Source organism: Streptomyces sp. NPDC001714, from assembly GCF_042892755.1.
Lineage (GTDB): Bacteria > Actinomycetota > Actinomycetes > Streptomycetales > Streptomycetaceae > Streptomyces.
Window position 1 is genome coordinate 166,459 of the sequence record NZ_JBIAUL010000001.1, and the last position, 57,138, is coordinate 223,596.

The 57,138-nt window shown below is 70.5% G+C and carries 51 protein-coding genes and 1 riboswitch (2 of these 52 cut by a window edge); of the genes, 34 read left to right on the top strand and 17 right to left on the bottom strand.

Annotated elements, in window-relative coordinates:
- From ACFY0P_RS00840 to ACFY0P_RS00855, 4 genes are all read left to right on the top strand, one after another.
- Positions 1-2,309, top strand: partial view of a BTAD domain-containing putative transcriptional regulator gene (locus tag ACFY0P_RS00840; RefSeq protein WP_388905827.1) — the 3' portion only. The gene continues 655 nt to the left of window position 1, outside the view; 2,309 of the gene's 2,964 nt are visible here — the last part of the coding sequence; its start codon lies beyond the left edge, outside the window; it ends in the stop codon at positions 2,307-2,309.
- On the top strand, positions 2,306-3,349 hold the full coding sequence (locus ACFY0P_RS00845; RefSeq protein ID WP_388905829.1) for a prepilin peptidase: 1,044 nt from the start codon (positions 2,306-2,308) through the stop codon (positions 3,347-3,349). The genes ACFY0P_RS00840 and ACFY0P_RS00845 overlap by 4 nt, the downstream gene beginning before the upstream one ends.
- Positions 3,350-3,433: 84 nt before the next feature.
- Positions 3,434-4,633: a cyclic dehypoxanthinyl futalosine synthase gene (gene mqnC, locus ACFY0P_RS00850; RefSeq protein WP_388905830.1), complete on the top strand. Its 1,200-nt coding sequence runs from the start codon at positions 3,434-3,436 to the stop codon at positions 4,631-4,633.
- A gap of 7 nt (positions 4,634-4,640) precedes the next feature.
- Positions 4,641-5,090: a hypothetical protein gene (locus ACFY0P_RS00855; RefSeq protein ID WP_388905832.1), complete on the top strand. Its 450-nt coding sequence runs from the start codon at positions 4,641-4,643 to the stop codon at positions 5,088-5,090.
- 108 nt (positions 5,091-5,198) lie between these two features.
- Here the strand turns inward: ACFY0P_RS00855 and ACFY0P_RS00860 are convergent, their stop codons facing one another.
- Positions 5,199-6,266 carry a chitinase gene (locus ACFY0P_RS00860; RefSeq protein ID WP_388905834.1) on the bottom strand — a complete coding sequence of 356 codons (1,068 nt, stop codon included), beginning with the start codon at positions 6,264-6,266 and terminating at the stop codon, positions 5,199-5,201.
- A gap of 305 nt (positions 6,267-6,571) precedes the next feature.
- Between ACFY0P_RS00860 and ACFY0P_RS00865 the strand changes: the two genes are divergently transcribed.
- Genes ACFY0P_RS00865 through ACFY0P_RS00880 form a run of 4 tightly spaced genes read left to right on the top strand, consistent with a single transcriptional unit; the run spans position 6,572 to position 11,521 of the window.
- Positions 6,572-6,937 (top strand): hypothetical protein, encoded by a 366-nt coding sequence (locus tag ACFY0P_RS00865; RefSeq protein WP_388905836.1) that lies wholly within the window; start codon positions 6,572-6,574, stop codon positions 6,935-6,937.
- Between the two features lie 22 nt (positions 6,938-6,959).
- Positions 6,960-9,404, top strand: coding sequence for a bifunctional polysaccharide deacetylase/glycosyltransferase family 2 protein (locus ACFY0P_RS00870; protein ID WP_388905838.1), 2,445 nt, complete (start codon positions 6,960-6,962; stop codon positions 9,402-9,404).
- A complete protein-coding gene (locus ACFY0P_RS00875; RefSeq protein ID WP_388905840.1) occupies positions 9,404-10,801 on the top strand; it encodes an acyltransferase in 1,398 nt (465 codons plus the stop codon). The genes ACFY0P_RS00870 and ACFY0P_RS00875 overlap by 1 nt, the downstream gene beginning before the upstream one ends.
- 24 nt (positions 10,802-10,825) lie before the next feature.
- Positions 10,826-11,521: a demethylmenaquinone methyltransferase gene (locus ACFY0P_RS00880; RefSeq protein WP_388905843.1), complete on the top strand. Its 696-nt coding sequence runs from the start codon at positions 10,826-10,828 to the stop codon at positions 11,519-11,521.
- A gap of 15 nt (positions 11,522-11,536) precedes the next feature.
- Here the strand turns inward: ACFY0P_RS00880 and ACFY0P_RS00885 are convergent, their stop codons facing one another.
- Complete coding sequence (locus ACFY0P_RS00885) at positions 11,537-11,848, bottom strand: PASTA domain-containing protein (RefSeq protein ID WP_388905846.1); 312 nt, start codon at positions 11,846-11,848, stop codon at positions 11,537-11,539.
- 110 nt (positions 11,849-11,958) lie between these two features.
- On the bottom strand, positions 11,959-12,495 hold the full coding sequence (locus tag ACFY0P_RS00890) for a GNAT family N-acetyltransferase (RefSeq protein WP_388905848.1): 537 nt from the start codon (positions 12,493-12,495) through the stop codon (positions 11,959-11,961).
- A gap of 48 nt (positions 12,496-12,543) precedes the next feature.
- Between ACFY0P_RS00890 and ACFY0P_RS00895 the strand changes: the two genes are divergently transcribed.
- A complete protein-coding gene (locus ACFY0P_RS00895) occupies positions 12,544-13,878 on the top strand; it encodes a geranylgeranyl reductase family protein (protein ID WP_388905851.1) in 1,335 nt (444 codons plus the stop codon).
- 6 nt (positions 13,879-13,884) lie between these two features.
- Here ACFY0P_RS00895 and def read toward each other — a convergent pair whose 3' ends face one another.
- Positions 13,885-14,511: a peptide deformylase gene (def, locus tag ACFY0P_RS00900; RefSeq protein ID WP_388905853.1), complete on the bottom strand. Its 627-nt coding sequence runs from the start codon at positions 14,509-14,511 to the stop codon at positions 13,885-13,887.
- A gap of 231 nt (positions 14,512-14,742) precedes the next feature.
- Positions 14,743-15,549 (bottom strand): C40 family peptidase, encoded by an 807-nt coding sequence (locus ACFY0P_RS00905; RefSeq protein ID WP_351487532.1) that lies wholly within the window; start codon positions 15,547-15,549, stop codon positions 14,743-14,745.
- 792 nt (positions 15,550-16,341) lie between these two features.
- Between ACFY0P_RS00905 and ACFY0P_RS00910 the strand changes: the two genes are divergently transcribed.
- Genes ACFY0P_RS00910 through nuoN form a run of 14 tightly spaced genes read left to right on the top strand, consistent with a single transcriptional unit; the run spans position 16,342 to position 32,268 of the window.
- A complete protein-coding gene (locus tag ACFY0P_RS00910) occupies positions 16,342-16,701 on the top strand; it encodes an NADH-quinone oxidoreductase subunit A (protein WP_007383963.1) in 360 nt (119 codons plus the stop codon).
- 13 nt (positions 16,702-16,714) lie between these two features.
- Complete coding sequence (locus tag ACFY0P_RS00915; RefSeq protein ID WP_003998928.1) at positions 16,715-17,269, top strand: NADH-quinone oxidoreductase subunit B family protein; 555 nt, start codon at positions 16,715-16,717, stop codon at positions 17,267-17,269.
- Positions 17,266-18,009 (top strand): NADH-quinone oxidoreductase subunit C, encoded by a 744-nt coding sequence (locus ACFY0P_RS00920; protein WP_388905856.1) that lies wholly within the window; start codon positions 17,266-17,268, stop codon positions 18,007-18,009. Before ACFY0P_RS00915 ends, ACFY0P_RS00920 begins: the two co-directional genes overlap by 4 nt.
- Positions 18,006-19,328, top strand: a complete 1,323-nt coding sequence (locus ACFY0P_RS00925; RefSeq protein WP_388905858.1) for an NADH-quinone oxidoreductase subunit D — start codon at positions 18,006-18,008, stop codon at positions 19,326-19,328. The genes ACFY0P_RS00920 and ACFY0P_RS00925 overlap by 4 nt, the downstream gene beginning before the upstream one ends.
- Positions 19,325-20,191 carry an NADH-quinone oxidoreductase subunit NuoE gene (gene nuoE / locus ACFY0P_RS00930; RefSeq protein WP_388905861.1) on the top strand — a complete coding sequence of 289 codons (867 nt, stop codon included), beginning with the start codon at positions 19,325-19,327 and terminating at the stop codon, positions 20,189-20,191. The genes ACFY0P_RS00925 and nuoE overlap by 4 nt, the downstream gene beginning before the upstream one ends.
- Positions 20,191-21,537, top strand: coding sequence for an NADH-quinone oxidoreductase subunit NuoF (nuoF, locus tag ACFY0P_RS00935; protein WP_132890275.1), 1,347 nt, complete (start codon positions 20,191-20,193; stop codon positions 21,535-21,537). The genes nuoE and nuoF overlap by 1 nt, the downstream gene beginning before the upstream one ends.
- The gene (locus tag ACFY0P_RS00940) at positions 21,534-24,038 is read left to right on the top strand and encodes an NADH-quinone oxidoreductase subunit G (RefSeq protein ID WP_388905864.1); all 2,505 of its coding nucleotides are present in this window, start codon (positions 21,534-21,536) and stop codon (positions 24,036-24,038) included. Before nuoF ends, ACFY0P_RS00940 begins: the two co-directional genes overlap by 4 nt.
- Complete coding sequence (gene nuoH / locus ACFY0P_RS00945; protein WP_388905867.1) at positions 24,035-25,399, top strand: NADH-quinone oxidoreductase subunit NuoH; 1,365 nt, start codon at positions 24,035-24,037, stop codon at positions 25,397-25,399. The genes ACFY0P_RS00940 and nuoH overlap by 4 nt, the downstream gene beginning before the upstream one ends.
- Positions 25,392-26,000, top strand: a complete 609-nt coding sequence (gene nuoI / locus ACFY0P_RS00950) for an NADH-quinone oxidoreductase subunit NuoI (RefSeq protein ID WP_388905869.1) — start codon at positions 25,392-25,394, stop codon at positions 25,998-26,000. Before nuoH ends, nuoI begins: the two co-directional genes overlap by 8 nt.
- Complete coding sequence (locus tag ACFY0P_RS00955; RefSeq protein ID WP_388905871.1) at positions 25,997-26,839, top strand: NADH-quinone oxidoreductase subunit J; 843 nt, start codon at positions 25,997-25,999, stop codon at positions 26,837-26,839. The genes nuoI and ACFY0P_RS00955 overlap by 4 nt, the downstream gene beginning before the upstream one ends.
- Positions 26,836-27,135 carry an NADH-quinone oxidoreductase subunit NuoK gene (gene nuoK / locus ACFY0P_RS00960; RefSeq protein ID WP_046726439.1) on the top strand — a complete coding sequence of 100 codons (300 nt, stop codon included), beginning with the start codon at positions 26,836-26,838 and terminating at the stop codon, positions 27,133-27,135. The genes ACFY0P_RS00955 and nuoK overlap by 4 nt, the downstream gene beginning before the upstream one ends.
- A 14-nt stretch (positions 27,136-27,149) precedes the next feature.
- On the top strand, positions 27,150-29,045 hold the full coding sequence (nuoL, locus tag ACFY0P_RS00965; protein ID WP_388905873.1) for an NADH-quinone oxidoreductase subunit L: 1,896 nt from the start codon (positions 27,150-27,152) through the stop codon (positions 29,043-29,045).
- Positions 29,046-29,050: 5 nt separating this feature from the next.
- Entirely contained in the window at positions 29,051-30,622 is a 1,572-nt protein-coding gene (locus ACFY0P_RS00970) for an NADH-quinone oxidoreductase subunit M (RefSeq protein ID WP_388905875.1), read from the top strand.
- Positions 30,619-32,268: an NADH-quinone oxidoreductase subunit NuoN gene (gene nuoN / locus ACFY0P_RS00975; protein ID WP_388905877.1), complete on the top strand. Its 1,650-nt coding sequence runs from the start codon at positions 30,619-30,621 to the stop codon at positions 32,266-32,268. Before ACFY0P_RS00970 ends, nuoN begins: the two co-directional genes overlap by 4 nt.
- Before the next feature lie 86 nt (positions 32,269-32,354).
- On the opposite strand, the gene ACFY0P_RS00980 is transcribed toward nuoN, so the two are convergent.
- The gene (locus ACFY0P_RS00980; protein WP_388905880.1) at positions 32,355-32,870 is read right to left on the bottom strand and encodes a hypothetical protein; all 516 of its coding nucleotides are present in this window, start codon (positions 32,868-32,870) and stop codon (positions 32,355-32,357) included.
- A 265-nt stretch (positions 32,871-33,135) separates the two neighbouring features.
- Here ACFY0P_RS00980 and recQ point away from each other — a divergent pair, with 265 nt between their 5' ends.
- Positions 33,136-35,160, top strand: a complete 2,025-nt coding sequence (gene recQ / locus ACFY0P_RS00985; protein WP_388907254.1) for a DNA helicase RecQ — start codon at positions 33,136-33,138, stop codon at positions 35,158-35,160.
- Between the two features lie 25 nt (positions 35,161-35,185).
- Here the strand turns inward: recQ and ACFY0P_RS00990 are convergent, their stop codons facing one another.
- The 5 genes from ACFY0P_RS00990 to fahA form a co-directional block, all read right to left on the bottom strand.
- Entirely contained in the window at positions 35,186-35,473 is a 288-nt protein-coding gene (locus tag ACFY0P_RS00990; protein WP_388905882.1) for a HEAT repeat domain-containing protein, read from the bottom strand.
- Complete coding sequence (locus tag ACFY0P_RS00995; protein WP_388905884.1) at positions 35,367-35,771, bottom strand: HEAT repeat domain-containing protein; 405 nt, start codon at positions 35,769-35,771, stop codon at positions 35,367-35,369. The genes ACFY0P_RS00990 and ACFY0P_RS00995 overlap by 107 nt, the downstream gene beginning before the upstream one ends.
- A 79-nt stretch (positions 35,772-35,850) precedes the next feature.
- Positions 35,851-36,498 carry a tetratricopeptide repeat protein gene (locus tag ACFY0P_RS01000; protein ID WP_388905886.1) on the bottom strand — a complete coding sequence of 216 codons (648 nt, stop codon included), beginning with the start codon at positions 36,496-36,498 and terminating at the stop codon, positions 35,851-35,853.
- Between the two features lie 130 nt (positions 36,499-36,628).
- Positions 36,629-37,567 (bottom strand): M56 family metallopeptidase, encoded by a 939-nt coding sequence (locus ACFY0P_RS01005; RefSeq protein ID WP_388905888.1) that lies wholly within the window; start codon positions 37,565-37,567, stop codon positions 36,629-36,631.
- 358 nt (positions 37,568-37,925) lie between these two features.
- Positions 37,926-39,137: a fumarylacetoacetase gene (fahA, locus tag ACFY0P_RS01010; protein WP_388907257.1), complete on the bottom strand. Its 1,212-nt coding sequence runs from the start codon at positions 39,135-39,137 to the stop codon at positions 37,926-37,928.
- Positions 39,138-39,413: 276 nt separating this feature from the next.
- Here fahA and ACFY0P_RS01015 point away from each other — a divergent pair, with 276 nt between their 5' ends.
- The 3 genes from ACFY0P_RS01015 (at position 39,414) to ACFY0P_RS01025 (ending at position 43,148) form a co-directional block, all read left to right on the top strand.
- Positions 39,414-40,658: an ATP-grasp domain-containing protein gene (locus tag ACFY0P_RS01015; RefSeq protein WP_388907259.1), complete on the top strand. Its 1,245-nt coding sequence runs from the start codon at positions 39,414-39,416 to the stop codon at positions 40,656-40,658.
- A gap of 24 nt (positions 40,659-40,682) precedes the next feature.
- The gene (locus ACFY0P_RS01020; protein WP_388905890.1) at positions 40,683-41,933 is read left to right on the top strand and encodes an FAD-dependent oxidoreductase; all 1,251 of its coding nucleotides are present in this window, start codon (positions 40,683-40,685) and stop codon (positions 41,931-41,933) included.
- A gap of 408 nt (positions 41,934-42,341) precedes the next feature.
- Positions 42,342-43,148, top strand: coding sequence for an HAD family hydrolase (locus ACFY0P_RS01025; protein ID WP_388905893.1), 807 nt, complete (start codon positions 42,342-42,344; stop codon positions 43,146-43,148).
- Between the two features lie 13 nt (positions 43,149-43,161).
- On the opposite strand, the gene ACFY0P_RS01030 is transcribed toward ACFY0P_RS01025, so the two are convergent.
- A complete protein-coding gene (locus ACFY0P_RS01030; RefSeq protein ID WP_388905896.1) occupies positions 43,162-43,653 on the bottom strand; it encodes a transglycosylase SLT domain-containing protein in 492 nt (163 codons plus the stop codon).
- 3 nt (positions 43,654-43,656) lie between these two features.
- Positions 43,657-43,855: riboswitch (cyclic di-AMP (ydaO/yuaA leader) on the bottom strand.
- Between the two features lie 1,324 nt (positions 43,856-45,179).
- On the opposite strand from ACFY0P_RS01030, the gene ACFY0P_RS01035 reads away from it, so the two are divergent.
- The 6 genes from ACFY0P_RS01035 to ACFY0P_RS01060 all read left to right on the top strand — a co-directional run bounded on the left by ACFY0P_RS01035 (position 45,180) and on the right by ACFY0P_RS01060 (position 52,109).
- Complete coding sequence (locus tag ACFY0P_RS01035) at positions 45,180-46,190, top strand: polyprenyl synthetase family protein (protein WP_388905898.1); 1,011 nt, start codon at positions 45,180-45,182, stop codon at positions 46,188-46,190.
- A 159-nt stretch (positions 46,191-46,349) separates the two neighbouring features.
- Positions 46,350-47,294, top strand: a complete 945-nt coding sequence (locus ACFY0P_RS01040; protein WP_388905900.1) for a CHRD domain-containing protein — start codon at positions 46,350-46,352, stop codon at positions 47,292-47,294.
- 293 nt (positions 47,295-47,587) lie between these two features.
- Positions 47,588-48,841, top strand: coding sequence for an outer membrane lipoprotein carrier protein LolA (locus ACFY0P_RS01045; protein WP_388905902.1), 1,254 nt, complete (start codon positions 47,588-47,590; stop codon positions 48,839-48,841).
- A 58-nt stretch (positions 48,842-48,899) separates the two neighbouring features.
- A complete protein-coding gene (locus ACFY0P_RS01050) occupies positions 48,900-49,910 on the top strand; it encodes an ATP-binding cassette domain-containing protein (RefSeq protein WP_388905904.1) in 1,011 nt (336 codons plus the stop codon).
- Positions 49,897-50,787 carry an ABC transporter permease gene (locus ACFY0P_RS01055; RefSeq protein ID WP_388905906.1) on the top strand — a complete coding sequence of 297 codons (891 nt, stop codon included), beginning with the start codon at positions 49,897-49,899 and terminating at the stop codon, positions 50,785-50,787. Before ACFY0P_RS01050 ends, ACFY0P_RS01055 begins: the two co-directional genes overlap by 14 nt.
- A gap of 173 nt (positions 50,788-50,960) precedes the next feature.
- A complete protein-coding gene (locus tag ACFY0P_RS01060; RefSeq protein WP_388905908.1) occupies positions 50,961-52,109 on the top strand; it encodes a tetratricopeptide repeat protein in 1,149 nt (382 codons plus the stop codon).
- A gap of 15 nt (positions 52,110-52,124) precedes the next feature.
- Here ACFY0P_RS01060 and ACFY0P_RS01065 read toward each other — a convergent pair whose 3' ends face one another.
- The 3 genes from ACFY0P_RS01065 to ACFY0P_RS01075 all read right to left on the bottom strand — a co-directional run bounded on the left by ACFY0P_RS01065 (position 52,125) and on the right by ACFY0P_RS01075 (position 54,559).
- Entirely contained in the window at positions 52,125-52,589 is a 465-nt protein-coding gene (locus ACFY0P_RS01065) for a VOC family protein (protein WP_388905910.1), read from the bottom strand.
- A 31-nt stretch (positions 52,590-52,620) separates the two neighbouring features.
- A complete protein-coding gene (rarD, locus tag ACFY0P_RS01070; protein ID WP_388905913.1) occupies positions 52,621-53,586 on the bottom strand; it encodes an EamA family transporter RarD in 966 nt (321 codons plus the stop codon).
- 121 nt (positions 53,587-53,707) lie between these two features.
- Entirely contained in the window at positions 53,708-54,559 is an 852-nt protein-coding gene (locus ACFY0P_RS01075) for an SDR family oxidoreductase (protein ID WP_388905915.1), read from the bottom strand.
- A gap of 176 nt (positions 54,560-54,735) precedes the next feature.
- Here ACFY0P_RS01075 and ACFY0P_RS01080 point away from each other — a divergent pair, with 176 nt between their 5' ends.
- Positions 54,736-55,074: a winged helix-turn-helix transcriptional regulator gene (locus ACFY0P_RS01080; RefSeq protein WP_388907261.1), complete on the top strand. Its 339-nt coding sequence runs from the start codon at positions 54,736-54,738 to the stop codon at positions 55,072-55,074.
- A gap of 85 nt (positions 55,075-55,159) precedes the next feature.
- Here the strand turns inward: ACFY0P_RS01080 and ACFY0P_RS01085 are convergent, their stop codons facing one another.
- On the bottom strand, positions 55,160-56,221 hold the full coding sequence (locus ACFY0P_RS01085; RefSeq protein ID WP_388907264.1) for a 2-oxoacid:ferredoxin oxidoreductase subunit beta: 1,062 nt from the start codon (positions 56,219-56,221) through the stop codon (positions 55,160-55,162).
- A 4-nt stretch (positions 56,222-56,225) separates the two neighbouring features.
- A protein-coding gene (locus ACFY0P_RS01090; RefSeq protein WP_388905917.1) for a 2-oxoacid:acceptor oxidoreductase subunit alpha crosses the window boundary here: on the bottom strand, positions 56,226-57,138 show its end. The gene runs 1,016 nt beyond the window's last position; 913 of the gene's 1,929 nt are visible here — the last part of the coding sequence; its start codon lies off the right edge, out of view — the gene reads right to left on this strand; its stop codon occupies positions 56,226-56,228.

The window sequence follows — 57,138 nt, forward strand, 5'->3', positions numbered from 1 at the left end:
ACCGGATCCAGCCGCCCGAGGGCCGCCACCACGACTCCCTGTGGGAGATAGCGCAGCGCCACCTCGGCGACGGCCGCCGGTACAAGGAGATCTACGAGCTCAACAAGGACCGCGTCCAGCCCGACGGCTCCCGGCTCTCCGAGGCCAGCCTCATCCGACCCGGCTGGATCATGGAGATGCCCGGCGACGCGCACGGCGGCGAACTGGTCGCGAACCCCGACGCGCACGTCTCCCCGGAGGTCCGGCAGCAGATCGGCGACTACGCGCAGACCGGCGACCACGCCCAGCACCAGGAGCAGGGTGGCGGGCAGCACGCGGGCGAGGACGGGGCCACCGCCCGGATCGCCGTGCCCGCCCAGCGCCAGGCCGGCGACACCGCAACGCCCGCCGCACAGGAGTCCGGCAGCCACTCGTCCGGCCACTCCTTCGGTCTGCCCGAAGCCCTCCTCGGCTCCCCCCTCCTCGCCGCCGGCCTGCTCGCCGCCCTCGGCCGCCGGCGCCGGCAGGCCCTGTGGCAGTCGGCTTTCGGTGCCGTCGGCGGCCGCCGCGGCATGGAGCCGCCGATCCCGACCGGCGACGCCCAGGACGTGCAGGACGCGCTGCTGGTCGGCGCCGACCCGGACGGCGTACGACTGCTCGACCGGTCGCTCCGCGCACTCGCCGCCGCCCTCACCGCCGAGTCCCGCTCCCTCCCCGTCGTCTACGCGGCCTGGCTCAGCCACGGCGACCTGCACCTGCAACTCGCCCAGCCGGCCGGCAAACCCCCGGCGCCCTGGCAGCTCGGCCAGGACCAGACGTTCTGGACGCTGTCCCGCGCGGACGCCGAGCGCTACGAGGACACCGACGCCGCGGCCCCCTACCCCGGTCTGGTCAGCCTCGGCACCATGGACGACTCGCGGCTGCTGCTCAACCTGGAGGCCGTGCCCGGCATCGTCTCGCTGAGCGGCCGCGAGGCCGACCGGGCCGCCGTGTTCGCCTCCGTCGCCGCCGAACTCGCCACCAACGGCTGGTCGGACCGGATGACCATCACCCTCGTCGGCTTCGGCGCGGACCTCACCCCGCTCGCCCCCAACCGGCTGCGCCATCTCGACGACGTGGAGGCGCTGTTCGAGACGATGGAGGCGGAGACCCGGCAGCGGCGGGGCGCGCTCGGCGCCGCCGACCACCACTCGGTCCTCACCGGCCGGACCGGGCCCGCCCAGCACACCCGGTGGGCGCCGAACCTCGTACTGCTGGCCACCCAGCCGTCCGCCGAGGACGCCGTGCGCCTCGCCGAACTCGCCGCCGACGCCGCCCGGCTCGGCATCGGCTACCTGGTCGGCAGCGAGAGCGACGACCTGCCGGGCGCCGCCTGGGCGATGGAGATCACCCCGGACGGCAGGCTCCTCGCCCCGCTGCTCGGCCTCGAACTCCAGGCCCAGCTGCTGCCCGCCGTCCAGCAGCGCGCGGTCGTCGAACTCTTCGTGGAGGCCGACCCCGAGCGCGACCCGGACGGGCCCACCACCACCCCGCCGTTCCTCGTCGACATCAGCGAACAGGGCCGCCCCGCGGTGTACGCGCGCCTCGTCGGGCCGTACGAGATCATCGGCCTGGACACCCCCGACGGCGAGCGCAGCCCCCTCCTCCACGAGGCCCTCGCCCTGCTCCTCCTGCACCGCGAGGGCGTGCACCCGCGCGTGCTGTCGTCCGCGCTGTGGCCGCGGGGCGTGACGGAGGACGTCCGCGACGCCCTCCTGGAGCGGCTGCGCGGCTGGCTCGGCACCGACCCCGACGGCAGCGCCCGGCTGCGCGCCGACTCGGCCGGCCGCCTCACGCTCGCCAAGTCGGTCGTCTCCGACCTGGACGTACTGCGCTCCCTCTACTACGAGGCCACCCAGGGCAAGGGCGTCGACAGCCGCGCGGTCCGCGGCCGGCTGCTCACCGACGCGCTCGTCCTGGTGCGTGGCCCGCTGCTCGCCGACCGCGCGGAGGGCCGCTACCGCTGGCTCACCCACGAGATCATCGACGCCCAGCTCCCGCTCCTCGTCGCCGACATCGGCCTCGCGCTGTCCGCGTTCCACCTGGAGAAGGACCGCGCGGAGAAGGCGATCGAGGCGCTCGGCGCGGCCCTGCGGACCGCCCCGGCGGACGAGCGCCTCTGGAACGAGCTGCTGCGCGCCACGCACGCCACCGGCGACCCGGACCGGCTGCGCGCCCTCGCCGCCGATCTGGTCACCCGCAGCGGCGTGCGCGGCCTGCCCCCGCGCACCGAGGCCCTCCTCGACGAACTCCTCCCGACCTGGCGCGACGGCGCCGCCGCGACGGGATGACGACCGCCCTGGACCTCGCCCTCCCGGCCGCCGCCGCCCTCTGGGGCGCGACGGCCGGGTCCCTGCTGCCCCGCGCCGCGTACCGCTTCTCCGCCCCGGCGGGGGAGGAGTGGCGGACGACGTGCCCTGCGGGCCACCCCATCAGAGGCTGGCTGGGCCGCGCCCCCTGCCGCGACTGCACAACCGACTCCCCAGCCCCGGCACCCGCTCCGGTACCCGCCCCGACGGAGGTCTCCGTACCCACCCCCGCCGCCGGCCCCACGCCTGACGACGCACCCGCGCCCGGCGACGGCCTCACCCCTGACGACGGATCCGCCCCCGGCGACGGCCTCACCCCTGACGACGCACCCACCCCCGGCGACGCACCCGCGGCCGCCGACGGCGAGGACGTCCCGCCGGGGCCACCCGCACTCGACGACGAAAGTCGCACGGGTGGTGCGGGTGGGAACACCAAAACCGCAACCACCCACGGACCCGCACCCGCCCCCCGCACCCCCCGCACCCTCCGCACCACCCCCCTCGCCCTCGCCACCGCCCTCGTCTGCACAGCCCTCGCCCTCGCCACCGGCACCCGCCCCGAACTCGCCGTCTGGCTGCTCCTGGCCCCCGTCGGCGTACTGCTCGCGGCCGTCGACTTCCGGGTGCAGCGGCTCCCCGACCCCCTCACGCTCCCCTTCGCGGCCGCCGCCCTCGCCCTCCTCGGGGTGGCCGCGCTGCTCCCCGAGCACGCCGGCGACTGGCTCACCTCCCTCTACGCGGCCCTCGCCCTCGGCACCGCCTACTTCGTCCTCTTCCTCGTCAACCCGGGCGGCATGGGCTTCGGCGACGTGAAGCTGGCCCTCGGCACGGGCGCCGTCCTCGGCTGGTACGGCTGGCCGACCGTGCTGCTCGGCACCTTCGCCGGGTTCCTGTTCGGCGCCCTGTACGGCGGCGCTCTCGTCGTCGTACGGCGCGCCGGGCGCAAGACGGCGATCGCGTTCGGGCCGTTCCTGATCGCGGGGGCCTTCGCGGGACTGCTGGTGGGGGCGTACACGGCCTGAGGCCGGGCCGTTCGAAGGGCGGCCGCGGGGCTGGCGTAGGCTGGTTCGGTCCGTCCACAAGCCTTTACGAAAGGGACGCGCCCGGTGACCGAGAAGGCCGACCTTCAGTCCGTCCTCGACCGTGCCGCTGCCGGTGGGCGGATCACCCCGGAAGAGGCGCTCGACCTGTACCGCGACGCCCCGCTGCACGCGCTGGGCGCCGCCGCCGACGCCGTGCGCCGCCGCCGGTACGCCGGCACCGAGCACATCGCGACGTACATCATCGAGCGGAACATCAACTACACGAACGTGTGCGTCACGGCGTGCAAGTTCTGCGCCTTCTACGCGGCCCCCAAGGACACCGCCAAGGGCTGGACCCGCGACCTCGACGACATCCTGCGCCGCTGCGCGGAGACGGTCGAACTCGGCGGCACCCAGATCATGTTCCAGGGCGGCCACCACCCGGACTACGGCGTCGAGTACTACGAGAAGCACTTCAAGGCGATCAAGGACGCGTTCCCGCAGCTGGTGATCCACTCCCTGGGCGCCTCCGAGGTCGAGCACATGGCCCGGATCTCGGGTGTCTCCGTCGAGGAGGCCATCACCCGCATCCACGAGGCCGGCCTGGACTCCTTCGCGGGCGCCGGCGCGGAGCTCCTGCCCGCGCGCCCCCGCAAGGCCATCGCGCCCCTCAAGGAGAGCGGCGAGCGCTGGCTGGAGATCATGGAGACGGCCCACAAGCTGGGCGTCGAGTCCACCTCGACCATGCTCATGGGCACCGGCGAGACCAACGCGGAGCGCATCGAGCACCTGCGCATGATCCGGGACGTCCAGGACCGCACGGGCGGCTTCCGCGCCTTCATCCCGTACACCTACCAGCCCGAGAACAACCACCTGAAGGGCCGCACGCAAGCCACGCTCTTCGAGTACCTGCGGATGATCGCCATCGCCCGCCTCTTCATGGACAACGTCGCCCACATCCAGGGCTCCTGGCTGACCACCGGCAAGGAGGTCGGCCAGCTCTCGCTCCACTACGGCGCGGACGACCTCGGCTCGATCATGCTGGAGGAGAACGTCGTCTCCTCCGCCGGCGCCAAGCACCGCTCCAACCGCCTGGAGATCATCGACCTGATCCGCAAGGCGGGCCGCGTCCCGGCGCAGCGCGCCACGACGTACGAGCACCTGATCGTCCACGACGACCCGGCGAACGACCCGGTCGACGAGCGGGTGATGTCCCACATCTCCTCGACGGCGATCGAGGGCGGCACCGCGCACCCCGAGCTGAAGCTCCTCGCCTCCAACTGACGCACGGGTGGAGACGATTCACACGGCGGACCGGGTCCTCGTCACCTGGGACGCCGAGCCGGTCGAGAACGGCGCGGTGGTGGTCGTGACCGACCGGATCGCCGCGGTCGGGGCGTACGACGACCTGCGCGCCCGCTTCCCGCGGGCACGGCTCCGCACCTGGCCGGGCGCGCTGGGCCCCGCCCGCGTCCACGACGGGCCCCTCCCGGCCGCCCCGAGCCCACGGGAGCGCGTGCACGCCGTACTGAAGCGGGGCGCGACCGCGGTCCTGGACCGGTACGTCGACTCACCCGAACTCAGGGCGGCGGCGGAGCGCAACGACGTCATGATCGTGCCGAGTCCGTGGCGGCTGCCGACGATCGTCGAAACCGGCCGGGCGGACTTGGCGGTCTTCGACGCGGCGGGGGCGTGTATCGCGACGGTGTGCGCGGGCCGACTGGTGCACAGACGAAGGTGACTTCTCAACGCCCCTCAGGACAGCGCCCCGTCAGGGGCGCGGGGCTGTATTCGATATGCGGCTCCGCCGCGTGGGCGCGACCAGCCCCCACCGACCCGCAGACGACACTCAACCCGCAAACGCTTCTCCGAACGCCCCCGAACTCTGAGTCACCCCACTGCAGTCGGTCGCCGCGTCGTTCTGCGACGCAGTCCCGCTCTCACACTGCACATCCCGGAACGTCGACCACATCGACACCCACGCGATCCCCTCCTCCTCCGCGAACGCCCGCACATCCTTCGCGTCGGACAGCGAGAACGTCTCCCCGTCCACGTCGTTGACCCCGATCATCGACGTCAGCGCCATCCCGCCCCACGCCCCCGCGTCCGACAGCCCGAACACCTTCTTCAGCTGCGTGTGCGCGGCCTTCGCCGAGGTGAGCGCGTAGTCGCCCATGTCCCCGTCGTACGACTCGCCGTAGTTCATGGTCATGATGTTGACCGTCGAGACCTGCACGTCGTACCTGTTCGCGGACTCCAGCAGCGCGAGGCTGCCGGAGTCGAGCCCCGACGGCATCACGGGCAGCGTGAAGGAGACCTCCAGGTCCGGCCGTTCCTTCTGGAGCAGCGCGATCGCCTCCGACCGGAGGGCGACCGAGTCGGAGTCGGTCAGCGTGTCGCCCTCGATGTCGAAGTCGGCCTGCGTGGAACCCGCGGCGTCCAGCGCGGCGCCGTACGCGGCGGCGAGTTTCGACGCACCGGAGCACGTCGTCGCCAGCTCCTTCCCGGAGGCTCCGCCGAAGGACACCCGGACCGTCGCACCGTCCTCCTTCAGCTTGGAGATCCGCGACTTCACGGTCGAACTGCCGACGGCGTCCGTCCCGTTCCACGCCGGCGTGCAGCTGCTGCCGTCGGCGATCACGAAGGCCAGGTTGTACGTCGAGGGCGACCCCGCGTCGTCCGTGTCGGCGGCCTCCGTCGCGCTGACGTAGGGCGCGTACGCCGTACTCGATCCGTCCGATCCGTCCGACCCGTCCGACCCGTCGGCCCCGCTCGCGGATGCCGACGCGGACGCCGACGCCTTCTTCGACGGTGCGGGCGCCGCGTCCGACGTGCCGTCGGAGCCCGAGGAGCACCCCGTGACTGCCATGGCAAACAGGCAGGCAAGCCCAGCAGCCGGCCTGAGGAAACTCCGCATTAAGATGCACCCGCTCTCGTGATTTGTGTCTCAGGCTCGAAACAAAGCCTGATTCCAAAGGAAAACGTCTCACACGGTCATGGTGTTCAACGGTTCGGCCGATGCATAGAAACCTCATGGAATGAAGGGCGTGAAGGGAGCGAAAGGGGCGCCGCAAAAGGGGTGTTCATGCTGTTTCCCCTCCACGGCGCCTACCGCAGGTGTTCACAGAATCTCTCAGCGAAAAGACAGGAAAAGACGTTTCTCATGGGCGCCTCACAAGAACTCCGAAGACGGTCACATAAAGCCTCCCTAATATCTTGGGAATGCAATCCGAGCCTGCCATCGAAAGCCGCGCCGCCGGGCGCGGTCGCCGCCGCAAACGAGGCAACGGGTCTGCCGAGGGGCCCGTTTTCGTCGACTCCTCCGGACGCCGGTCCAAGGTGCTGCGGCGCGTCGGCCTCCTCCTCGGCGTCGTCTGCCTCGCCTACACGGGAGTGCTCGGCGCCGCCTTCATGGGCTGGGGAACCTCGCTCACCCCGGACTCGCTGATCCCCGACTTCGCACGTGCCGGCAACGCCCCGGGCGGCGAGCGCCCGCAGGGCGGCATCGGCCGTCAGGCCGGCGTGCCCAGCGACCGTCCGTCGTCGCCGCCCTCGGCCACCACCACCCCGTCCGCCACCGCCGACTGACCGGGAACGCAGGCCTCTCCCCATGACTACTCCGACCTCCGCACGCGGCCGCAGGCGCGCCCCCACCCGCATCGAGCGGGCGGCGGGCAGGGCCGCGGCGCTGCAGAAACCACGTGTCATCCTCGCCCTGCTGCTCCTGCTGGCGCTGACCTGCGTGATGCTGCTCGACGGCTATCTGCGCGCAGAGGTCGGCGGCGACCAGCGGGTGCGCACCGGCGCCAGCTCCGGCAAGGTGCCGGACAAGATCCTCGACGGCGGCCCGATCCTCACCTTCCGGGGTGGCCGGGCGACCACCGTCTCGGTCCCCTCCAGGACCATCGCCCTGACCTTCGACGACGGCCCGAACCCGACGTACACCCCGCAGGTCCTCAAGATCCTGAAGCAGTACGACGTGCCCGCCACGTTCTTCCTGGTCGGCTCGATGGTGTCGCGCTACCCGAGCATCGTGAAGACGATGGTCCAGCAGGGCAACGAGGTCGGCATCCACACGTTCACGCACGTCGACCTGTCGTACCAGAGCGACGCCCGGATCAACCGCGAGATGCAGCAGACGCAGCTCGCGCTGGCGGGCGCGGCCGGCATCACCACGACCCTCTTCCGCGCGCCGTACTCCTCCGAGACGGACGCCATCGACAACTACAGCTGGCCGGTCTACAAGAAGCTCGGCAACGAGGGCTACACCAGCGTCTTCGTCGACACCGACAGCGACGACTGGAAGAAGCCGGGCGTCTCGAAGATCGTCAAGTGGGCCACGCCGAGCGGCACCAAGGGCGCGGCGGTCCTCTTCCACGACGCCGGCGGTGAGCGCTCGCAGACGATCAAGGCGCTGCCGCAGTACATCAAGAAGATGAAGGCGAAGGGCTACACCTTCACCACCGTCAGCGGTGTCATCCAGAAACGGAACACCGCCAACCAGCAGGCCGCGTCCGCGAGCAGCGGTTCGAACGGCCAGACCACCACCACCGGGGTCACCGAGGCCGGCGTGACCGGCACCGGGACCGGGACCGGTTCCGGTACGGGCACCGGCTCCCAGCCCGGTGGCGGCACCGCTCCGAACGGCAACGGCAACGGCACCGGCACCGGCAACGGCCCGAGCGGCGAGGGCGGCACCGCCCCCAACAGCGGGACCGGCACCAGCGCCACCACCGTCTCCCGTCTCCAGGCCGCCCACCGCACGGCCACCGGCATGACCCTCTACGAGGGCAAGGCCCTCATCGTGGCGGTCGCGATCGCCGAGTGGGCCCTCCCCGTCCTGTCCGGTCTCCTGTTCGTCGTCGGCATCGCGGTGATGGGCCGCTTCGGGATGATGCTGCTCATCGCCCGCCGCCACTACAGACAGCGCAACAAACGCCGGTTCAGCTGGGGGGTGACGGTCACCCGGCCGGTGAGCGTGATCGTCCCGGCGTACAACGAGAAGGAGTGCATCGCCAACACCCTGGAGTCGCTGGCGCGGAGCACCCACCCGATCGAGGTCATCGTCGTCGACGACGGCTCCACGGACGGCACCTCGGAGATCGCCCGCGCCGCCGCCGACAAGCTCGGCATGCCCAACGTCCGGGTCATCCGCCAGGAGAACGCGGGCAAACCCGCCGCCCTCAACAACGGCGTGCGCAACGCCAGTTACGACATCGTCGTGATGATGGACGGCGACACGGTCTTCGAGCCGGAGACGGTACGGCACCTCGTGCAGCCGTTCGCCGACCCCGAGGTCGGCGCGGTCGCAGGCAACGCCAAGGTCGGCAACCGCGACACGATCATCGGCGCCTGGCAGCACATCGAGTACGTGATGGGCTTCAACCTCGACCGGCGCATGTACGACCTGCTGCGCTGCATGCCGACGATCCCCGGCGCGATCGGCGCCTTCCGCCGCGAGGCGGTCCTGGGGGTCGGCGGCATGAGCGAGGACACCCTCGCCGAGGACACCGACATCACCATCGCCATGCACCGCGCCGGCTGGCGGGTCGTCTACCAGGAGCACGCCAAGGCCTGGACGGAGGCGCCCGGTTCGCTGAAGCAGCTGTGGTCGCAGCGCTACCGCTGGTCCTACGGCACCATGCAGGCCCTCTGGAAGCACCGCAAGTCCCTCACGGACAAGGGCCCGTCGGGCCGCTTCGGCCGCGTCGGCATGCCCCTGGTCGTCCTCTTCCAGATCGTCACGCCGGTCTTCGCCCCGCTCATCGACGTCTTCACGGTCTACTCCATGATCTTCGTCGACTTCGAGGCGGCCCTGCTGGCCTGGCTCGCCGTCCTCGGCATCCAGCTGGCCTGCGCCGCCTACGCGTTCCGCCTGGACAAGGAGAAGTACCGCTACCTCGCGATGATGCCGCTGCAGCAGCTGGCCTACCGCCAGATGATGTACCTCGTGCTCATCCACTCCTGCATCACCGCCCTCACCGGCGGCCGCCTGCGCTGGCAGAAACTCAAGCGCACGGGCGAGGTCGGCACCCCGGCGGGAGTGAGCGGCTGATGACCTGGGACCAGCAGAACCCGTACCAGCAGAACCCTTACCAGCAGGGCTACAACGGCTACGACTACGGCCCCTACGGCGGCCGGCAGCAGTACGCCCAGCAGCCGTACCCCGACTACACCTACACCCCGGCGCCGGACCAGACGGCCCCACTACCCCTGGTGGAACCGGAACCGGAACCGGAACTGGAACCGGTACTCGAACCGGAGCCGCAGCCGCAGGCGACCGCCGCCACCGCTGTGGGCAGTCGTTCCGCAGGGCGAGGGCGGTCCCCCCGCTCGAGCGAAGCCGAGAGTGGGGGAGGGTGGGCACGGCCGACAGCGCCGGGCACCGAGGCAACAGACGCCAAGGAGTCCGCCCCCAAGCCCTCAAGGGACCGGTACTTCGACACCCTCAGGGCCGTCGCCCTCATCCGCGTCGTCACCTACCACACCTTCGGCTGGGCCTGGTGCGGCATGGTGTTCCCCTCCATGGGCATCATGTTCGGCCTCGCCGGCACCCTCATGGCGAAGTCCCTGGAGCGCCCGGCGTTCAAGGTCGTCAAGAGCCGCCTCCGCCGCCTCCTCCCGCCCTTCTGGTTCTGGGGCTTCTTCGTCGTCCTGGCGATGCTGATCCACGACTGGATGCCGGGCCGGCAGATCGTCTACTGGATCGTGCCGCTCGGCGACCCGCCGGGCAACGCGTGGGGCGAGCAGGCCTGGGAGATCCTCTGGTACCTGCGCACCTACCTCTGGTTCGTCCTCCTCTCCCCGGCCCTGCTGTGGATCTTCCGCAAGGCCCCGATCCCGGTCCTCCTCCTGTCCCTCGCCCCGATCCTGGTCCTGAACTTCGTCTGGTCGGGCCCGGACAACCGGTTCGGCAGCGCCCTGTGGGACCTGTCGACGTACCTCTTCTGCTGGATCCTCGGCTTCGCCCACCGCGACGGCGTGCTCCAGCGGATGAAGCCGGCCCTGGTCGTCGTCGGCTCGCTCGCCGCCGTCGGCTACGGCGGCTGGTACGCCTTCTCGCACCAGGCCGACTTCGGCACCTACGACCTGGACGAGAACCCCCTCGCGCAGGCCTTCTGGTCGGCCGGGTTCGTGATGCTGCTGATGTGGGCGAAGGCGTACTTCAAGATCGACTTCGCCTGGCTGACCCGCTACGGGAAGCTCGACCGGACGGTCACGATCTTCAACGCCCGCGCGGTGACGATCTACCTCTGGCACGAGATCGCCCTGGTCCTCGCGGTCCCGCTGATCGACCAGATGTGGAACGTACCCGCGTTCGAGAAGTGGCTCCCGCTGGACAGCCAGTGGTTCATGTTCGGCGTCGGCTGGATCCTGATCGCGGTGTTCGTCGTGGCGTGCGGCTGGGTGGAGGACGTCGCCGCGAAGAAGAAGCCGAAGCTTCTCCCCTGAGGGCGTGCTGCAAGAATGGCGAGCGTGACCCGCGCTTCCCTGAACAAGCAGCCGCACGAAGTCGCCTCGATGTTCGACGACGTGGCGGAACGGTACGACCTGACCAACGACGTGCTGTCGCTCGGCCAGGACCGGCAGTGGCGGAAGGAGGTCGCCAAGGCGGTCGACGCGCGCCCCGCGCAGAAGGTCCTGGACCTGGCGGCCGGCACGGGCACCTCCTCCCAGCCGTTCGTCCGGGCCGGTGCCTATGTCGTGCCCTGCGACTTCTCCCTGGGGATGCTCCAGGTCGGCAAGCGCCGCAACGCCTGGATGCCCTTCACCGCGGGGGACGCCACCCGGCTGCCGTTCGGGGACGACACCTTCGACGCCGTGACGATCTCCTTCGGGCTGCGCAACGTCCAGGACACCGACGCGGCCCTGCGCGAGATGTACCGGGTGACGCGGCCCGGCGGCCGGGTCGTGATCTGCGAGTTCTCGCACCCGACCTGGGCGCCCTTCCGGACCGTCTACACCGAGTACCTGATGCGTGCCCTGCCGCCGGTCGCCCGCGCGGTCTCCTCCAACCCGGACGCCTACGTCTACCTCGCCGAGTCCATCCGGGCCTGGCCCGACCAGCCCGCGCTGGCCGGACGGCTGCGCGAGGCGGGCTGGTCGAAGGTGGCCTGGCGCAACCTCACCGGCGGGATCGTCGCCCTGCACCGGGGCTTCAAGGAGGCCTGAGCCCCGACCGGGGGCTCACAGGCTGCTCACCTCGAAGGTGTTGTCCCCGGGCTGGTCCAGCTCCCGTTGCAGCCCACCCCTGGGCGGCCGTGGGATGCGGGGCTCGCGCACGCCCCCGCCGCCCTCGCCCTCACCGAAGTCGAACCACACGTACACCATCGAGTCCCGCGGCACCTCGGCACCGGGCTGCGGGAACTGGCGCACGACGTAGTCGACGACCGTGGAATGGAAGTCGGGCCGGTCCGGCGCGTTGAGGAACAGACCCCGCGACCGGGCGGTCTCGCGCGCGTCCACGGCCATCAGTCCGACCAGCCGCGGCACGCGCACTTCGGGTGTTTTGGGTGTTATATGCACAGATGTCACCCCCAGCGGTACTGGAAGAGTAACCCGCGGCACGTGGCGGCCGGAAGCGCCAAGTGTCTTTCTGTAACAGATCGTTACTCTGTGTAGTCAGCCGCGGCGTTGCCCCGCAGGTCGAGCCGGAAGCAGAGCGCCTCCTCCGCGAAGCGCGGGTGCGGGAACGTCCCCGCGAGTTCCATCCCGAGGCGCCGGGCCACCGCGACGGACCGCTCGTTGCCCGGCCGCACCATTGCCATCACCTCCGGCACGCCCGCCGCCCGCAGCCGGTCCAGCGTCATCCGCGCCGCCGCGGAAGCGTACCCCTTGCCCCAGTGGTCCCGTCCGAGCCGCCAGCCGATCTCGATCTCCCCCCTGGGGCCCCACTGGTGCGGCCACGGCTGCGCGCCGGTGAAGCCGATGACCTGCCCGGCCTCGTCGGTCATCGTCCACAGGCAGAAGCCGAGCTCGGCGTCGTGCCGGCGCTGCCGCGCGGTGAGCTCCTCGTAGACGGACAGCTCCGCGGAGCCGCCGCCGAAGAACTCCATGACCTCCGGGTCGTCGAAGACCCGGTGCCAGGCGAACGCGTCCTCGTGCGTGGGTACACGCAGCCGTACCGCGGGGAGAGCTCGGTTCACAGGGACAGCCCTTCAGCAGGGTGATCAGTACCGCTGAATAGACTGCCCATGTCCAGTGCCGGTCGGCACGCAGATTTCGAGCCTTGGGGAGCCCCCGCCGTGACCGAGCCCCTCTCCGAAAACACCGCCGATGTCATCGTCGTCGGCGCGGGGCCAGCCGGCTCCACGACGGCCTACCATCTCGCCAAGTCCGGCCTCGACGTGCTCCTGCTGGAGAAGACCGAGTTCCCGCGCGAGAAGGTGTGCGGCGACGGACTCACCCCGCGCGCCGTGAAACAGCTGGTCGCCATGGGCATCGACATCTCCGAGGAGGCCGGCTGGCTGCGCAACAAGGGCCTGCGCATCATCGGCGGCGGCAGCCGCCTCCAGCTCGACTGGCCGGATCTCGCCTCCTTCCCCGACTACGGCCTGGTCCGCAAACGCGACGATTTCGACGAACAGCTCGCCCGCCAGGCGCAGAAGGCGGGGGCGCGGTTGTACGAACGCTGCAACGTCGGCGCCCCGATCGTCGACGAGCGCACCGGCCGGATCACCGGCGTGCACGCCAAGCTCGGCGAGGAGAAGCGCCAAGTCACCTTCCACGCCCCCCTGGTCGTGGCCGCCGACGGCAACTCCACCCGGCTCTCCCTCGCGATGGGCCTGCACCGCCGCGAGGACCGCCCGATGGGCGTGGCCGTCCGGACCTACTTCACCTCCCCCCGTCATGAGGACGACTACCTGGAGTCCTGGCTGGAACTCTGGGACCGCCGCGGTCCCCAGGACCGCCTGCTGCCCGGCTACGGCTGGATCTTCGGCATGGGCGACGGTACCTCCAACGTGGGTCTGGGTGTCCTGAACACCTCCGACTCCTTCAAGGAACTGGACTGGCGCGAGGTCCTCAAGGCCTGGTGCGCCTCCATGCCCGAGGACTGGGGCTACACCCCCGAGAACATGACCGGCCCGATCCGCGGCGCCGCCCTCCCCATGGCCTTCAACCGCCAGCCCCACTACACGCGCGGGCTGCTGCTCGTCGGCGACGCCGGCGGCCTGGTGAACCCCTTCAACGGCGAGGGCATCGCCTACGCCATGGAGTCCGGCCAGATCGCCGCCGACGTCATCGTCCAGGCCCATGCGCGGGCCACGCCCAGCGGTCGCGAGATGGCCCTGCAGCGCTACCCGCGCGTCCTCAAGGACACCTACGGCGGCTACTACACGCTGGGCCGCGCCTTCGTGAAGCTCATCGGCAACCCGAAGGTCATGCAGATCGCCGCCCAGCGCGGCCTGACCCACCCGCTGCTGATGAAGTTCACCCTGAAGCTCCTGGCGAACCTCACCGACCCGACCGGCGGCGACGCGATGGACCGCATCATCAACGGCCTGAGCAAGGTGGCCCCGAAGGCCTGACCGCTCCTAGGAGCCGATCGCCTCGATGTTGGCGGCCCGGCGGGCGTACACGTCCTCCCTCCGGTCCGCCACCTGCCGCAGCGCTTCCTTCCGCTCCCGCTTGGAGAGCCGGTCGAGATACACGCGCCCGTTCACATGGTCGGTCTCGTGCGCCAGGCAGCGGGCGAAATACCCCGTTCCCTCGATGGTGAGCGGATTGCCTTCCTTGTCCAGCCCGTGCACGACCGCCCGGTCCGGCCGCGGGACGTCCATCATGGCGCCCGGCACCGACAGGCACCCCTCGCTGTCGTCGAGCAGCCGCCGCCCGGCCGGGTCCGGTGCCTCCAGGACGGGGTTGACGATGTGCCCGACATGTCGGACACCGTCGTCGTCGGGGCAGTCGTAGACGAACAAGCGCAGGTCGACTCCGACTTGGTTCGCCGCGAGGCCGGCTCCCTCGGCGATGTACATGGTGAGGAACATGTCGTCGATGAGCGCGGCGAGGTCGGGTCCGAACTCGGTGACGTCCCGGCACGGCTTGTGCAGGACGTCCTCACCGGTCTCGGTGATCCGGCGCACCGAACCGCGCCGGGCCTCGGGGGCGTGCCGGGGGTAGTAGTCCATGGGGTTTCCCTGGACGAAGACGCGTGGCATCGCGGTGTCTCCTTCTCGGATCTCGGGGCCGCCGCTCCGTACGAGCGGCCTGCACCGAGCATCCCAGGAGCCACCGGATCGCGGGCGGACCTGTGGAAAACCCTCGCGGTGGCCTGCGGCCTGTGGAAAACCGGGCGAAGGGCGGGCGCGCCGGAAGGGCCGCTGCCCCCGAGCGGCTGCGGCCCTACCGTGCTTGCGTGATGCCTGAGTTGTCCTGGTTGCCCGGGTTGTTCAGAGCACCCGCACCGCGCCGGTCGGCGGGTCGTACGACAGCGGGTGCTCGCCGACACCGCTGGAGGGGTTCTGCGCGCCCACGAACATGCCGTCGCCCACGTACACCGCCACGTGGTACGCGCTGCCGGCGCTGCCCCAGTAGAGGATGTCGCCGGGCTGGAGGTTGCTCAGCGAGACCTGGGTGCCCTGCGTCGACTGGTCCTGGGAGACGCGCGGCAGGCTGACGCCGACCGACTTGAAGGCGGCCTGGACGAGACCCGAGCAGTCCCACGAGTTGGGGCCCGTGCCGCCGGAGACGTAGGCGTCACCGATCTGCGCCTTCACGAAGGCGACCACCGCGGCGGCCGAACCCGTCGCCGTGGACGTGCTCGTGGAGGTGCTGGAGCTCGTGGAGGCGCTGAGGGTGGTCCGCTCGGCGCTGCGCGACGCGGCGCGCTCAGCGGCGGCCTTACGGGCCTCCTCGGCCTTCTTCTTCTTGGCCTCGGCCTTCTGCTTCGCCTCGGCGAGGTCCGCCTTGGCCTGCTTCGCGGCATTTGCGGCGGCCGCGTCACGCTCGGCCTGGAGGGTGTAGTTCGCCGCGGCCTGCTGCGTGGCGTCGGCGGACTGGGCCACCTGGGTGGCCAGATCGGCCGTGAGGGTGGGCAGTTCGAGCGTCTGCGTCACGGGTTCGGCGGCACTCGCCGAGGCCGCGCCCGCCGCTGCCATGCCGAGGACACCACTGGCAACTCCGGCGCGCACGGCGATGCTTGTCGTCGCGCTGCGGCGGGGTTTTCGGTGGCTGCGTATGTGAGCGGTGTGGGACATGGGAACAACCGGTATCAGGGGCTCCTTCATATCTACAAGAAACGTGTGCTGCGCCACAGTTGCTCAATCGAGACCGCGAATCCCTCGCGTGTCTTTCTTTATTGACGCCGTAACGGACATTGCGGACGCCTGTGATCAAGCCCGTGATCACGTTCTTTCGCTGTTACGTCCGGATTGCCCCCCGCCTACCACCGGTCGGGATGGTTGGCCAAGCCCCGTTCTCAGACGCCTCTCATGGATGTGGCGGAGGTCACGGAACGGTTACCGGTAGGGGTGCGTCTCGCGCGGGGTCGGGCCAGAGGTCCGGTCGGCGTCGGGTCGGGGCCGCGGTCCGTCCGGGTTCGTGAATGCGTGCACGCGTCCACATCGCGGCCCGCCCCTCCCTCTGATGTGTGAATGCGGCTCTCTATCAAGGCGCCCCGTCCATCGCGAATTTGCATGCAGGGGAACTCTCTTGATATGGAGACGCTCGCTCGAGACCCCGTCCCGCCAGCGCGGACGGTCGAAAATGTCACTTCTGGTGATCAGCTGAACGCTTCGCGTGTGAAGATCACTACTCATCCGACTTCATGATCGATCGTCAGGTGGTGGAGATCACAAAGCTTGTGCAATACCCCGTGTCGCAGATCACAGAGCGGCGGGCATAAGATGCGAGGCAGTTGGGCTTGTGACCTGCTTCACATGTTCGCGATCTTCGCCCGGGACGCGCGGGGTTCGCGTGACGGATGAGGCAGGTGGGGAGCCCGATCCGAACCGCCACCAGTCAGTGCCGACTGAGAGGAGCGAGGAGCGGTGAACGCCTATGCGCCCATCCTCGTACTGGGAGCCCTCGGGGCAGGCTTTGCGATCTTCTCCGTGGTCATGGCCACGCTGATCGGTCCGAAGCGGTACAACCGCGCCAAGCTCGAAGCCTACGAGTGCGGTATCGAGCCGACCCCCACGCCGGCCGGCGGCGGGCGTTTCCCGATCAAGTACTACCTGACGGCGATGCTCTTCATCGTCTTCGACATCGAGATCGTCTTCCTCTACCCCTGGGCCGTCACCTTCGACGCCCTGGGTGTTTTCGGGCTCGTGGAGATGCTGCTCTTCGTGCTCACCGTCTTCGTCGCCTACGCGTACGTGTGGCGGCGCGGCGGCCTGGAATGGGACTGAGGGGTCTTTGGACATGGGACTCGAAGAAAAGCTGCCGAGCGGATTCCTGCTGACCACCGTCGAGCAGGCCGCGGGCTGGGTGCGCAAGGCGTCCGTCTTCCCCGCCACCTTCGGCCTCGCCTGCTGCGCCATCGAGATGATGACCACCGGCGCCGGCCGCTACGACCTGGCCCGCTTCGGCATGGAGGTCTTCCGCGGCTCACCCCGCCAGGCCGACCTCATGATCGTCGCCGGCCGGGTCAGCCAGAAGATGGCGCCGGTGCTCAGGCAGGTCTACGACCAGATGCCCAACCCCAAGTGGGTGATCTCCATGGGCGTCTGCGCGTCCTCGGGCGGCATGTTCAACAACTACGCGATCGTCCAGGGCGTCGACCACATCGTCCCCGTCGACATCTACCTGCCGGGCTGCCCGCCGCGCCCCGAGATGCTGATGGACGCGATCCTCAAGCTCCACCAGAAGATCCAGACCTCCAAGCTCGGCGTCAACGCCGAGGAGGCTGCCCGCGAGGCGGAGGAGGCGGCGCTCAAGGCCCTGCCCACGATCGAGATGAAGGGGCTGCTGCGGTGAGCGACGCGAACGGCCACAACGGGGTCAACCCCGAGAAGGACCTGGCCGCCGACAACCTCCCGGGCCAGCGCGGCCAGGGCGGTGAGGAGATCCGCGTCCAGCGCGGCATGTTCGGCGCCAACAACGGCGGCGACACCTCCGGCTACGGCGGGCTGGTCCGCTCGGTCCGGCTCCCGGGACCGGCCACCCGCCCCTACGGCGGCTGGTTCGACGAGGTCGCCGACGAGCTGGAGGGCGCCCTGGAGGAACAGGGCCTCCTGCCCGAGAACGCCATCGAGAAGACGGTCGTCGACCGCGGCGAGCTCACCTTCCACATCGAACGCGAGCACCTGCAGCGCGTCGCCCGCACCCTGCGCGACGACCCGGCCCTGCGCTTCGAACTGTGCACCGGCGTCAGCGGCGTCCACTACCTGCACGACAAGGGCCGCGAGCTGCACGCCGTCTACCACCTGCGCTCGATCACCCACAACCGGCTGATCCGCCTGGAGGTCAGCGCCCCCGACGCCGACCCGCACATCCCGTCCCTGGTCTCCGTCTATCCGACCAACGACTGGCACGAGCGCGAGACCTACGACTTCTTCGGGATCGTCTTCGACGGTCACCCGGCCCTGACGCGGATCATGATGCCGGACGACTGGCAGGGCCATCCGCAGCGCAAGGACTACCCCCTCGGCGGCATCCCCGTCGAGTACAAGGGCGCCCAGATCCCGGCTCCGGACCAGCGGAGGTCGTACTCATGAGCACGCAGCACGCAACTCCGCGGGAGACCACCGAGGGCACCGTATATACGGTCACCGGCGGCGACTGGGACGAGATCGTCCAGTCCGCGGCCCGCGCCGACGACGAACGCATCGTCGTCAACATGGGTCCCCAGCACCCGTCCACCCATGGAGTGCTCCGCCTCATCCTGGAGATCGACGGCGAGACGGTCACCGAGGCCCGCTGCGGCATCGGCTACCTGCACACCGGCATCGAGAAGAACCTCGAGTTCCGCACGTGGACGCAGGGCACCACGTTCGTGACGCGCATGGACTACCTGACGTCCTTCTTCAACGAGACCGCCTACTGCCTCGCCGTCGAGAAGCTCCTCGGCATCGAGGACGAGATCACCGAGCGCGCCGAGATCATCCGGGTGCTCCTGATGGAGCTGAACCGGCTCTCCTCCCACCTGGTGTGCATCGCCACCGGCGGCATGGAACTCGGCGCCACCACGATCATGATCTACGGCTTCCGTGATCGTGAAATGATTCTCGATCTCTACGAACTCATCACCGGCCTGCGGATGAACCACGCGTACATCCGCCCCGGCGGCCTCGCCCAGGACCTGCCGCCCGGTGCGGTCGACCAGATCCGCGAGTTCGTGAAGAAGATGCGCAAGAACCTCCCGGAGTACGACAAGCTCGCCACCGGGAACCCCATCTTCAAGGCCCGCATGCAGGACATCGGCTACCTCGACCTGGCCGGCTGCATGGCCCTCGGCGCCACCGGCCCGATCCTGCGCGCCGCCGGCCTGCCGCACGACCTGCGCAAGGCACAGCCGTACTGCGGCTACGAGACGTACGACTTCGAGATCCCGACCGCCGACACCTGCGACGCCTACGGCCGCTTCCTGGTCCGCCTGGAGGAGATGCGCCAGTCGCTCGGGATCGTCGAGCAGTGCCTGGACCGGCTCCAGCCCGGACCGGTCATGGTCGCCGACAAGAAGATCGCCTGGCCCGCCCAGCTCGCCCTCGGGCCGGACGGACTCGGCAACTCCCTCGACCACATCAAGAAGATCATGGGCACCTCCATGGAGGCCCTGATCCACCACTTCAAGCTGGTCACCGAGGGCTTCCGGGTCCCGCCGGGCCAGGCCTACGCGGCCGTCGAGTCACCCAAGGGCGAACTCGGCGTGCACGCCGTGTCCGACGGCGGCACCCGCCCCTACCGGGTCCACTTCCGCGACCCGTCCTTCACCAACCTGCAGGCCATGGCGGCGATGTGCGAGGGCGGCCAGGTCGCCGACGTCATCGTCGCCGTGGCGTCCATCGACCCCGTGATGGGAGGCGTCGACCGGTGACCACCTCTTCTTCGGAGCGCGGTGTCAGCCTGGGCATGCCCGAGCTGCCCGCGCCCGCCTACCCGGACGACGTCCGGGCCCGCCTGGAGGCGGACGCGCGCGACATCGTCGCCCGCTACCCCGACTCCCGGTCCGCCCTGCTGCCGTTGCTGCACCTCGTGCAGGCGGAGGAGGGGCACGTCACGCGCACCGGGATGCAGTTCTGCGCGGACGTCCTGGAGCTGACCACGGCCGAGGTCACCGCCGTCGCCACCTTCTACACCATGTACCGGCGCAAGCCCTCCGGCGACTACCAGGTGGGCGTCTGCACCAACACGCTGTGCGCGGTGATGGGCGGCGACGCGATCTTCGAGACCCTCCAGGAGCACCTGGGCGTCGGCAACGGCGAGACCACCGGCGACGGCAAGGTCACCCTGGAGCACATCGAGTGCAACGCGGCCTGCGACTTCGCGCCCGTCGTGATGGTCAACTGGGAGTTCTTCGACAACCAGACTCCGGCGAGCGCCAAGCGCCTGGTCGACGACCTGCGCGCGGGCCGGGACGTCGAGCCCACGCGCGGCGCCCGGCTGTGCACCTTCAAGGAGACCGCGCGGATCCTGGCCGGCTTCCCCGACGAGCGGCCCGGGGCCGTCGAGGAGAGCGGCAGTGCGGGACCCGCGTCGCTGGTGGGCCTCCGCCTGGCAAGGGGTGAGGCAGCACCCGCGCGTGTGGTCCATCCGCGCGGAGGTCCGCAGGAGGCGCAGGACCGGCCGGTGCACCGGCCGTCCCCGGCCGAGCACCTCAGTTCCCACGACGCACCGCAGGAGACCTCGGCCTCCGACCCGTCGCACCCGGCAGGGCCTGCCGCCGAGGAGGGGGAGTGATGACGGTGGTACCCGACCTCAAGGACACCAGCCCCGAGAAGCTGCTCGCACCCGTGCTGTCGGCCTTCTGGGACGAGGACCGGTCCTGGACGCTCGACGTCTACCGAAGGCACGAGGGATACGAGGGGCTCCGCAAGGCGCTCGCCATGTCGCCGGACGACCTGATCGCCTATGTCAAGGAGTCCGGACTGCGCGGCCGCGGCGGCGCGGGGTTCCCCACCGGGATGAAGTGGCAGTTCATCCCGCAGGGAGACGGCAAACCGCACTATCTAGTTGTCAACGCCGACGAATCGGAGCCCGGGACCTGCAAGGACATCCCGCTCCTCTTCGCCAACCCGCACAGCCTCATCGAGGGCATCGTGATCGCGTGCTACGCCATCCGGTCGTCGCATGCCTTCATCTATCTGCGTGGTGAAGTCGTCCCCGTCCTGCGGCGGTTGCACGAGGCCGTGCGCGAGGCCTACGCGGCCGGCTACCTCGGCGAGAACATCCTCGGCAGCGGACTCGATCTCACCCTCACCGTGCACGCCGGCGCCGGCGCGTACATCTGCGGTGAGGAGACCGCACTGCTCGACTCGCTCGAAGGCCGCCGCGGTCAACCGCGGCTGCGTCCCCCCTTCCCGGCTGTCGAAGGGCTCTATGCCTGCCCGACTGTTGTGAACAACGTGGAGTCCATCGCCTCGGTTCCCGCCATCCTGCACAAGGGCAAGGAATGGTTCAGGTCGATGGGGAGCGAGAAGTCGCCCGGCTTCACGCTCTACTCCCTCAGCGGCCACGTCGCGAGCCCCGGCCAGTACGAGGCACCGCTCGGCATCACCCTGCGCCAGCTCCTCGACATGAGCGGCGGGATGCGCACCGGCCACCGCCTGAAGTTCTGGACCCCGGGCGGCTCCTCGACGCCGATGTTCACCGACGAGCACCTCGACGTCCCCCTCGACTACGAAGGAGTGGGCGCCGCGGGTTCCATGCTCGGCACCAAAGCACTCCAGTGCTTCGACGAGACCACCTGCGTCGTCCGCGCCGTCACCCGCTGGACCGAGTTCTACGCCCACGAGTCCTGCGGCAAGTGCACCCCCTGCCGCGAAGGCACCTACTGGCTGGTGCAGCTGCTGCGCGACATCGAGGCCGGCAAGGGCGTCATGTCCGACCTCGACAAGCTGAACGACATCGCCGACAACATCAACGGCAAGTCCTTCTGCGCCCTCGGCGACGGCGCAGCGTCCCCGATCTTCTCCTCGCTCAAGTACTTCCGCGAGGAGTACGAACAGCACATCACGGGCCGGGGCTGCCCCTTCGACCCGGCCAAGTCGACGGCCTGGGCGGACCGCCCGGAGGTGAACGCATGACCGTGACCACGAGTTCCCCCTCCTCGGGGGGAACGGCGGCGGTCCCGCCGGAGGACCTCGTCACGCTGACGATCGACGGCATCGAGATCAGCGTGCCCAAGGGCACCCTGGTCATCCGCGCCGCCGAACAGCTCGGCATCGAGATCCCGCGCTTCTGCGACCACCCCCTGCTCGACCCGGCCGGCGCCTGCCGCCAGTGCATCGTCGAGGTCGAGGGCCAGCGCAAGCCCATGGCCTCCTGCACGATCACCTGTACGGACGGCATGGTGGTGAAGACTCACCTCACCTCGCCCGTCGCCGAGAAGGCCCAGCACGGCGTGATGGAGCTGCTGCTCATCAACCACCCGCTGGACTGCCCGGTCTGCGACAAGGGCGGCGAGTGCCCGCTGCAGAACCAGGCGATGTCGCACGGCAACGCCGAGTCCCGCTTCGACGGCCGCAAACGCACCTACGAGAAGCCCGTCCCGATCTCCACCCAGGTACTCCTGGACCGCGAGCGGTGCGTGCTGTGCGCACGCTGCACCCGCTTCTCCAACCAGGTCGCCGGCGACCCGATGATCGAACTCCTGGAGCGCGGCGCGCTGCAGCAGGTCGGCACCGGCGAGGGTGACCCGTTCGAGTCGTACTTCTCCGGGAACACCATCCAGATCTGCCCGGTCGGCGCCCTGACCTCGGCGGCGTATCGCTTCCGCTCCCGGCCCTTCGACCTGATCTCCTCGCCGTCCGTGTGCGAGCACTGCTCGGGCGGCTGCGCCACCCGCACCGACCACCGGCGCGGCAAGGTCATGCGGCGGCTCGCCGCCAACGACCCCGAGGTCAACGAGGAGTGGATCTGCGACAAGGGACGCTTCGCGTTCCGGTACACACAGCAGAAGGACCGCCTGGAGACCCCGCTGGTCCGCAACGCCCAGGGCGTGCTCGAACCCGCCTCCTGGCCGGAGGCCCTCGAGGTGGCCGCCCAGGGGCTCGCCGCCGCCCGCTCCCGGGCCGGAGTTCTCGCGGGCGGCCGGCTCACCGTCGAGGACGCCTACGCGTACAGCAAGTTCGCGCGCGTGGCCCTCGACACCAACGACATCGACTTCCGTGCGCGCGTGCACAGCAGCGAGGAGGCCGACTTCCTCGCCGCCCGGGTCGCCGGCCGCGGCCGGGACCTCGACGGTACGGGCGTCACGTACACCTCCCTGGAGAAGGCGCCCGCCGTCCTGCTGGTCGGGTTCGAGTCGGAGGAGGAGGCCCCCGGCGTCTTCCTGCGGCTGCGCAAGGCCTGGCGCAAGCACAAGCAGCAGGTGTTCTCCCTCGCCACGTACGCCACACGCGGGCTGGAGAAGTCCGGCGGCACGCTGCTGCCGGCCGCACCCGGCACCGAGACCGAGTGGCTGGACGCCCTCGCGAGCGGCGTAGGCCTGGAGGAGCCCGGCACCCGGGCCGCCGAGGCGCTGCGCGCCGACGGCGCGGTGATCGTCGTGGGCGAGCGGCTGGCGTCGGTCGCCGGCGGCCTCACCGCCGCCGTACGGGCCGCCACCGCCACCGGCGCCCAGCTGGTGTGGATCCCCCGCCGGGCCGGTGAGCGCGGCGCGATCGAGGCCGGTGCGCTGCCGTCGCTGCTGCCGGGCGGCCGTCCGGCCACCGACCCACGCGCGCGTGAGGAGGTCGCCGCCGCCTGGGGCGTCCTGGAACTCCCGCTCCGCTACGGCCGCGACACCGGCCAGATCGTCGAGGCCGCCGCCCGCGGCGAACTCGCCGCCCTGGTGGTCGCCGGCGTCGAGGTCGCCGACCTGCCCGACCCCACGCGCGCGCGTGCGGCACTCGAAGCCGTCGGCTTCCTGGTCTCGCTGGAGCTGCGGCCCAGCGAGGTCACCGAACACGCCGACGTCGTCCTGCCGGTCGCCGCGGTCGCCGAGAAGGCCGGCACCTTCCTCAACTGGGAGGGCAGGGCACGCCTCTTCGAGGCCGCGCTCAAGCCCGAGCAGATGACCCGGCGGCTCCCGCCCACCGACGCGCGCGTGCTGCAGATGCTCGCCGACGCCATGGACATCCACCTCGGCCTGCCCGACCTGCGCACCGCGCGCGCGGAACTGGACCGCCTCGGCGCCTGGGACGGCCCCAGGGCCTCCGAACCGATGGAGACGGCGGCATCACTGCCCCGGCCCGCGGCCGGGGAGGCCGTGCTCGCCGGGCACCGGCTCCTCCTCGACCAAGGTGTCCTCCAGGACGGCGACGAGGCACTGGCAGGCACCCGGCACGCCGCCCACGCGCGCGTGTCCGCGGCGACCGCCGCCGAGGCCGGCGTCGACAACGGCGGCATCCTCGCCGTCACCACGGGCTCCGGCACCGTCGAACTCCCGCTCAAGATCACCGAGATGCCCGACCGCGTGGTCTGGCTCCCGCTGAACTCGGCCGGCGGCGGCGTCGCCTCCGACACCGGGGCGCTGCCCGGCTCCCTCGTCCGCATCGGCCCGGCGGCCAACGCCGGTGAGGCACCCAAGGAGGTGGAGGCATGAGCCCGTTCCTCGCCGCTGAAGACCTCTCCATGTTCGGCCGCGACCCCTGGTGGCTGGTCGTCATCAAGGCGGTCTTCTGCTTCGCCTTCCTGATGGTGACCGTGCTGATCTCCATCGTGATGGAGCGCAAGGTCGTCGCCTGGATGCAGCTGCGCATCGGCCCCAACCGGCACGGCCCCTGGGGCATGCTCCAGTCGCTCGCCGACGGCATCAAGCTGATGCTCAAGGAAGACGTCGTCGTCAAACGCGCCGACAAGGTCGTCTACGTCCTCGCGCCGATCGTCGCGGCCATCCCGGCGTTCATGGCCATCGCGGTCATCCCGTTCGGCCCGGCCGACAACGAGATCTCCATCTTCGGCCACCGCACCACGATGCAGCTCACCGACCTGCCGATCGCGATGCTCTACGTCCTCGCGGTCGCCTCCGTCGGCATCTACGGCATCGTCCTCGCCGGCTGGAGCTCCGGTTCCACCTACCCGCTCCTCGGCGGCCTGCGCTCCTGCGCCCAGATGATCTCCTACGAGATCGCCATGGGCGCCGCGTTCGCCTCCGTGTTCCTGTACTCCGGGTCGATGTCGACGTCCACGATCGTCGACCAGCAGCAGGGCCGCTGGTACATCCTGCTGCTGCCGGTCTCGTTCATCCTCTACGTCGTCACCATGATCGGCGAGACCAACCGCGCCCCGTTCGACATGCCCGAGTCCGAGGGCGACCTGGTCGGCGGCTTCAACACCGAGTACTCGTCGATCAAGTTCGCGATGTTCATGCTCGCCGAGTACGTCAACATGGTGACGGTCTCGGCCGTGTCGACCACCCTGTTCCTCGGCGGCTGGCGGGCCCCCTGGCCGATCAGCACCGTCTGGGCGGGCGCCAACCACGGCTGGTGGCCGATGCTCTGGTTCGTCGCCAAGGTCGTCCTGCTGCTGTTCGGCTTCGTCTGGGTACGCGGCACCCTCCCGCGCGTGCGCTACGACCAGCTGATGAAGCTCGGCTGGAAGGTCCTCATCCCGGTCTCCGTCGTCTGGCTGATGCTCGTCGCGACGGTGCGGACCCTGCGCAACCAGAACTACGACTTCGCCGACATCGCCCTCTACGTCGGCGGCGGAGTCCTCGCCCTGCTCCTGCTGTCCTTCGTCGTCGACATCTTCCGCGACAAGGGCAAGGAGGCCGCGCAGCCCGCCGCCGAACCGGCCGTGTTCGACCCGATGGCGGGCGGCTTCCCCGTACCGCCGCTGCCCGGACAGGAACTGCCGCCGGTGCCCCGGCGCAGCCCCCGCCGGGAGCGGGAGCTGATTGTCAGTGGCGGACCGGACACTGTCAGTGACGGATCTACGGATGGAAAGGAGGCGTCCGATGGCTGAGGAGCCCAAGGAGACCAAGCCCGGTTTCCAGAACCCCGTGGCCGGCTTCGGCGTGACCTTCAAGGCCATGTTCAAGAAGCGGCTGACCGAGCAGTACCCGGAGCAGAAGAAGACCACGGCTCCGCGGTTCCACGGACGGCACCAGCTCAACCGCCATCCGGACGGCCTGGAGAAGTGCGTCGGCTGCGAGCTGTGCGCCTGGGCCTGCCCCGCCGACGCCATCTACGTGGAAGGCGCCGACAACACCGACGAGGAGCGTTACTCGCCGGGCGAGCGCTACGGCCGCGTCTACCAGATCAACTACGCCCGCTGCATCCTGTGCGGCCTGTGCATCGAGGCGTGCCCCACGCGCGCGCTCACGATGACCAACGAGTTCGAACTGGCCGACAGCAGCCGCGCCAACCTCATCTTCACCAAGGAACAGCTCCTCGCCGGCCTCGAAGAGGGCATGGTCGACACGCCGCACGCGATCTTCCCGGGGACCGACGAACAGGACTACTACCGGGGCCTGGTCACCGAGGCCGCGCCCGGGACCGTGCGCCAGGTGGCCGTCTCCAAGGGCGAGAAGCCCGAGGAGCAGGAACGGGAGGTGGACGCATGAGCCCGCAGCTCGCCGCCTACGCCACCTCCACCGGCGAGGCCTTCCAGTTCTGGGTCCTCGGCACCGTCGCCGTGATCGGCGCCCTGTCCACCGTCTTCATGAAGAGGGCCGTGCACAGCGCGCTGTCGCTCGCCGGAACCATGATCGTCCTGGCGGTGTTCTACCTCGCCAACGGCGCCTACTTCCTCGGCATCGTGCAGATCGTCGTCTACACCGGCGCGATCATGATGCTGTTCCTCTTCGTGGTGATGCTGGTCGGCGTGACCGCCGCCGACTCCCTGAAGGAGACCATCAAGGGCCAGCGCTGGCTGGCCCTTCTGTGCGGGCTCGGCTTCGGCGTCCTGCTCCTCGCGGGCATCGCCAACGCTTCCCTGAAGGACTTCGCGGGCACCGGCCAGGCCAACGCCAACGGCAACGTGGAGGGCCTCGCCGCCCTCATCTTCACCAAGTACGTGTTCGCCTTCGAAATCACCGGCGCGCTGCTCATCACCGCCGCGATCGGCGCCATGGTGCTCACCCACCGGGAGCGCACCGAGCGCGCCAAGACCCAGCGCGAGCAGTCCGAGCAGCGCGTCCGCGACGGCAAGCACCTGCCGCCGCTGCCCGCCCCCGGCGTCTACGCCCGGCACAACGCCGTGGACATCGCCGGCCTGCTCCCCGACGGCACCCCGTCCGAGCTCACCGTCAGCAAGACGCTTCGCGACCGCGGCCAGATCCGTGACGTGTCCGCCGAGGCGCTCGGTGACCTGCGGGCCCTGGAACAGCGCTCCGAGGAACGGCTGGAGCGGACCCCGGTCGAGCCCGCGCACTTCAAGCGCAGCGAGGAGGCGTCGAAGTGAATCCCGTCTACTACCTCTACCTCGCCGCCCTGTTGTTCACGATCGGCGCCACCGGTGTGCTGATCAGACGGAACGCGATCGTCGTCTTCATGTGCATCGAGCTCATGCTGAACGCCTGCAACCTCGCGTTCGTCGTCTTCTCCCGGATGCACGGCAATCTCGACGGCCAGATCATCGCCTTCTTCACGATGGTCGTCGCCGCCGCGGAGGTCGTGGTCGGGCTCGCGATCATCGTGTCGCTGTTCCGTACCCGCCACTCGGCCTCGGTCGACGACGCCAGCCTGATGAAGCTGTAAGGGGTCGCTGAATCGTGGAGAACCTGATTGCGCTGCTGATCGCGGCGCCCCTGCTCGGAGCGGCCGTCCTGCTCGTCGGCGGCCGCCGGCTGGACGCCGTAGGCCACTGGATCGGCACGCTCCTGTCGACGACGTCCTTCGTGTTCGGCGTCATCCTCTTCGCCGACCTGCTCGGCAAGAACCCCGAGCACCGCACCCTGATGCAGCACCTGTACACCTGGGTGCCGGTGGAGGGCTTCCAGGCGGACGTCACCTTCCGGCTCGACCAGCTGTCCATGACGTTCGTCCTGCTGATCACCGGCGTCGGCTCGCTCATCCACCTGTACTCCGTGGGGTACATGGAGCACGACGAGCGCCGCCGCCGCTTCTTCGGCTACCTCAACCTGTTCCTCGCGGCGATGCTGCTGCTCGTCCTCGCCGACAACTACCTGCTGCTGTACGTCGGCTGGGAGGGCGTCGGTCTCGCCTCGTACCTGCTGATCGGCTTCTGGCAGCACAAGCCCAGCGCGGCGACCGCGGCCAAGAAGGCCTTCATCGTCAACCGTGTCGGCGACATGGGCCTGTCGATCGCGATCATGCTGATGTTCACGACGTTCGGCACCTTCGCCTTCGGCCCGGTCCTCAGCCAGGCCACCGACGCCTCCGAGGGCAGGCTCACCGCGATCGGCCTCATGCTGCTCCTCGCCGCCTGCGGCAAGTCCGCCCAGGTGCCGCTGCAGTCCTGGCTCGGGGACGCCATGGAAGGCCCCACCCCGGTCTCCGCCCTCATCCACGCGGCGACCATGGTGACCGCGGGCGTCTACCTCATCGTCCGCTCCGGAGCGATCTTCAACGCGGCCCCCGACGCCCAGTTGGTCGTCACCGTCGTCGGCGCCGTCACTCTCCTCTTCGGTGCGATCGTCGGTTGCGCCAAGGACGACATCAAGAAGGCCCTCGCCGGCTCGACCATGTCCCAGATCGGCTACATGGTGCTCGCCGCCGGTCTCGGCCCGATCGGCTACGTCTTCGCGATCATGCACCTGGTGACGCACGGCTTCTTCAAGGCCGGTCTCTTCCTCGGTGCCGGCTCCGTCATGCACGGCATGAACGACGAGGTCGACATGCGCAAGTACGGCGGCCTGCGCACGTACATGCCGGTCACCTTCATCACCTTCGGCCTCGGCTACCTCGCCATCATCGGCTTCCCGGGCCTGTCCGGCTTCTTCTCCAAGGACAAGATCATCGAGGCGGCGTTCGCCAAGGGCGGCACCGAGGGCTGGATCCTCGGCACCTGCGCCCTGGTCGGCGCGGCCATCACCGCCTTCTACATGACGCGCGTGATGCTGATGACGTTCTTCGGCGAGAAGCGCTGGCAGCCCGACGAGCACGGCCACGAGCCGCACCCGCACGAGTCCCCGAAGGTCATGACCATCCCGATGATCGTCCTGGCGGTCGGCTCGGTCCTCGCCGGCGGCTTCTTCAGCATCGGCGACCGCTTCCTGCACTGGCTGGAGCCGATCACCGGCCACAGCGAGGGCGACTCCCCGATCAGCGCGGGCGTCGTCACCGGCGCCACCATGGTCTGCCTGATCATCGGCGTCGGCATCGCCTACCTCCAGTACGGCCGCCGCCCCGTCCCCGCCGTCGCCCCGCGTGGCTCGCTGCTCACCCGCGCGGCCCGCCGCGACCTCCTCCAGGACGACTTCAACCACGTCGTCCTGGTCCGCGGCGGCGAACACCTCACCCGCTCCCTTGTATATGTCGACCACACCCTGGTTGACGGCGTCGTCAACGGCACGGCGGCAGGCTTCGGCGGGCTCTCCGGCCGGCTGCGCAAACTGCAGAACGGCTACGCGCGCTCGTACGCGGTCTCGATGTTCGGCGGCGCGGCCCTCCTGGTCGCCGCGACCCTGCTGATGAGGGCGGTCTGATACCGATGTCCTTTCCCCTGCTGACAGCGACGGCGGTCCTCCCGGCCGTCGGGGCGGTCGCCACGGCCGCCGTACCGGCCGCCCGGCGCACCGCCGCCAAATGGCTCGCGCTGCTGGTCTCGCTCGCCACCCTCGTCCTGGCGATCGTCGTCATGGTCCGCTTCGATCCCGGCGGCGCCCGCTACCAGCTCACCGAATCCCACGCCTGGATCAGCGACTTCGGCGTCCGGTACGAACTGGGCGTCGACGGCATCGCGGTCGCCCTGATCGCACTGACCGCCCTGCTGATGCCGTTCATCATCCTGGCCGGCTGGCACGACGCCGACCCGCTGGAGACCGGCAGCAAGCGGTGGCGGCCCACCCAGGGCTTCTTCGCCCTGATCCTGGCCGTCGAGGCGATGGTGATCATCTCCTTCGAGGCCACCGACGTCTTCCTCTTCTACATCTTCTTCGAAGCCATGCTCATCCCGATGTACTTCCTCATCGGCGGCTTCGGGGACCACGCCCACGCACAGGGCGAGGAGGCCGCGTCGACACAACGGTCGTACGCCGCCGTGAAGTTCCTCCTCTACAACCTCGTCGGCGGCCTGATCATGCTCGCCGCGGTGATCGGCCTCTACACGGTCTCCGGGAACTTCTCCCTCGCCGAGATCGCGCAGGCCCGCGCCAACGGCACGCTGCACATGGCCACCGGCACCGAACGCTGGCTGTTCCTCGGCTTCTTCTTCGCCTTCGCGGTGAAGGCGCCGCTGTGGCCGCTGCACACCTGGCTGCCCAACGCCATGCAGGAGTCCACCGCCCCCGTCGCCGTCCTCATCACCGCGGTCGTCGACAAGGTGGGCACGTTCGCGATGCTCCGCTTCTGCCTCCAGCTCTTCCCGGAGGCCTCGAAGTGGGCGACACCCACCATCCTGGTCCTCGCCCTGATCAGCATCATCTACGGCGCACTGCTCGCCGTGGGACAGCGCGACATCAAGCGGCTGGTCGCATACGCGTCCATCTCCCACTTCGGGTTCATCATCCTGGGCATCTTCGCGATGACCAGCCAGGGCCAGTCCGGCGCCACCCTCTACATGGTCAACCACGGCATCTCCACCGCCGCGCTGATGCTGGTCGCCGGCTTCCTGATCTCCCGGCGCGGCTCCCGGCTCATCGCCGACTACGGCGGTGTGCAGAAGGTCGCCCCGGTACTCGCCGGCACCTTCCTGATCGGCGGCCTGGCCACCCTGTCCCTGCCCGGCCTCGCACCCTTCGTCAGCGAATTCCTCGTCCTGGTCGGCACGTTCACGCGCTACCCGGTCATCGGGATCATCGCCACCTTCGGCATCGTCCTCGCCGCGCTCTACACCCTCGTCCTCTACCAGCGGACGATGACGGGCCCGGTGAAACCGGCGGTCTCCGCGATGCCCGACCTCAAGGCACGCGAACTCGTCGTGGTCGCCCCGCTGATCGTCCTGCTGATCTTCCTGGGCGTCTACCCGAAGCCCGTCACGGACATCGTCAACCCGGCGGTCAAACAGACCATGTCGGACGTACACAAGACCGACCCCAAGCCCGCAGTGGAGGCGGCCAAGTGAGCGCAGTAGCCGTCCACAGCCTGTGGACAACCGCAGCCGAACCGATCTCGAAGATCCCGGCGCCGAAGATCGAATACGGGCAGTTGTCGCCCACCCTGATCGTCGTCGGCGCGGCGATCGTCGGAGTGCTGGTCGAAGCGTTCGTGCCGCGCAAGTCCCGTTACTACGCCCAGGTGTTCGTCTCCGCCGTGGCCCTGTGCGCCGCCTTCGCGGCAGTCGTCGCCCTGGCCGCCGACGGATACGGCACCACCAAGGCACACATCGCCGCCATGGGCGCCATCGCCGTCGACGGACCGTCCCTGTTCCTCCAGGGAACGATCCTGCTGGCCGGCCTCGTCGGCCTCTTCACCTTCGCCGAACGCCGCCTCGACCCCGAGGCCCACGGCAACCGCGTCGACTCTTTCGCCGCCCAGGCCGCCTCCGTGCCCGGCAGCGACAGCGAACAGGCCGCGGTGAAGGCCGGCTTCACCACCACCGAGGTCTTCCCGCTCCTGCTCTTCGCCGTCGCCGGCATGCTGGTGTTCCCCTCGGCCAACGACCTGCTGACGCTCTTCGTGGCCCTGGAGGTCTTCTCCCTCCCGCTCTACCTGCTGTGCGCCCTGGCCCGCCGCAAGCGCCTCATGTCGCAGGAAGCCGCCGTCAAGTACTTCCTGCTCGGCGCCTTCGCCTCCGCGTTCACCCTGTTCGGCATCGCCATGCTCTACGGCTACGCCGGCTCGGTGTCGTACGCCACCATCGCCCAGGTCGTCGACGGCACCGTCACCAACGTCGACCCGGCCCTCGCCAACACCATGGGCAACGACGCGCTGCTCCTCATCGGCGCCGCCATGGTCGTCATGGGCCTGCTCTTCAAGGTCGGCGCCGTCCCCTTCCACATGTGGACACCCGACGTCTACCAGGGCGCGCCCACCCCGGTCACCGGCTTCATGGCCGCCGCCACCAAGGTCGCCGCCTTCGGCGCTCTGCTGCGCCTCCTGTACGTCGTCCTGCCCGGCATGCGCTGGGACTGGCGGCCGGTCATGTGGGGCGTCGCGATCATCACCATGCTGGGCGGCGCGATCGTCGCCATCACCCAGACCGACATCAAGCGGCTCCTCGCCTACTCGTCGATCGCGCACGCCGGATTCATCCTCGCCGGTGTCATCGCGACCTCCAAGGACGGCGTGTCGTCGGTCCTCTTCTACCTCGCCGCCTACTCCTTCGTGACCATCGGCGCGTTCGCCGTGGTCACCCTGGTGCGCGACGCCGGCGGCGAGGCGACCCACCTGTCCAAGTGGGCCGGTCTCGGCCGCCGCTCACCCCTGGTGGCCGCCGTCTTCGCCGTCTTCCTGCTGGCCTTCGCGGGCATCCCGCTGACCTCAGGCTTCGCCGGAAAGTTCGCCGTGTTCAAGGCGGCGGCCGAGGGCGGAGCGGTCCCGCTGGTCGTGATCGGTGTGATCTCGTCCGCGATCGCCGCGTTCTTCTACATCCGCGTGATCGTCCTGATGTTCTTCAGCGAGCCGAAGCCCGAGGGACCGACGGTCGCCGTGCCGTCACCGCTCACCATGGCGGCGATCGGCCTCGGCGTGGCGGTCACCCTGGTACTCGGCGTGGCACCGCAGTACTTCCTGAACCTCGCGAGTCAGGCCGGAGTGTTCGTGCGCTGAGACACCCTGTACGGCCCTGGGCCCCGGTTCCCGCGGAGGAGCCGGGGCCCACGCGCGCGTGCGCGACTCCGGACCACGGGCCGGGACTACGGACACGTCACCGTGGGATTCCACGACGCGAACAGACCGCTCGGATTGTCCTTCCAGATCCAGGCGCGCAACGTGTACACGGGCCCCATGACTCCGGGAACCGTCATCGGCCCCTGGAACGACTGCCCGAACAACGTCGGCGGGGCGCCACCGGTACCCGCCCGCACGATCCACTCCACCCCGACCAGGGCACGCCCGCCGCCCGCGTCGGTCTCGTAGAGGAGACCCGCGGGCTCGGCCGGGTCCAGACTGTCGAGACCGGCCGTCTTGATGTAGTGGTAGCCCGCGCCTCCCAGGCCCGTCCGGTCGCAGATGTCGGACCGGGCATACCCGTCCGTGACCGCGAACGGCTCGTACTGGTAGTCCGCCGTCGCCGTGTACGTCGGGGTCAGATCCGTCCACACGAACGGGTCGGGATCGGGGACGGGAGCCGCGTCGGCGGGAACCGCGGCCAGAGCGAACGGCACGGCCAGCGCCAGAACGGCGCCGGCCGTGCGGGACCTGAGAGACATCCTGATGCTCCTTGGGGCGGAAGAGGCACGCGAACGCGGCGCCTCCGTACGACACGGGCCTCCCCGATCCCGCCCGTGCAGCATCACCCACGCCTCTTCCCGGCCGCCACGCGAAGACCGCCAAAGGACTGAGGCCACCGCCGGACGGGGAACCCCGCACACCACCCCCTCCCGGGCGGCCAGCCTGTGGATAACTCCGGCGCTGTCGGTCCGGACCCCTATCGTGGAGGCAGTGGTCGAAGGACGACGTACGGGGGACACGACGATGGGCGGGACGGGCGGGACCTACGAGATGCCAGGGACGACCGAGACGCCGGGGGCGCCACAGGCGCACGGCCCGGCGGACAGCGAGGCACTGGCCACGCTGCACCGGGTCTTCGGGTACGACGCCTTCCGGGGCGAGCAGGAATCGATCATCGAACATGTGGTGGCGGGCGGCGACGCCGTCGTCCTCATGCCCACCGGCGGCGGAAAATCACTGTGCTACCAGATCCCCGCCCTGGTCAGACCCGGTACGGGCGTCGTGGTCTCACCGCTCATCGCCCTCATGCAGGACCAGGTGGACGCCCTGCGCGCCCTCGGCGTCAACGCCGGGTTCATCAACTCCACCCAGGACTTCGACGAGCGGCGCGTGGTCGAAGCCCAGTTCCTCGCGGGCGAACTCGACCTGCTCTACCTCGCCCCCGAGCGGCTCCGCCTGGACTCCACGCTCGACCTGCTCGCCCGCGGCAAGATCGCCGTCTTCGCCATCGACGAGGCGCACTGCGTCTCCCAGTGGGGCCACGACTTCCGCCCCGACTACCTCGCCCTCTCCCTCCTCGGCGAGCGCTGGCCCGACGTCCCGCGGATCGCCCTCACGGCCACCGCCACCCACGCCACCCACCAGGAGATCACCCAGCGGCTGCACATGCCGACGGCCCGGCACTTCGTGGCCAGCTTCGACCGGCCCAACATCCAGTACCGGATCGTCCCCAAGGCCGACCCCAAGAAACAGCTCCTCACCTTCCTCCGCCAGGAACACGAAGGCGACGCGGGCATCGTCTACTGCCTCTCCCGCAAGTCCGTCGAAGCAACGGCCGAGTTCCTGACCCGCAACGGCATCGACGCCGTCCCCTACCACGCCGGCCTCGACGCGGGCACCCGCGCCGCCCACCAGTCCCGCTTCCTGCGCGAGGACGGCCTGGTCGTCGTCGCCACCATCGCCTTCGGCATGGGCATCGACAAACCCGACGTCCGCTTCGTCGCCCACCTCGACCTGCCCAAATCCGTCGAGGGCTACTACCAGGAGACCGGCCGCGCCGGCCGCGACAGCCTGCCCTCCACCGCCTGGATGGCCTACGGCCTCAACGACGTCATCCAGCAGCGCAAACTCATCCAGTCCGGCGAGGGCGACGAGGCCTTCCGCCGCCGCGCCCAGGCCCACCTCGACTCGATGCTCGCCCTGTGCGAGACCGCCCAGTGCCGCCGCGGGCAACTCCTCAACTACTTCGGCCAGGACCCCGACCCCGCGGGCTGCGGCAACTGCGACACCTGCCTCACCCCGCCCGAGACCTGGGACGGCACCGTCGCCGCCCAGAAGGTCCTCTCCACCGTCGTACGACTCCAGCGCGAACGCGGGCAGAAGTTCGGTGCCGTCCAGATCGTCGACATCCTGCTCGGCAAGCGCACCGCCAAGGTCATCCAGTTCGACCACGACCAGCTGTCCGTCTTCGGCATCGGCACCGACCTCGACGAAGGCGAATGGCGGGGCGTCGTCCGGCAGCTGCTCGCCCAGGGGCTGCTCGCGGTCGAGGGCGAGTACGGCACCCTGGTGCTCACCGAGGCCAGCGGGACGGTCCTGCGGCGGGAACGCGAGGTCCCGCTGCGCAAGGAGCCGAAGAAGCAGGCGGTCTCCCGCTCGTCCGGAAGCTCCGCGTCCTCCGGCTCCTCCGGCAAGAGCAAGGCGAAGGCAGCCGTGGCAGAGCTGCCCGAAGAACTGCTCCCCGCCTTCGAGGCACTGCGCACCTGGCGCGCCGAGCAGGCCCGCGAACAGGGCGTACCCGCCTACGTGATCTTCCACGACGCCACCCTGAGGGAGATCGTCAGCCGGTGGCCCGAGTCCGTCGCCGAACTCGCCACCGTCGGCGGCGTCGGCGAGAAGAAGCTCATGACGTACGGAGAGGGCGTACTCGGGGTTCTGGCCGCCCTGAACACGCCGGCCGACGCCCCGCCGCCCGCGGCGACGGGGACCGGGGACGAGGACCACTGGCCCGAGATGGACGCGGAGCCGGAACCGGAGGACTGGATATAAGAACCGGTGGCGGTGAGGGAGCCGCCTACAGCCCCCTCGCCGCATAGGCCCTGACATCCGCGTCCGGATCGGCCGTGGCCGCGACCAGGGCCGCGCGGGCCTCGTCGGCACCGGAGTGCCGGGTCAGGGCGAGCACGGCAGCCTTGCGGACGTCGGCGTTCCGGTCGGCCAGGGACTTCGCGAGAGCCGGCACCGCCACGGCACCGTCAGCGGCACCCAGCGCCCTGGCGGCACCCACACGCACCTGCCAGGCCGGCGCGGCCAGCGCGGCCACGGCGGCCTCGGCCAGGAGCGGCGAACAGACCGGCGTCACCCAGGAGCAACACCCGCAGCACGTCGAGCGCGGCCGTCCGGACCAGGGAGTCGGCCACACCGAGCGCGTCGACGAGGGCGTCGCCCAGCGCCGGTTCGGGCGGAAGCGTCTCGACCAGCTCGCGAAGCGAGGTCGCGGCCGCAGAACGGACCCCGGCATCGGGATCGGCCGGCGCACCCGCCAGCGCCGGCCCGGCCCCCGCCGGAGCCGCCTCCGTGAGCACCGACACGGCGGTCCGGCGCACCGAGGCATCGAGGTCGGTCAAGTACGGCTCAAGAGACGCGAGCTCGGGCTCCATGCGAAAGCAGGTCTTGAACGATCGCGCTCGTGGGGAGTGGTGATCCGGTGGCCGCGACCGGCACCCTGCCCGCGGACAGCTACGCGCGCGGGGACGTGCGGGCCTGCTCGACCCACCCCGAAACCGCCTTGGCGCCGCAGCTCTGGGCGACCGCCTGCGCCTCGTCGAGGTGCTGCAGTGCCACCGGCCGGTCGCCGGTCTCGGCCGCGAGGTAGGCGAGGGCCACCAGGCCGGCGGCTTCCCCGGGCCTGAAGCCGATCTCCCGGCGCAGCGACACAGACTCGGTCAGCCGCTCACGGGCCTGTTCGAAGTAGCCCGCGTCCTTGTCGGCGAAGCCGAGATGGCGCACCGCGTAGGACATGGTCATCCGGTCGTCGACGGATTTCGCCAGCGCATACGACTGTTCGAAGTACGGTCTGCCGGTGGCGCCGTCGCCCTTCACCACCTGGTGCCAGCAGCCGACCCAGAACAACGCGTCCGCCTCACCCGAAACGTCCTCCAGCCGCCGGTACAACTCCGCCGCGCGCTCGAAGAACACCACTTCCTGGCTGTTCTCGTCGAGGCCGTTCAGAAAGCGCACGTGCAGTACCTTTCCCCGCGCCATGGAAAGTCGCGCCTCGACCGCGTCCAGCACGTCGTCGGACCGGTCCAGCGCGGACGCGTCCCCGCCGAACATCGCCGCTTCGAAAAGCTCTCCCGCCTGCACGACCCAGTCCTGCTCCTGCATCCCCGGCCCCCTGCCCTTCCCCGTCGGACGACAGCCCTGAGGCTATCTCCGTGCCTGTGCCGGGAGTCGGACAATTGTGAGGACAGCCCTCCAGCCCACCCCCACCGCTCGCAGGCCGGCAGCGCGCGCTCTAGCCGAGCGCCGTCAGGCCCGGTGCGAACGCGATCAGGAGCGGCAGCAGGGGGACCAGGGCGGCCGCCGTCGTCGTCAGGGCCCGCTGGCGGCGCAACAGGCGTGGCGGTGGTTCCAGCAGGCGGTCGACCCTCTCGCCCAGCAGCCGACGGCTCGACGCGCAGGACAGGACACCGCGGTGCTGGTTCAGTTCGATCAGGGCCAGGGCGGTGGTGAGGTGGCCGCAGCGGCGGGACGCCGTGTCGTCCGCGGCGAGTTCGACGAGCCGGTGGGTCTGGTCGCAGAAGTGGGAGAAGAGCGGCACGCGCGGGAAGCCCGTGGCCAGGGCGCTGGACAGGTGGAGCAGCCAGTCGTGGTGGGCGCGGGCGTGGCCCCTTTCGTGGGTGAGTACGGCGTCGAGCTGGTGGTCGGTGAGGCGGTGCAGCGCCCCCGTCGTCACGACCAGCTGCGGCGGATGGCCCGGCATCCACCAGGCGTCCGGGTACTCGTCCTCCAGCACCAGCATCGGTCCGCGGGCCGCGGGCAGCCCCGCCGGCAGTTCGGGTGCCCGCTCGCGCAGGTGTGCGCGGGTCTGGTCGCGGCGGCGCCGGGCCTCGACCAGTTCGCGGGCGAGCATCGCCGTCGTCCACGCGGCCCCGGACGCCAGCAGCACCGTGAGGGCGACCGCCCAGGGGGGCGCGACGGAGAGGTCGTACGCGGCAGTGACCGCCGGTGGCGCCGGCGCGAACACCCGGTCGCGCACGGTGTGGAAGACGGCCGCCGCGCCCAGGGTCAGCGCGGCCAGGCAGCACATCAGCACGGTGGCGACCAGGCACTGCCACACCCACAGCGCGACCACCGGTTCCCGCTCCGGCCACAGGGACCGCACCAGGGCGCGCGGTGCAGGTACCGCGGCCGTCAGGGCGACGACGGTCAGCAGGAGCAGGCAGACGGTCATGCCGGGGCTCCGTTTCCTGATCGGAGATGCGTGCGGGCGGCGGGGGGTGCGAGGTGATACGCCCTCGCGTGACATGACGTGTGCGCCGGCGCGTCACGTGGTGAGTACGCCGACGCCTCGCATGGTGCGCGTGCGGGCGCATCGCATGGTGCGTGTCCCGTCAGTATGACGGTGCCGGGTGCCCCGAGTCAGGCGTCGAGGACGATCCGGGCGCCCCGCTCCCCGGTCCGGCTGCTCACGCGCGGTCCCTGCTCCCGCGCCCGCCTGCGGCACCTTCTGGCCCGCGGATCCCGACGCCCGTGGGCATGTCACGAAGTCCCTGCTCACTTCGTGAGGCCGGGGCGCCCCGGCGTCTCCCTCACCCCGCCACGACCCGCCCGCTGACCTCCCCGAGCCCCACCCGGCTGCCGCCCGGCCCCGGAGCCCATCCCGACATCGTCACCACGTCGCCGTCCTCCAGGTAGGTACGCTTCCCGTCCGGGAGTTCGAGAGGATCGCGACCGTTCCAGGTCAGCTCCAGCAGCGACCCGCGCTGCCCGGGCTCCGCGCCGCTCACCGTGCCGGAGCCGTACAGGTCGCCGGTGCGCAGTGAGGCGCCGTTGACGGTCATGTGGGCGAGTTGCTGGGCGGCGGTCCAGTACATGGTGGAGAACGGCGGCTCGGACACCACTTCCCCGTTGATGGCGATCGAGATCCGCAGGTCGTAACCGGCGGGCTCCTCCGTGGCGTCGTCGAGGTACGGCAGCAGCGGATGCGTCCGCCTCGGCGGGGCGACCCGTGCCTCCTCCAGTGCGTCCAGCGGAGTGATCCACGCCGAGACCGAGGTGGCGAACGACTTGCCGAGGAACGGGCCGAGCGGAACGTACTCCCAGGCCTGGATGTCCCGCGCCGACCAGTCGTTCAGCAGGCAGAGGCCGAACACGTGCTCCCTGAAGTCGCCCAGCGCCACCGGCGTGCCCTGTTGGGACGGCGTGCCGACGACGAAGCCGACCTCGGCCTCGATGTCCAGCCGTACCGACGGGCCGAACACGGGTGCCGGGTCCGAGGGCGCCTTCCGCTGTCCCGAGGGCCGTACGACGTCCGTCCCGGACACCACGACCGTGCCCGCGCGTCCGTGGTAACCGATCGGCAGGTGCTTCCAGTTGGGGGTGAGCGGGTCGGCGGCGTCGGGGCGGAAGATGCGGCCGGCGTTCCGGGCGTGGTTCTCGGAGGCGTAGAAGTCGACGTAGTCGGCGACCTCGAAGGGGAGGTGCAGGGTCACTTCGGGCAGCGGGTGGAGGAGGGGGGCGAGCGTCTCGCGGTGCGCGGGCACGGTCACCCAGGCGGTCAGGGCGCGCCGTACGTCCGACCAGGCGGTGCGGCCTGCGGCCAGCAGTGGGTTGAGGGTCGGCCGGGCGAGCAGGGAGGCGTACGGGGAGCCGAGGGCGAGGGCCGCGGCGCCGGCGTCGAGGACGTGGTCGCCGAGGCGGACGCCGACCCTCCGTTCCGTGCTCGCGGAGGTCGAGAACACGCCATACGGAAGGTTGTTCGGGCCGAAGGGGTCACCCTCGGGGACCTCGAAGGGGGGCAAGGGGGGCATGGGGTGGCTGCCTCGCTCTCATCCGTGCCGCGCGGGAGACGACCATGTGGCGACGTCACTATGGCGTTGCGCGGCATTCCATGTGGTCGCGCCACACGTTACGGGTGAGTTGACTGTCGTGACAGTGTCTAAAGAGTTCGCAATGTCCTAATAGGCCTTGTCGGAGGGGGCAATTCCGGCTTAGCGTCCTTTGGGGGACACGGACGGGGTGGGTCCGGTCCGTAGGGGGGACACGTGGGGGGACCCGTGGCCAGGAATGCCGTCAGCCTGCCGTTCGAGGCGGACCGCGACGTGCCGGGCCTGATCGTCAAGTTCGGCGACTATCCGCTGCATCACGGCGGGGTCGGCGCGATTCGCAGCCTGGGTCGCCTGGGCGTTCCCATGTACGCGATCACGGAGGACGCGTACACGCCGGCCGCTTCGTCCCGCTATCTCAAACGGGCGTTCGTGTGGCCGACAACAGGCGCCGAGGAGCCCGACCATCTCGTCGAGGGACTGCTGCGCATCGGCCGCCGCATCGGCCGTCCGGCCGTGCTGGTCCCCACCGACGAGGAGGCCGCCGTCCTGATCGCCGAGCACCAGGACGCGCTCGGTGACCGCTTCCTCTTCCCGCGCGTCGACCCGGGACTGCCGCGTCGGCTGGCGAGCAAGCAGGGCCTGCACGAACTGTGCGTGGAACACGGCATCCCGAGCCCGACGGCCGCCTTTCCGGACTCGTACGACGAGATCGTCGACTTCGCGGAGAAGGCCCGCTTCCCGATCGTCGCCAAGAACCGCGAGGCGTTCGTCCGGCGCAAGCAGCCCGCCGTCAACGGAACGACGCGGATCGCCACCCGGGAGGGACTGCTCACCCTCGCCCGTGACTGGGGCACCCATCCGGGTGTCATCCTCCAGGAGTACCTCCCGAGGGAGGACGCCGAGGACTGGATCGTGCACGCCTACTTCGACGCCGACTCCAATCCGCGCGCCCTGTTCACAGGAGTCAAGGTCCGCTCCTGGCCGCCGCACGCCGGCATGACCGCGAACGCGTACGTCGTCGACAACCCCGAACTCGCCGACCTCGCCGCGCGTTTCATCAAGCAGATCGGCTTCACCGGCATCATCGATCTCGACCTGCGCTTCGACCGGCGCGACGGGCAGTACAAGCTGCTCGACTTCAATCCGCGCATGGGCGCCCAGTTCCGGCTCTTCGAGAGCGAGTCGGGGGTGGACGTCGTCCGCGCCATGCATCTGGACCTGACGGGGCGCCGCGTTCCGGAGGGGGAACAGCGTGCCGGCCACCGGTACGTCGTGGAGAACATCGACCTGCCCGCCCTCCTCGCCTACCGCCGCAGCGGCTACACGACGCCGCACGCGCCGACGCGGCCGAGCGGGACCGAACTGGCCTGGCTGGCGGGTGACGACCCGCTGCCGTTCGTCACGATGCTCGCCCGCTTCGTGCGTCCGGGCGCGAAGCACCTCTACCAGCTGTGGCGCACCAACCGCCGCGGCTCCAGTGCCGGCACGAGGTAGGGACCACGTTCCAGGGGGGACTTCGTGATCGAACCGGTAGCAGTCATCGGTGCCGGGCCCTTCGGGCTGTCCACGGCCGCCCATCTGCGGGCGCGTGGCATTCCCGTCCGGGTCTTCGGCGACCCCATGGTCAGCTGGCGCGACCACATGCCGGCCGGGATGATCCTGAAGTCCACCCCCGCCGCCTCCAACCTGGACTGCCCGCAGCGCGGTCACACCCTCGCCGACTACTGCGACGCCGCGGGCATCCGCCGGCTGGTGACCGACGAGGACGTCATCCCGGTGGAGACCTTCATCGGCTACGGCGAGTGGTTCCAGCAGAAACTGCTGCCCGAACTGGAGCGGGTGCGGGTGGTCTCCGTGGACCGGCACACGGCGGACCGACACCATGAGGACCGGCACAAGGCGGACCGGCACAAGGCGCAAGGCGCGGCGGGCTTCGAACTGAAGCTGGACTCGGGGGAGTCGTTCACGGCCCGTGCGGTCGTCGTCGCCACCGGCCTGTCCGGGCTCGCCCGCCTCCCCGCCGAACTCGCCGAGGCAGGCGCCGACGGACCCGCCGGGCTGGTCTCGCACAGCTCCCAGCACCACGATCTGACCCGTTTCTCCGGCAAGGAGCTCATCGTGGTCGGTGCCGGGCAGTCCGCGCTGGAGACGGCGGCCCTCGCCGCCGAGGCCGGTGCCCGGGTACGGGTGGTCTCGCGAGGGCGCGGCAAGGTCGCCTTCGGCGCCCCGCCCTGGGACCAGCCGAAGCTGCGCCCCGAGTCGCCGTTCGGCCGGGCCTGGTCCCTGTGGGCGCTCAGCTACTACCCGCACCCCTACCGCTACCTCCCGGCACAGACCCGCCACTACCTGGTCCGCCGGGTGCTCGGCCCGCTCGGCGCCTGGTGGCTGCGCGACCGCTTCGAGGGCAAGGTCCAGGTCCGCGAGGTCTCCGCCGTGATCGGCGCCGAGACCTCCGACGGCGCTCCGGTCCTCACCGTCCGCACTCACGACGGCGGCACCGAACGCCTCACCGCCGACCACGTCATAGCCGCCACCGGCTACCGCGTGGACACCGCCGCGATGGACTTCCTCGGCCCCGGGCTGCGCACCGGTGTCGCGGTCACTCGCGGCGCCCCGAGACTCGGCGCCGGATACGTGTCCTCCGTACCCGGCCTGTACTTCACGGGGCTCCCGGCGGCGGCGTCGTACGGGCCGGTGATGCGGTTCGTGTGCGGTACGGAGTTCGCCTCACCGCGCCTGGCCAGGCACCTGGCTGCGGCCCACGCCTGACATCCCGGGGCCGGACCGTCACCCGGCCCCGAGGGCTGCGCCTCCTCCCCGGGCGGCACACGCCGAACACCACCACCGGCGGCGGAACGCCCGAGGAGCTTCTCGATCAGGTCACCGTCGTGCGGATGCCGGGCCGGCCGGCTGCGCGCGTCGGTGAAGTGCAGCCCCAACAGCTCGCGCGCGGTGTCCAGTTCGGCGGCGTAGCCGTCCCCGTCGAACCAGAGTCCGAGTCGCCGGACCTCCGCGGCGTACGGCGCGCCGCAGGCCGGGTCCTCGGGGCAGTTGCCGAGCATCTCGGAAAACGTAACGCCCGCCACTGACAACGGCCCCATCAAGGAGGCGGCGGGCGTCACTTGAGGCCGAAACGCACTGTGAGTCCGAGGGCCGCGCTGTCCGTATTCTCTGATCATGGTCGCACCCTCCCCGTACTCACTGATCGCCACCGATCTGGACGGCACGTTGCTGCGCGGCGACGACACCCTCTCGGAACGGTCGCTGGCCGCGCTCACGCGGGCCGGCCGGGCCGGTGCCCGGCATCTCGTGGTGACCGGCCGGCCCGCCCCGAGAGTGCGCCCGCTCCTCGACGACCTCGGCTGCACGGGACTCGCGGTCTGCGGCCAGGGCGCGCAGGTGTACGACGCCGGCGCGAACCGGCTGCTGTGGTCGGTCACCCTGGACCGGGAGCTGGCGGAGACCGCACTCGGCAAGATCGAGGCCGAGGTCGGCCAGGTGTACGCGGCGGTCGACCAGGACGGCGTGGACGGGCTCACGCTCATCGAGCCGGGCTATCTGATGCCCCACCCCACGCTGCCCGCGCTGCGCGTCGCCCGGCGCGACGACCTGTGGTGCGCGCCCATCAGCAAGGTGCTGCTGCGCCACCACACCCTGTCCGACGACGAACTGGCGGCGACCGCCCGCTCGGTGGTCGGATCGCTGGCGACGGTCACCATGTCGGGGCCGGGGACCGTCGAACTTCAGCCGTGCGGGGTGACCAAGGCGACCGGGCTCGCGCTGGCCGCCGACCGTCTGGGGCTGAGCCCCGGACAGGCCATCGCGTTCGGGGACATGCCCAATGACATCCCGATGTTCGAGTGGGCGGCCCACGGGGTGGCAATGGCCAACGCCCACCCCGAACTCAGGGCGATGGCCGACGAGGTCACCACGTCGAACGAGGACGACGGCATCGCCGTCGTCCTCGAAAGACTCTTCGGCTGACGCGGGACGTCGGTCAGTACGCGCCGTGGACGTTGTCGATCGACCCGTACCGCGCGGCGGCGTAGTTGCAGGCGGCGGTGATGTTCGCGACCGGGTCGTAGATGTCGAACGACGTGCCGTCCACGTGGTACGCCTTGAACGTCGGGTCGATCACCTGGAGCAGGCCCTTGGACGGGATGCCCTTGGCCGCGTTGGAGTCCCAGAGGTTGATGGCCCGCGGGTTGCCGGAGGACTCCCGCATCAGGTTGCGGTATATGCCGTTGTAGGTGCCCGGGATGTGCTTCTCCGCCATGATCGCGAGCGACTCGCGGATCCAGCCGTCGAGGTTGTTCGGGTACCCGGCGAGGGTCGTCGAGGCCGTGCTGGTGGAGGTGGCTGCGGCGGCGGAGGCGGTGGTCGCCCCGATGAGCGGGAGGGCGAGGACGGCGGCGCCGGTGCCGACGACGGCGAGTGTGCGGACGATGCGGTTACGGCGGGGACGGCGGAGCTGGGCGGTAGCAGGCATGGCGAAGTTCCTCTCCGTCGCCTGCGAGGTGAGCTGTCGGGTTCGGGCCCGGGGAGTGCCCGGCCGCACCGCCCGAAGGCGATGCGACTTCACCCCTAGCCGTTCCGGAACGACGTCTGTCCGCTGACGTCGGCCGCCCGGTCCGGCGACTTACCTGGGTTCCCCGCTCCTGCCGTGCGAATGAACTCGTCGTTGGGTCGTTTCGGGCGGCGGCAGGATTCGGCGTCCGCCCGGCGAGCCGGAACGTATGCGAGAGCACATGTCCGGAACAAGACCCTGATTCCCGCAACATGCCGATTGACCTTGATCTGTGCCGTATGGGGTGCTTGATCCTTTGCGGTTGCCAACCCTCAACTGGCCCACAGGGAAAGGGGAGGAAGGGTCGCCTGTGGCACTTGCGGCATCCGGGCCGGCGTGACCTACTTCACGAAACCGCAATAACGGCAAATCGGGCATCCGGGATTCGTGGAATCCGCCTTTTTCATGGTTCAACGGAAAACTACCTCGTTCTCTTCCGTGCGGATTGGCTCCGGCAGAGGATTGCGGAGCGCCCCTTAATGGGAGTGATTTAGATAATTAGTCCGAATTGCCGGATTCGGGGCTCTCGGATGGGTGCGGGCTGATCGGTGGCGCGGCCGCGTGCCGGCAGCGGTCCCGCTCGCTCGATCGGCGGCCTCTGTGGCGCGCTCTCCGTCAACTTCCGAAGCCTCGGCTACGCGTGCGTGCCGTCGGCCGGCCCCAACGGGGAAGGTGGCGCGGCTGATTGACGGGGTCAGGTGTCGGGGGTGGCTGGGGGCGTCGAAGGTCGTTGTGGGCGTGCGTGATTCTCGTCACGCCGACGGGGGGTGGCGGGGAACCGGGGATCTTCGGTGTGCGTGTCCACCGTGAGGGCGGAACCTCCCCTGTGGTGCGCGTCGTTGTCATGGCAGCCACCCTGGGCGGGAACCCGCACGTGCCGAGGCTCCCGCGAGCCGGCGGGGAGCTGCGCGGGCGTCATGCGCGCGCAGGGATGCCGTTCCGTCGGTCGAGGGGATGACGGTCAAGGGAACGCGGAGGTCGTCGTGCGTGGTCTCGTGAAGGATGGGCATACGGGTGGGCGCGAGGTGCCTCCCTTCGTGCGCCGGGTGTCTGCGTCGGCCTGGGCGGGCGGCGCAGGGGGTACGCCCGGGCGGGTGACGTCGGGCGGGGGAGGCGGGGCCGTTTCCGGGCGGCCGTCATCCGGAGGGGGTGCCGCCGGACGGCCCCGCGGGTGCCGCCCCGGATCCGAACCCGGCGCGGGGCCTGGCGGAGGACACGGCCTGGTCCTCGGTTCGGGACAACTGCCCGCACTTCCTGTTAAGTCAGTAGATGTCAGGTCGTATCGGCTGATCAAAAACATAACGGTCGTGATCCGATAGCGCCCGGGGTGTAACCGTGGGCGCCCTCGGTGATCGAAACCTGACCGGATACGCTGACTTGAGTGATGGCAGCGACCTATCGACAAACCGTGTAATCGCCAGTAGACACCAGCAGACAGGAGACCCCTCGTGACCGTCGTCGGGCCGTTCGGGCTGAGCGTGCGGGACCAGGCTCTGGAAGCCGATGTCCAGGCCGGATTGACGGCTGTCGAGGAAGGCTTGCTAGAAGCCACCAAGAGCGAGGTCCCGTTCATCACGGAGGCCGCGCAGCACCTCGTGCGGGCCGGCGGGAAGCGGTTCCGCCCACTGCTGGTGATGCTCGCCGCGCAGTTCGGCGATCCGTACGCGCCCGGTGTCGTGCCGTCGGCCGTCGTCGTCGAGCTCACCCACCTGGCCACGCTGTACCACGACGACGTCATGGACGAGGCCGTCGTCCGGCGCGGTGTCGACAGTGCCAACACCCGCTGGGGCAACTCCCTCGCCGTCCTCACCGGCGACTTCCTCTTCGCCCGCGCCTCCCAGATCCTCGCCGACCTCGGCCCCGAGGCGGTCCGGGTCCAGGCCCTCGCGTTCGAACGGCTGGTGACCGGCCAGATCCTGGAGACGGCGGGCCCGTCGGACGGCCGGGACCCGGTCGAGCACTACCTCGACGTGCTCAGCGGCAAGACCGGCTCGCTGATCGCGGTCTCCTGCCGCTTCGGTGCGATGCTGTCCGGTGCCGACGAGACGGTCGTCGACGTCCTCACCCAGTACGGCGAACGGCTCGGTGTCGCCTTCCAGCTCGCCGACGACGTCCTGGACATCGCCTCCGACTCCCACGAGTCGGGGAAGACTCCGGGGACGGACCTCCGCGAGGGCGTGCCCACGCTTCCGGTGCTGCGGCTGCGGGAGCGGGCGGCCCGGCTGGGGCTGGCCGAGGACATCGCCCTGTGCGAGCTGCTGGACTCCGACCTCACGGACGACGCGCGGCATGCGGAGGCCCTGGCGGCGCTGCGGGCGCATCCGGCGCTGGAGCAGGCCCGCCGGGACGCGGTCCGGTACGCGGAGGAGGCGCGGGCCGCGCTGGCTCCGCTGCCGGAGTGCGACCCGAAGGTGGCGCTGGTGGAGCTCTGCGACGCGGTGGTGCACCGAGCCGGATAGTCCTCCGGTGAGCCCTGTGGGCTCCGTTCTCCCCGGAACAGGCGCCCATGTGACTCGGGTCACATGGTTGGACTGAGTCCAATCCAGGACGTGTTCCGTACTCCTTCGCAGAAGCCGACGCAGGGGGCGTCGGCTGACACAGGGGGAGAAAACGGAATCATGGTCATCGCCGCAACGCGCCGCAAGAGCCTCGTCGCCGCTGCCATCACCGTCACCGTCACCGCTCTCGGCGGTGGCGCCGTCCCGGCAACCGCCGCCACCGGCCACACCTCCACCGGCCACCACAGTTCCACCACCTCCGTCGTCCTCGCCGCCAGCCTGCGTGGTGCCAACGAGGTGCCCGTCGCCGGTGGGCCCGCGGTCGGGGACAAGGACGGCGCCGCGCTGGAGTTTATCCAGATCAGGGGGGACAAGGTGACCGTCGCCGTGACCTGGCGCGGCACCGGCAGGCCCACCGACCTGCACATCCACCAGGGTGCCAAGGGAACCAACGGCGGCGTCAAAATCGACTTCGGCAAACTGCTGAAGAAGGCCAAGAGGTACAGCGTCACCGGCAGCGTCAAGGTCACCGACAAGGCCCTGCTCAAGCAGCTCACCACCGACCCCGGAGCCTTCTACGCCAACCTGCACACCGCCGAGTTCCCCGGCGGAGCCCTCCGCGGCCAGCTGCACGCCGTCACCACCGTCTCCGGCCTCAAGGCCGGCGGCTTCCAGGCCTCCGTCGTCACCGGCAAGCAGATCTACGAGTGCAAGCCCGCCGACGGCGGCGGTTACGCCTTCGCCCAGCGTGACGTCAGCGCCAAGCTCGGCGGCGGCATCCGCCACTCCTTCGTCGCGCCGAACTCCGGCACCCCGCAGTGGGTCGCGCCGGACGGTACCGCGGTCACCGGAGCCGTCGTGACCAAGACGGCGAACGGCACCGGCAACATCCCCGAACTGGACCTCAAGACCACTCGGTCCGGCAAGAACCACGGGCTGCTCGCCCACACCGGCGAGATCCTGCGCCTCAACACCGTCGGCGGCGTCGCCCCGGCCGGCTCCTGCACCCCGGGTGCCGTCGTCGGCGTCCCCTACCGGGCCGACTACGTGTTCGTGCAGCACTGAGCCGACCCGGCACGTGAACCGACCGGCCACGGCGCATGAGCCGACCGGATACAGCACGTGGCAGGAGGCGCCTTCGCCGCACGACCCCTACGGGTCGGGGAAGGCGCCTCCACCCTTGTGTCATACCGCAGGTGTACGCGGAGTTGGCTCCGTGGGCTGACGCTTGCGCGCTCCCGATTTGGTGAGATGGAAACCACGGAAATCACCACCACTCACCGATTCGGGTGAGAATGGCGGCTCAGGGTGGGACACGTGCGAGGACGGCCGCCGCCGACGACGGAGGTAAGGCACACATGGCACCGTACGAATCCGACGACAGCACGGGGGCCGCGCAGGCCGACGACGAGCTGCGCGGCGAGTTGCGCGCCGAGCGGCGGCGCAAGGCCGCACGATACGTCGTCCCGGTCGCGGTGGTGGGCGTGGCCGCGGCCACCATCGGCCTGGTCCCGGCGCTCGCCGACTCCGGCGACCCCGACCTGCCGAAGATCACCGCGCAGGAACTCATCGACAAGATCGCCAAGTCGGACGTACAGCAGCTGTCCGGCACCGTGAAGATCAGTACGGATCTCGGTCTGCCCGACCTCGGCGGCCTGGAGAGCAGCCTGCTGTCCGGGGCCACCCAGGGCAGCGGCGACGGCTCGTCCGCCGACCCGACCGGCAAGCTCACCGAGTTGGCCTCCGGCACGCACACCCTGCGCGTGGCCGCCGACGGCCCCGAGAAGCAGAAGGTGTCGGTGCTGGAGAGCGGCGCCGAGTACAGCCTCATCCACAACGGCACCGACGTCTGGGGCTACGACAGCAAGTCCAACGAGGTCTACCACTCGACCGCCGCCGACTCCGGCAAGGCCGGGCAGCACGAAACCCGGGCCACGCCCAAGGACTTCGCCGACGAGGTCCTCAAGTCGGTCGACGACACCACCTCGGTGACGGTCGACGGCACCGCCCAGGTGGCCGGCCGGGATGCCTACCGGCTCGTCATCAAGCCCAAGCAGTCCGGCACGACGGTCGGTGCGATCAGCATCGCGGTGGACGCCAAGACCGGTACGCCGCTGAAGTTCACGCTCACCCCGTCGAGCGGCGGCGCGGCCGTCGTCGACGCCGGCTACACCCAGGTCAGCTTCGCGAAGCCGGCCGCCTCCACCTTCGACTTCACCCCGCCCAAGGGCGCCAAGGTCACCGAGGGCGACAAGGCGGGCAAGGCCGGCGAGGACAGCGGGACGGACCAGCGAGGCAAGGCCTCCAGGACACCCGGCCACGGTTCCGCCAAGGGCCTCGACAAGTCCGGTTTCGACGTCCTCGGCAAGGGCTGGAACTCCATAGCCGTCCTCGACACCGGCAGCAAGGGAGGCGTGCCCACCGGCTCCGCCTCCGGCGGCGGCGACCTGAGCGGCTTCCTCGGCTCGCTCGGCGACCCTGTCTCCGGCAAGTTCGGCAAGGGCACCGTCTTCTCCACCCGGCTGATCAACGCCCTGATCACGGACGACGGCAAGGTGTACGTCGGCGCCGTGGACAAGGCCGCGCTGGTGAAGGCGGCCGACGCGGGGTAGCAGAGGGCGGTGCGGGTGCGGTGAGCACCCTGTGCCGCACGACGAATCGAGGATGCCGATGGACCGACCGTCCGCCACGGAGCGGGAGCCGGAGGACCCTGGCGACTCCGGTGACCGGGGGGCCGGCGCTCCGGTGGCCGCGGGTGTCATCGACACCCGTGGCCTCACCAAGCGCTACCGAGGCGGACAGCTCGCCGTGGACGGTCTCGACCTGACCGTCCCCGCGGGCAGCGTCTTCGGCTTCCTCGGCCCGAACGGCTCCGGCAAGACCACCACCATCCGCATGCTGATGGGCCTGATCGAGCCCACCTCGGGCACGGCCCGGGTCCTCGGCCACCCGATGCCGCGCGCCTCCCGCGTCGTACTGCCGCACGTCGGCGCCCTCATCGAGGGCCCGGCGCTGTACGGCTTCCTCTCCGGCCGCGACAACCTGCTGCGGTACGACGCCGCCGACCCGGCCGCCGACCCGCGCACCCGGCGCGCCCGCGTCGAGGCCGCGCTGGACCGGGTGGGCCTCGCGGCCGCCGCCGCGAAGAAGGCGAAGGCCTACTCGCTCGGCATGAAGCAGCGCCTGGGCCTCGCCGCCGCGCTGCTCCAGCCCCGCAAGCTGCTGGTCCTGGACGAGCCGACCAACGGCCTCGACCCGCAGGGCATGCGGGAGATCCGCTCCCTGGTGCGGGAACTGGCCGGGGACGGCACCACCGTGTTCCTCTCCTCCCACCTCCTCGACGAGATCGAGCAGGTCTGCACCCACGCGGCCGTCATGGCACAGGGCCGGTTGATCGCCCAGGGCGCGGTGGCCGACCTGGCGGCCGGGGCCCGCGGCCGGCTCGTGGTGACCACCCCGGACCACGCGGAGGCGGCCCGGGTGCTCAAGGAACAGGGCGTCGCGGACGTCGTCGTCGCCGAGGACCGGGTGACCGGCGAGCCACCCGAGCGCGACCTCGCCGAGGTGAACGCGGCGCTCGTCACGGCGGGCGTCCGGGTCCGCGGCTTCACCGTGGAACGGGCCTCGCTGGAGGACGCGTTCGTGGCACTGACCGGAGAGGGCTTCGATGTCGCAGGCTGACCTGTCCGTCGCCGACACGGCGGCGGCCGCACGGCCGAACCCGCTGTGGAGCCTCGGCCTGCTGCGCAGCGAACTCGTCACCACGTTCCGCCGCTGGCGCACCCTGGCCCTGCTCGGCGTACTGGCGGCGGTGCCGATCCTCGTCGGGATCTCCGTCAGGATCGAGACGCGGGGCGGCGGCCAGGTCGGCCGCGGCGGCGGCGAGGGCCCGGCGTTCATCGCCCAGGTCACCAACAACGGACTGTTCCTGGTGTTCACGGCGCTGGCCGCGACCCTCCCGTTCTTCCTGCCGATGGCCGTCGGGGTGGTGGCCGGGGACGCGATCGCCGGCGAGGCCGACGCGGGCACCCTGCGCTATCTGCTGGTCGCGCCGGCGGGCCGCACCCGCCTCCTGCTCGCCAAGTACGCGACGACGATGGCCTTCTGCCTGGTCGCCACCCTGGTGGTGGCCGCCTCCGCGCTCGCCGTCGGCGCACTCCTCTTCCCGCTCGGCGACCTGACGACGATCTCCGGCACCCGGATATCCTTCGCCGACGGTCTCGGCCGCGCCCTGCTGATCGCCCTGGTGGTCGCCGTGTCCCTGGCCGGCATCGCCGCGCTCGGCCTGTTCGTGTCCACTCTGACCAACAGCGGCATCGCGGCGATGGCGACGACCGTGGGCCTGCTCATCACGGTCCAGATCCTCGATCAGATCCCTCAGCTGCATTCTCTCCAGCCGTACTTCTTCTCCCACTACTGGCTGTCCTTCGCCGACCTGATGCGCGACCCCGTCTACTGGGACGACCTGGTCAAGAACCTGGAGCTGCAGGCGCTGTACACGGCGGTGTTCGGATCGGCGGCCTGGGCGCGGTTCACGACGAGGGACATCACCGCCTAGCGGGGTCCCTACGGTCCAGGTCCGGGGCCGCCCGCGCCCCGTCGGCGCCCCTTCCTGGTGCGAGGCTGTGACGTCGCGGTGACGTGCGAGCCGTGCCTAGCGGAGACACTGGATCGTACGCACGAGTACGACCTGGGTACGACCGGATGGTGACGCCGGGGGAATGAGGGCCGATGTCCCGACTCAGCCGCGAGGAGAAGCGGGAAGTCCAGCAGGAGGGGCGCCTGGCGACGGTCGACGTCCGGGTGGCGGACGCAGCCGCCTCCGTGGACGGCGTACCGCTGCTCCCGGGCCCCGGTGAGGAACCCCAGCAGGCGGTCCTCAACCACCTCCAGCGCCTCGCCCGCGCCACCGGCCGCCCCGTCCTCGCCACCGTCCACGACACCCGCATCGGCTACGTAGTCCCCCTCCAGGTGAACCTGGACGGCTCCAGCAGCTTCACCGGCGACCCGGTACGGCTGGCCGCGCCGGCCGTCGAGCCCAAGGAACAGCCCGCGCCGAAGGAACCCGCGCCGGCCGCGGCCCCCGCGTTTCCCCGGCAGGCGTTGCAGGCGGTATCGCAACCGCCCGCCGCCCCGCCGACACCGCCCGCTCCGCCGGCCGTGGCCCCGCCGCTGCCGCCCGCGCCGGGCACCGTCCGGCCGCCCACCGGCGTCTTCGGCCCGCCGCCCGTGATGAGCCCCCTTGCCCCCGCCTCTGAGACGGCCCTCGCCACCCCCGCCCCCGAAGAGCCGGTGGCCGACCGGGACCCGCGTCCGGCCCCCGACCCCCGCTCGACCCCCACGCCCGCCCGCGGGTTCGACGCGGTCGCCGAGGAGGTGCTCGGGGACGAGCCCGTGACGCTGACGGCGGAAGGGGCCGCGCTGCTCACCGAGCCGGTGGCACGGATCAACGAGGCCGTCCGGACGGGCCGTATCGAAGCGGCCGCCGAGCTCGCGGAGCGCACGGTCGCCAAGGCCGCCGCGGTCCTCGGCGACGGCCACACCGAGGTACTGCACCTGGGCGAACTGACCGCGTACATCTCCTACCTGGCGGGCGACCCGGTGCGGGCCTTCCACCTCTCCCTCGACCTGGCCCGGGAGCGCCGGCACACGGGAGACGGCGAGGCGGCGTACGGGAACGTGCGGAGCGCGGCGACCGCCTGGCGCGCGGTGCGCGACCCCGAGCACGGGCTGAGCCTGGGCCGCGAGCTGATCGACCTGTGGGCGCAGCTCACCGCCGAGGACGGTCCGGCGGCCGACGACGTCGAGGAACTGGAGTCGGCCCGCGCCCGGATGGCCCGCCTCACGGAACGCGCCCGCCGCGCCGCCGGGAACGCCTGAGCGTCGCCGTCGTCGTCACTGCACGCAGAACTCGTTGCCCTCCGGGTCGGCCATCACGGTCCACGCCCCGGAGGGCTCGGAGACATGGCGCACCACGGCCGCGCCCAGCGCCTCGAGGCGTGCCACCTCGTCCGCCCGCCTCCCCTCCCCGGCGTGCAGGTCGATGTGGAGCCTGTTCTTGCCGGACTTCGCCTCCGGCACCCGCTGGAACAGCAGCCGCCGCCCCAGCCCCGTCCCGCGCTCCTCGTCGTACGGGTCGTCCGGGTGCCGTACGGCGATCAGGTCGCGGAAGGCGGCACGGCCGTGGTACTCCAGGGTGGCGGCGCCCGGCAGCGCGCCCAGCTCCAGCAGCCGTTCCACGAACGCGCTGTTGTCCTCGGCCACGTAGTGCAGCGCGGCGGCCCAGAAGTCGGCCTGCGCGTGCGGGTCACGGGCGTCGATGACGAGTTTCCAGTGCAGGGGTGCGGGCGTCTGCGTCATGCCGCCCACTTATAGCCGACGGCTGTGACAGTCACACCTGACTTGCGGGAGTCTCCGCGACCGGGGCGGCCGGCCGTGGTACGGGTACCGCCGCGAGCGCCCGCGCGGCCCGGCGGGCGGTGCGCAGCGCGTCCCAGGTGAGCAGGGCGAGGGCGAGCCAGACCAGGACGAAACCGGCCCAGCGTTCGGCGGGCATGGCCTCGTGGAAGTAGAGGATGCCGAGCAGGAACTGGAAGACCGGTGCCAGGTACTGCAGCAGGCCGAGCGTGGAGAGCGGGACGCGGATCGCGGCGGCGCCGAAGCAGACCAGCGGGACGGCGGTGACGATGCCGGTGGAGGCCAGCAGGGCGGCGTGCCCGGCGCCGTCGTTGACGAAGCTCGACTCGCCGTGGCCGGCCAGCCACAGCAGATAGCCGAGCGCCGGCAGGAACTGGATCGCGGTCTCTGCCGCGAGTGACTCGATGCCGCCGAGGTTGACCTTCTTCTTGACGAGTCCGTAGGTGGCGAAGGAGAAGGCGAGGACGAGGGAGATCCACGGCGGCTGCCCGTAGCCGACGGCCAGGACGACGACGGCGGCGAACCCGACGCCCACCGCCGCCCACTGAGCGGGCCGCAGCCGTTCCTTCAGCAGCAGCACGCCCATGGCGATGGTCACCAGGGGGTTGATGAAGTAGCCGAGGGAGGCCTCGACGACATGCCCGGCGTTCACGGCCCAGATGTAGACGCCCCAGTTGACGGTGATCACTGCGGCGGCGACCGTCACCAGGGCCAGCCGGCGCGGCTGCCGCAGCAGTTCACCGGCCCAGGCCCAGCGCCGTACGAAGACGAGTGCGGCGGCGACGAAGAGGAGGGACCACACCATCCGGTGGGCCAGGATCTCCACCGACCCGGCGGGCTTCAGCAGTGGCCAGAACAGGGGGACCAGTCCCCACATCCCGTAGGCCGCGAAGCCGTTCACCAGTCCTGTCCGCCGCTCGGCCTTCGATATGTCGGCCACCGGCCCTCCTCACACCCAGCTTCAACACGCCGGGACGAAGGTAGCGCCGAGCACCCCGGTCTGTCATGGCCGTATCGGCATACGGTCATGACAGACCGGGGTGGGCTTTTCTCCGCGGGGCTTACTTGAGCGCGGCGGCGATCGCCTCGGAGATCGGGGAGGTCGGGCGGCCGGCCAGGCGGGAGAGGTCGCCGGAGTCGACGACCAGCTCGCCCTTGGCGATCGACGCGTCGACGTCGACCAGGGTCGCGGCGAACATCTCCGGCACGCCGGCGCCCGTCAGGATGCCCTGGAGCACCTCGCCGGGCACGGAGTTGTAGGCGATCTCCTTGCCGGTCTGCGCGCTCAGCTCGGCCGCGTACTCGGCGAAGCTCCAGGCGACGTCGCCGCCCAGCTCGTACGTCTTGTTCTCGTGCCCCTCGCCGGTCAGCACGGCGACCGCGGCGGCCGCGTAGTCGGCGCGGGAGGCCGAGGAGACCCGGCCCTCGCCGGCGGCCGCGACGACGGCGTTGTGCTCCAGGACCGGGGCGAGGTTCTCGGTGTAGTTCTCGTGGTACCAGCCGTTGCGCAGCAGGGTGTACGGCAGGCCGGAGGCGAGCAGTACCTCCTCGGTGGCGCGGTGGTCGTCCACCAGCGAGGCGTGCAGGCCGCCCGGGGCGCTGGTGTACGCCAGCAGGGCGACGCCGGCTGCCTTGGCGGCGTCGATGACGACCTTGTGCTGGGCGGGGCGGCCCTTGTCGAACTCGTTGCCGGAGATCAGCAGCACCTTGTCGCCGGCGGCGAAGAGGCCGTCGAAGGTCTCGGGGGCGTTGTAGTCCGCGACGGCGATCGTCACGCCCGCGGCGGCGAAGTCGGCGGCCTTGGCCTCGTCGCGCACGACGGCGGTGATCTGCTCGGCCGGGACCTTCTCCAGCAGCTGCGTCACGACGTGACGGCCGAGGTGTCCGGTGGCTCCGGTGACAACGATGCTCATGGTGTGCGATCTCCTTGTGGGGTGCGGATGCCACTAACCCTAGGGGGAGCGCTAACCACAAGAAAGTACCCACTTTGAAGTAAGGTACTGGCATGTCAGTAAGCGCCTCAGAAGCAGAAGCCGAAGCCGAAGCCGAAGCTGCACCGAAGGTCGGTACGTACGTCGTCGGCGCCGAGATGTGCCCGTACCGGCTGGTCCTGGAGCACGTCACCAGCCGTTGGGGCGTCCTGGTCCTGATCCAGCTCCTCGACCGCCCCCACCGCTTCAGCGAACTGCGCCGCGCGATCGGCCGGGTCAGCGAGAAGATGCTCACCCAGACCCTCCAGACCCTGGAACGCGACGGCCTCGTCCACCGGGACGCCAAGCCCGTCATCCCGCCCCGCGTCGACTACTCCCTCACCGACCTCGGCCGCGAGGCCGCCCAGCAGGTGCGGGACCTGGCGCTGTGGACCGAGCGGCGGATGTCGGACGTGGAGCGGGCCCGGGCGGCGTACGACGACGCGAAGCGCGCCTGAGGCCCGCCGAGTCGCTGAGCCCCCCTGGGGACGCGAGTGGGGCCCGGACGCACCGTCCGGGCCCCCACGCACGACTTCCCCGGGGTCAGCCCACGACCGTCCAGGTGTCCCCGCCGGCCAGCAGCGCCGCGAGGTCGCCCTTGCCGTGCTGTTCGACCGCGGTGTCCAGCTGCCCGGACATCTGCACGTCGTAGACGGGCCGTTCCACCGAGCGGAAGACGCCGAGGGGCGTGTGGTGCAGGGTGTCGGGGTCGGCCAGCCGGGAGAGCGCGAAGGCCGTGGTCGGGGAGGAGGAGTGGGCGTCGTGGACGAGGACCTCGGACTCGTTGTCCGCGGTCACGTCGACGACCCTGAGGTCGCCGGTGAGCCGGTCGCGTACGACACCGCGCGCGCCCTCGGCGCCGAAGCGGATGGGCTTCCCGTGCTCCAGGCGGATCACCGCCTCCTCTGCCGACTGCTTGTCCTTGAGGGCGTCGAAGGCGCCGTCGTTGAAGATGTTGCAGTTCTGGTAGATCTCGATCAGGGCCGTGCCCGGGTGGGCGGCGGCCGCGCGCAGCACCTCGGTCAGGTGCTTGCGGTCGGAGTCGATGGTGCGGGCGACGAAGGAGGCCTCGGCGCCGATCGCCAGCGACACCGGGTTGAACGGGGCGTCCAGCGAGCCCATCGGTGTCGACTTGGTGATTTTGCCGACCTCGGACGTCGGTGAGTACTGCCCCTTCGTCAACCCGTAGATGCGGTTGTTGAAGAGGAGGATCTTCAGGTTGACGTTGCGGCGCAGCGCGTGGATGAGGTGGTTGCCGCCGATGGACAGCGCGTCACCGTCACCGGTCACCACCCACACGGACAGGTCACGCCGGCTGGTGGCGAGCCCGGTCGCGATCGCCGGGGCGCGGCCGTGGATGGAGTGCATGCCGTACGTGTTCATGTAGTACGGGAAGCGCGACGAGCAGCCGATGCCCGAGACGAAGACGATGTTCTCCTTCGCCAGTCCCAGCTCCGGCATGAACCCCTGCACGGCGGCCAGGATCGCGTAGTCACCGCAGCCCGGGCACCAGCGCACCTCCTGGTCGGACTTGAAGTCCTTCATGGACTGCTTGGCCTCGGCCTTGGGGACGAGCTGCAGCAGTCCGTCGGTGGCGTCGGTCATGGCGTCAGTCATGGATGGCCTCCTTGAGCGCCGTGGCGAGCTGCTCGGCCTTGAACGGCATGCCGTTGACCTGGTTGTACGAATGCGCGTCCACCAGGTACTTCGCCCGGATGAGGGTGGCGAGCTGACCGAGGTTCATCTCGGGGATCACCACCTTGTCGTAACCCTTCAGCACGGCACCCAGATTCCTCGGGAACGGGTTGAGGTGCCGCAGGTGCGCCTGCGCGATCGGTTCGCCGGCCGCCCGCAGCCGCCGTACCGCCGCCGTGATCGGCCCGTACGTCGATCCCCAGCCCAGCACCAGGGTGCGGGCCCCGTCCGGGTCGTCGACCTCGATGTCGGGGACGTCGATGCCGTCGATCTTGGCCTGCCGGGTGCGGACCATGAAGTCGTGGTTGGCGGGGTCGTAGGAGATGTTGCCCGTGCCGTCCTGCTTCTCGATGCCGCCGATCCGGTGCTCCAGGCCGGGCGTGCCCGGGATCGCCCACGGCCGGGCGAGGGTCTGCGGATCCCGCTTGTACGGCCAGAAGACCTCGGTGCCGTCGTCCAGGGTGTGGTTGGGACCGCTCGCGAACTGCACCCGCAGGTCGGGCAGCTCCTCCAGCTCCGGGATCCGCCAGGGCTCGCTGCCGTTGGCCAGGTAGCCGTCGGAGAGCAGCATCACGGGCGTCCGGTAGGTCAGCGCGATCCGGGCCGCCTCCAGCGCCGCGTCGAAACAGTCGGCCGGAGTCCGCGGGGCGACGACCGGGACCGGTGCCTCGCCGTTGCGGCCGAACATCGCCTGGAGCAGGTCGGCCTGCTCGGTCTTGGTCGGCAGCCCGGTGGACGGCCCGCCCCGCTGGATGTCGACGACCAGCAGCGGCAGCTCCAGCGAGACCGCGAGCCCGACCGTCTCCGCCTTCAGGGCGACACCCGGA

Coding starts and splice junctions, on each gene's coding strand:
- ACFY0P_RS00845 (WP_388905829.1), top strand. CDS start 2,306: ATGACGACCGCCCTGGACCTCGCCCTCCCGGCCGCCGCCGCCCTCTGG.
- ACFY0P_RS00860 (WP_388905834.1), bottom strand. CDS start 6,266: ATGCGGAGTTTCCTCAGGCCGGCTGCTGGGCTTGCCTGCCTGTTTGCC.
- ACFY0P_RS00865 (WP_388905836.1), top strand. CDS start 6,572: ATGCAATCCGAGCCTGCCATCGAAAGCCGCGCCGCCGGGCGCGGTCGC.
- ACFY0P_RS00870 (WP_388905838.1), top strand. CDS start 6,960: ATGACTACTCCGACCTCCGCACGCGGCCGCAGGCGCGCCCCCACCCGC.
- ACFY0P_RS00875 (WP_388905840.1), top strand. CDS start 9,404: ATGACCTGGGACCAGCAGAACCCGTACCAGCAGAACCCTTACCAGCAG.
- ACFY0P_RS00895 (WP_388905851.1), top strand. CDS start 12,544: ATGTCCAGTGCCGGTCGGCACGCAGATTTCGAGCCTTGGGGAGCCCCC.
- def (WP_388905853.1), bottom strand. CDS start 14,511: ATGCCACGCGTCTTCGTCCAGGGAAACCCCATGGACTACTACCCCCGG.
- ACFY0P_RS00905 (WP_351487532.1), bottom strand. CDS start 15,549: ATGTCCCACACCGCTCACATACGCAGCCACCGAAAACCCCGCCGCAGC.
- ACFY0P_RS00915 (WP_003998928.1), top strand. CDS start 16,715: ATGGGACTCGAAGAAAAGCTGCCGAGCGGATTCCTGCTGACCACCGTC.
- ACFY0P_RS00925 (WP_388905858.1), top strand. CDS start 18,006: ATGAGCACGCAGCACGCAACTCCGCGGGAGACCACCGAGGGCACCGTA.
- nuoF (WP_132890275.1), top strand. CDS start 20,191: ATGACGGTGGTACCCGACCTCAAGGACACCAGCCCCGAGAAGCTGCTC.
- ACFY0P_RS00940 (WP_388905864.1), top strand. CDS start 21,534: ATGACCGTGACCACGAGTTCCCCCTCCTCGGGGGGAACGGCGGCGGTC.
- nuoH (WP_388905867.1), top strand. CDS start 24,035: ATGAGCCCGTTCCTCGCCGCTGAAGACCTCTCCATGTTCGGCCGCGAC.
- nuoI (WP_388905869.1), top strand. CDS start 25,392: ATGGCTGAGGAGCCCAAGGAGACCAAGCCCGGTTTCCAGAACCCCGTG.
- ACFY0P_RS00955 (WP_388905871.1), top strand. CDS start 25,997: ATGAGCCCGCAGCTCGCCGCCTACGCCACCTCCACCGGCGAGGCCTTC.
- ACFY0P_RS00970 (WP_388905875.1), top strand. CDS start 29,051: ATGTCCTTTCCCCTGCTGACAGCGACGGCGGTCCTCCCGGCCGTCGGG.
- ACFY0P_RS00980 (WP_388905880.1), bottom strand. CDS start 32,870: ATGTCTCTCAGGTCCCGCACGGCCGGCGCCGTTCTGGCGCTGGCCGTG.
- recQ (WP_388907254.1), top strand. CDS start 33,136: ATGGGCGGGACGGGCGGGACCTACGAGATGCCAGGGACGACCGAGACG.
- ACFY0P_RS00995 (WP_388905884.1), bottom strand. CDS start 35,771: ATGGAGCCCGAGCTCGCGTCTCTTGAGCCGTACTTGACCGACCTCGAT.
- ACFY0P_RS01000 (WP_388905886.1), bottom strand. CDS start 36,498: ATGCAGGAGCAGGACTGGGTCGTGCAGGCGGGAGAGCTTTTCGAAGCG.
- ACFY0P_RS01005 (WP_388905888.1), bottom strand. CDS start 37,567: ATGACCGTCTGCCTGCTCCTGCTGACCGTCGTCGCCCTGACGGCCGCG.
- ACFY0P_RS01025 (WP_388905893.1), top strand. CDS start 42,342: ATGGTCGCACCCTCCCCGTACTCACTGATCGCCACCGATCTGGACGGC.
- ACFY0P_RS01030 (WP_388905896.1), bottom strand. CDS start 43,653: ATGCCTGCTACCGCCCAGCTCCGCCGTCCCCGCCGTAACCGCATCGTC.
- ACFY0P_RS01040 (WP_388905900.1), top strand. CDS start 46,350: ATGGTCATCGCCGCAACGCGCCGCAAGAGCCTCGTCGCCGCTGCCATC.
- ACFY0P_RS01045 (WP_388905902.1), top strand. CDS start 47,588: ATGGCACCGTACGAATCCGACGACAGCACGGGGGCCGCGCAGGCCGAC.
- ACFY0P_RS01050 (WP_388905904.1), top strand. CDS start 48,900: ATGGACCGACCGTCCGCCACGGAGCGGGAGCCGGAGGACCCTGGCGAC.
- ACFY0P_RS01055 (WP_388905906.1), top strand. CDS start 49,897: ATGTCGCAGGCTGACCTGTCCGTCGCCGACACGGCGGCGGCCGCACGG.
- ACFY0P_RS01060 (WP_388905908.1), top strand. CDS start 50,961: ATGTCCCGACTCAGCCGCGAGGAGAAGCGGGAAGTCCAGCAGGAGGGG.
- ACFY0P_RS01065 (WP_388905910.1), bottom strand. CDS start 52,589: ATGACGCAGACGCCCGCACCCCTGCACTGGAAACTCGTCATCGACGCC.
- ACFY0P_RS01075 (WP_388905915.1), bottom strand. CDS start 54,559: ATGAGCATCGTTGTCACCGGAGCCACCGGACACCTCGGCCGTCACGTC.
- ACFY0P_RS01080 (WP_388907261.1), top strand. CDS start 54,736: ATGTGCCCGTACCGGCTGGTCCTGGAGCACGTCACCAGCCGTTGGGGC.
- ACFY0P_RS01085 (WP_388907264.1), bottom strand. CDS start 56,221: ATGACCGACGCCACCGACGGACTGCTGCAGCTCGTCCCCAAGGCCGAG.